Origin of the sequence: Companilactobacillus muriivasis, from assembly GCF_036246245.1 — a bacterium.
GTDB lineage: Bacteria > Bacillota > Bacilli > Lactobacillales > Lactobacillaceae > Companilactobacillus > Companilactobacillus muriivasis.
This window is the reverse complement of record NZ_BTTQ01000001.1, coordinates 57,672-115,067: the sequence shown is the minus strand read 5'-3', so window position 1 is coordinate 115,067 and position 57,396 is coordinate 57,672. Positions and strand designations below refer to the sequence as shown.

At 36.6% G+C, this 57,396-nt stretch carries 70 protein-coding genes and 1 tRNA gene (1 of these 71 cut by a window edge); 9 read left to right on the top strand and 62 right to left on the bottom strand.

Translation table 11 applies throughout. The features are described 5' to 3' along the window. Positions 1-41 precede the first annotated feature (41 nt). From AAA923_RS00645 to AAA923_RS00625, 5 genes are all read left to right on the top strand, one after another. Positions 42-470, top strand: coding sequence for an HIT family protein (locus AAA923_RS00645; RefSeq protein WP_338213928.1), 429 nt, complete (start codon positions 42-44; stop codon positions 468-470). A gap of 1 nt (position 471) precedes the next feature. After that, positions 472-765, top strand: a complete 294-nt coding sequence (locus AAA923_RS00640; protein ID WP_338213926.1) for a hypothetical protein — start codon at positions 472-474, stop codon at positions 763-765. 106 nt (positions 766-871) lie between these two features. Continuing rightward, a complete protein-coding gene (locus tag AAA923_RS00635) occupies positions 872-1,777 on the top strand; it encodes a peptidylprolyl isomerase PrsA (protein WP_338213924.1) in 906 nt (301 codons plus the stop codon). Positions 1,778-2,375: 598 nt separating this feature from the next. Continuing rightward, a complete protein-coding gene (locus AAA923_RS00630; RefSeq protein ID WP_338213923.1) occupies positions 2,376-2,837 on the top strand; it encodes a universal stress protein in 462 nt (153 codons plus the stop codon). A 53-nt stretch (positions 2,838-2,890) separates the two neighbouring features. Next, the gene (locus AAA923_RS00625; RefSeq protein WP_435890152.1) at positions 2,891-4,258 is read left to right on the top strand and encodes an Nramp family divalent metal transporter; all 1,368 of its coding nucleotides are present in this window, start codon (positions 2,891-2,893) and stop codon (positions 4,256-4,258) included. 336 nt (positions 4,259-4,594) lie between these two features. Here AAA923_RS00625 and rsgA read toward each other — a convergent pair whose 3' ends face one another. The 6 genes from rsgA to AAA923_RS00595 form a co-directional block, all read right to left on the bottom strand. Beyond that, complete coding sequence (gene rsgA / locus AAA923_RS00620; RefSeq protein ID WP_338213921.1) at positions 4,595-5,665, bottom strand: ribosome small subunit-dependent GTPase A; 1,071 nt, start codon at positions 5,663-5,665, stop codon at positions 4,595-4,597. 598 nt (positions 5,666-6,263) lie between these two features. Further along, a complete protein-coding gene (locus tag AAA923_RS00615) occupies positions 6,264-7,208 on the bottom strand; it encodes a 3'-5' exoribonuclease YhaM family protein (RefSeq protein ID WP_435890151.1) in 945 nt (314 codons plus the stop codon). Further along, positions 7,195-9,627: an ATP-binding protein gene (locus tag AAA923_RS00610; RefSeq protein WP_338213919.1), complete on the bottom strand. Its 2,433-nt coding sequence runs from the start codon at positions 9,625-9,627 to the stop codon at positions 7,195-7,197. The genes AAA923_RS00615 and AAA923_RS00610 overlap by 14 nt, the downstream gene beginning before the upstream one ends. Positions 9,628-9,629: 2 nt before the next feature. Continuing rightward, on the bottom strand, positions 9,630-10,793 hold the full coding sequence (locus AAA923_RS00605) for a metallophosphoesterase family protein (protein ID WP_338213918.1): 1,164 nt from the start codon (positions 10,791-10,793) through the stop codon (positions 9,630-9,632). A 60-nt stretch (positions 10,794-10,853) separates the two neighbouring features. After that, positions 10,854-11,195 carry a YlbF family regulator gene (locus AAA923_RS00600; protein WP_041501570.1) on the bottom strand — a complete coding sequence of 114 codons (342 nt, stop codon included), beginning with the start codon at positions 11,193-11,195 and terminating at the stop codon, positions 10,854-10,856. Between the two features lie 9 nt (positions 11,196-11,204). After that, positions 11,205-13,277, bottom strand: a complete 2,073-nt coding sequence (locus tag AAA923_RS00595) for a PBP1A family penicillin-binding protein (protein ID WP_338213917.1) — start codon at positions 13,275-13,277, stop codon at positions 11,205-11,207. 689 nt (positions 13,278-13,966) lie between these two features. On the opposite strand from AAA923_RS00595, the gene AAA923_RS00590 reads away from it, so the two are divergent. Then, positions 13,967-14,881, top strand: a complete 915-nt coding sequence (locus AAA923_RS00590) for an RluA family pseudouridine synthase (RefSeq protein ID WP_338213915.1) — start codon at positions 13,967-13,969, stop codon at positions 14,879-14,881. Positions 14,882-14,952: 71 nt separating this feature from the next. Here AAA923_RS00590 and AAA923_RS00585 read toward each other — a convergent pair whose 3' ends face one another. The 7 genes from AAA923_RS00585 to AAA923_RS00555 all read right to left on the bottom strand — a co-directional run bounded on the left by AAA923_RS00585 (position 14,953) and on the right by AAA923_RS00555 (position 25,056). Further along, complete coding sequence (locus AAA923_RS00585; protein WP_338213913.1) at positions 14,953-15,873, bottom strand: prenyltransferase; 921 nt, start codon at positions 15,871-15,873, stop codon at positions 14,953-14,955. 12 nt (positions 15,874-15,885) lie between these two features. Further along, entirely contained in the window at positions 15,886-17,580 is a 1,695-nt protein-coding gene (gene argS / locus AAA923_RS00580; RefSeq protein ID WP_338213912.1) for an arginine--tRNA ligase, read from the bottom strand. A gap of 713 nt (positions 17,581-18,293) precedes the next feature. Beyond that, entirely contained in the window at positions 18,294-19,235 is a 942-nt protein-coding gene (gene arcC / locus AAA923_RS00575) for a carbamate kinase (protein ID WP_338213911.1), read from the bottom strand. Positions 19,236-20,061: 826 nt separating this feature from the next. Then, entirely contained in the window at positions 20,062-21,474 is a 1,413-nt protein-coding gene (arcD, locus tag AAA923_RS00570; RefSeq protein WP_338213910.1) for an arginine-ornithine antiporter, read from the bottom strand. A 297-nt stretch (positions 21,475-21,771) separates the two neighbouring features. Further along, complete coding sequence (gene argF, locus AAA923_RS00565) at positions 21,772-22,815, bottom strand: ornithine carbamoyltransferase (RefSeq protein ID WP_338213908.1); 1,044 nt, start codon at positions 22,813-22,815, stop codon at positions 21,772-21,774. A gap of 54 nt (positions 22,816-22,869) precedes the next feature. After that, positions 22,870-24,099 carry an arginine deiminase gene (arcA, locus tag AAA923_RS00560; RefSeq protein WP_338213907.1) on the bottom strand — a complete coding sequence of 410 codons (1,230 nt, stop codon included), beginning with the start codon at positions 24,097-24,099 and terminating at the stop codon, positions 22,870-22,872. 474 nt (positions 24,100-24,573) lie between these two features. Continuing rightward, entirely contained in the window at positions 24,574-25,056 is a 483-nt protein-coding gene (locus AAA923_RS00555) for a hypothetical protein (RefSeq protein ID WP_041501414.1), read from the bottom strand. 165 nt (positions 25,057-25,221) lie between these two features. On the opposite strand from AAA923_RS00555, the gene AAA923_RS00550 reads away from it, so the two are divergent. Continuing rightward, positions 25,222-25,292 (top strand) — tRNA-Gly (locus tag AAA923_RS00550). Between the two features lie 225 nt (positions 25,293-25,517). Here the strand turns inward: AAA923_RS00550 and AAA923_RS00545 are convergent. From AAA923_RS00545 to AAA923_RS00405, 29 genes are all read right to left on the bottom strand, one after another. Continuing rightward, positions 25,518-26,639, bottom strand: a complete 1,122-nt coding sequence (locus tag AAA923_RS00545) for a GH25 family lysozyme (RefSeq protein ID WP_338213904.1) — start codon at positions 26,637-26,639, stop codon at positions 25,518-25,520. Beyond that, positions 26,636-26,926 (bottom strand): holin, encoded by a 291-nt coding sequence (locus AAA923_RS00540; protein ID WP_338213903.1) that lies wholly within the window; start codon positions 26,924-26,926, stop codon positions 26,636-26,638. The genes AAA923_RS00545 and AAA923_RS00540 overlap by 4 nt, the downstream gene beginning before the upstream one ends. Next, positions 26,923-27,237: a hypothetical protein gene (locus tag AAA923_RS00535; protein ID WP_338213901.1), complete on the bottom strand. Its 315-nt coding sequence runs from the start codon at positions 27,235-27,237 to the stop codon at positions 26,923-26,925. The genes AAA923_RS00540 and AAA923_RS00535 overlap by 4 nt, the downstream gene beginning before the upstream one ends. After that, positions 27,231-27,665, bottom strand: a complete 435-nt coding sequence (locus AAA923_RS00530) for a hypothetical protein (RefSeq protein ID WP_338213899.1) — start codon at positions 27,663-27,665, stop codon at positions 27,231-27,233. The genes AAA923_RS00535 and AAA923_RS00530 overlap by 7 nt, the downstream gene beginning before the upstream one ends. A 28-nt stretch (positions 27,666-27,693) precedes the next feature. Continuing rightward, positions 27,694-27,825 (bottom strand): XkdX family protein, encoded by a 132-nt coding sequence (locus AAA923_RS00525; RefSeq protein ID WP_338213897.1) that lies wholly within the window; start codon positions 27,823-27,825, stop codon positions 27,694-27,696. Between the two features lie 2 nt (positions 27,826-27,827). Next, positions 27,828-28,271, bottom strand: a complete 444-nt coding sequence (locus AAA923_RS00520; protein ID WP_338213895.1) for a hypothetical protein — start codon at positions 28,269-28,271, stop codon at positions 27,828-27,830. Between the two features lie 13 nt (positions 28,272-28,284). Next, positions 28,285-29,499 carry a hypothetical protein gene (locus tag AAA923_RS00515; protein ID WP_338213893.1) on the bottom strand — a complete coding sequence of 405 codons (1,215 nt, stop codon included), beginning with the start codon at positions 29,497-29,499 and terminating at the stop codon, positions 28,285-28,287. After that, complete coding sequence (locus AAA923_RS00510; protein WP_338213891.1) at positions 29,499-29,789, bottom strand: hypothetical protein; 291 nt, start codon at positions 29,787-29,789, stop codon at positions 29,499-29,501. The genes AAA923_RS00515 and AAA923_RS00510 overlap by 1 nt, the downstream gene beginning before the upstream one ends. Continuing rightward, positions 29,789-30,817, bottom strand: a complete 1,029-nt coding sequence (locus AAA923_RS00505; protein ID WP_338213890.1) for a BppU family phage baseplate upper protein — start codon at positions 30,815-30,817, stop codon at positions 29,789-29,791. The genes AAA923_RS00510 and AAA923_RS00505 overlap by 1 nt, the downstream gene beginning before the upstream one ends. Further along, positions 30,817-31,491: a hypothetical protein gene (locus AAA923_RS00500; RefSeq protein ID WP_338213888.1), complete on the bottom strand. Its 675-nt coding sequence runs from the start codon at positions 31,489-31,491 to the stop codon at positions 30,817-30,819. The genes AAA923_RS00505 and AAA923_RS00500 overlap by 1 nt, the downstream gene beginning before the upstream one ends. Positions 31,492-31,495: 4 nt before the next feature. Then, complete coding sequence (locus AAA923_RS00495) at positions 31,496-31,843, bottom strand: hypothetical protein (RefSeq protein ID WP_338213886.1); 348 nt, start codon at positions 31,841-31,843, stop codon at positions 31,496-31,498. Continuing rightward, positions 31,843-34,026: a phage tail protein gene (locus tag AAA923_RS00490; RefSeq protein WP_338213885.1), complete on the bottom strand. Its 2,184-nt coding sequence runs from the start codon at positions 34,024-34,026 to the stop codon at positions 31,843-31,845. The genes AAA923_RS00495 and AAA923_RS00490 overlap by 1 nt, the downstream gene beginning before the upstream one ends. A 17-nt stretch (positions 34,027-34,043) precedes the next feature. Then, a complete protein-coding gene (locus tag AAA923_RS00485; RefSeq protein WP_338213883.1) occupies positions 34,044-34,901 on the bottom strand; it encodes a phage tail family protein in 858 nt (285 codons plus the stop codon). Between the two features lie 80 nt (positions 34,902-34,981). Then, complete coding sequence (locus AAA923_RS00480; RefSeq protein WP_338213881.1) at positions 34,982-39,370, bottom strand: phage tail tape measure protein; 4,389 nt, start codon at positions 39,368-39,370, stop codon at positions 34,982-34,984. Between the two features lie 16 nt (positions 39,371-39,386). Continuing rightward, positions 39,387-39,524 carry a hypothetical protein gene (locus AAA923_RS00475; protein WP_338213880.1) on the bottom strand — a complete coding sequence of 46 codons (138 nt, stop codon included), beginning with the start codon at positions 39,522-39,524 and terminating at the stop codon, positions 39,387-39,389. Between the two features lie 59 nt (positions 39,525-39,583). Beyond that, entirely contained in the window at positions 39,584-39,976 is a 393-nt protein-coding gene (gpG, locus tag AAA923_RS00470) for a phage tail assembly chaperone G (RefSeq protein ID WP_338213879.1), read from the bottom strand. Then, on the bottom strand, positions 39,976-40,677 hold the full coding sequence (locus tag AAA923_RS00465) for a major tail protein (RefSeq protein WP_338213878.1): 702 nt from the start codon (positions 40,675-40,677) through the stop codon (positions 39,976-39,978). Before AAA923_RS00465 ends, gpG begins: the two co-directional genes overlap by 1 nt. Next, the gene (locus AAA923_RS00460; RefSeq protein WP_338213877.1) at positions 40,670-41,065 is read right to left on the bottom strand and encodes a hypothetical protein; all 396 of its coding nucleotides are present in this window, start codon (positions 41,063-41,065) and stop codon (positions 40,670-40,672) included. Before AAA923_RS00460 ends, AAA923_RS00465 begins: the two co-directional genes overlap by 8 nt. Continuing rightward, positions 41,062-41,484 carry an HK97-gp10 family putative phage morphogenesis protein gene (locus tag AAA923_RS00455; protein ID WP_338213875.1) on the bottom strand — a complete coding sequence of 141 codons (423 nt, stop codon included), beginning with the start codon at positions 41,482-41,484 and terminating at the stop codon, positions 41,062-41,064. Before AAA923_RS00455 ends, AAA923_RS00460 begins: the two co-directional genes overlap by 4 nt. Continuing rightward, complete coding sequence (locus AAA923_RS00450) at positions 41,481-41,843, bottom strand: head-tail adaptor protein (protein ID WP_338213873.1); 363 nt, start codon at positions 41,841-41,843, stop codon at positions 41,481-41,483. Before AAA923_RS00450 ends, AAA923_RS00455 begins: the two co-directional genes overlap by 4 nt. Then, positions 41,812-42,150 (bottom strand): head-tail connector protein, encoded by a 339-nt coding sequence (locus tag AAA923_RS00445; protein ID WP_338213872.1) that lies wholly within the window; start codon positions 42,148-42,150, stop codon positions 41,812-41,814. The genes AAA923_RS00450 and AAA923_RS00445 overlap by 32 nt, the downstream gene beginning before the upstream one ends. Before the next feature lie 193 nt (positions 42,151-42,343). Beyond that, on the bottom strand, positions 42,344-43,486 hold the full coding sequence (locus tag AAA923_RS00440; RefSeq protein ID WP_338213871.1) for a phage major capsid protein: 1,143 nt from the start codon (positions 43,484-43,486) through the stop codon (positions 42,344-42,346). Next, positions 43,486-44,223, bottom strand: a complete 738-nt coding sequence (locus tag AAA923_RS00435) for a head maturation protease, ClpP-related (RefSeq protein ID WP_338213869.1) — start codon at positions 44,221-44,223, stop codon at positions 43,486-43,488. Before AAA923_RS00435 ends, AAA923_RS00440 begins: the two co-directional genes overlap by 1 nt. Next, complete coding sequence (locus tag AAA923_RS00430) at positions 44,174-45,430, bottom strand: phage portal protein (RefSeq protein WP_338213868.1); 1,257 nt, start codon at positions 45,428-45,430, stop codon at positions 44,174-44,176. Before AAA923_RS00430 ends, AAA923_RS00435 begins: the two co-directional genes overlap by 50 nt. Before the next feature lie 13 nt (positions 45,431-45,443). After that, positions 45,444-47,210, bottom strand: coding sequence for a terminase large subunit (locus tag AAA923_RS00425; protein WP_435890154.1), 1,767 nt, complete (start codon positions 47,208-47,210; stop codon positions 45,444-45,446). Continuing rightward, positions 47,197-47,661, bottom strand: a complete 465-nt coding sequence (locus tag AAA923_RS00420) for a phage terminase small subunit P27 family (protein ID WP_338213866.1) — start codon at positions 47,659-47,661, stop codon at positions 47,197-47,199. Before AAA923_RS00420 ends, AAA923_RS00425 begins: the two co-directional genes overlap by 14 nt. A 163-nt stretch (positions 47,662-47,824) precedes the next feature. Further along, complete coding sequence (locus AAA923_RS00415) at positions 47,825-48,172, bottom strand: HNH endonuclease (protein ID WP_338213864.1); 348 nt, start codon at positions 48,170-48,172, stop codon at positions 47,825-47,827. Then, entirely contained in the window at positions 48,156-48,392 is a 237-nt protein-coding gene (locus AAA923_RS00410; RefSeq protein ID WP_338213862.1) for a hypothetical protein, read from the bottom strand. Before AAA923_RS00410 ends, AAA923_RS00415 begins: the two co-directional genes overlap by 17 nt. Next, positions 48,367-48,549: a hypothetical protein gene (locus AAA923_RS00405; protein WP_338213861.1), complete on the bottom strand. Its 183-nt coding sequence runs from the start codon at positions 48,547-48,549 to the stop codon at positions 48,367-48,369. The genes AAA923_RS00410 and AAA923_RS00405 overlap by 26 nt, the downstream gene beginning before the upstream one ends. Positions 48,550-48,690: 141 nt before the next feature. Here AAA923_RS00405 and AAA923_RS00400 point away from each other — a divergent pair, with 141 nt between their 5' ends. Continuing rightward, positions 48,691-48,864: a type II toxin-antitoxin system HicA family toxin gene (locus AAA923_RS00400; RefSeq protein WP_338213860.1), complete on the top strand. Its 174-nt coding sequence runs from the start codon at positions 48,691-48,693 to the stop codon at positions 48,862-48,864. A 48-nt stretch (positions 48,865-48,912) separates the two neighbouring features. Further along, positions 48,913-49,305, top strand: coding sequence for a type II toxin-antitoxin system HicB family antitoxin (locus AAA923_RS00395; protein ID WP_338213859.1), 393 nt, complete (start codon positions 48,913-48,915; stop codon positions 49,303-49,305). 29 nt (positions 49,306-49,334) lie between these two features. Here AAA923_RS00395 and AAA923_RS00390 read toward each other — a convergent pair whose 3' ends face one another. The 20 genes from AAA923_RS00390 to AAA923_RS00295 all read right to left on the bottom strand — a co-directional run. Further along, positions 49,335-49,580 (bottom strand): hypothetical protein, encoded by a 246-nt coding sequence (locus tag AAA923_RS00390; protein WP_338213857.1) that lies wholly within the window; start codon positions 49,578-49,580, stop codon positions 49,335-49,337. A gap of 339 nt (positions 49,581-49,919) precedes the next feature. Continuing rightward, positions 49,920-50,360 carry an ArpU family phage packaging/lysis transcriptional regulator gene (locus AAA923_RS00385; RefSeq protein ID WP_338213856.1) on the bottom strand — a complete coding sequence of 147 codons (441 nt, stop codon included), beginning with the start codon at positions 50,358-50,360 and terminating at the stop codon, positions 49,920-49,922. Positions 50,361-50,462: 102 nt separating this feature from the next. Beyond that, positions 50,463-50,675, bottom strand: a complete 213-nt coding sequence (locus AAA923_RS00380) for a hypothetical protein (RefSeq protein WP_338213854.1) — start codon at positions 50,673-50,675, stop codon at positions 50,463-50,465. Next, entirely contained in the window at positions 50,656-51,024 is a 369-nt protein-coding gene (locus AAA923_RS00375; protein ID WP_338213852.1) for a hypothetical protein, read from the bottom strand. The genes AAA923_RS00380 and AAA923_RS00375 overlap by 20 nt, the downstream gene beginning before the upstream one ends. 253 nt (positions 51,025-51,277) lie before the next feature. Then, entirely contained in the window at positions 51,278-51,499 is a 222-nt protein-coding gene (locus AAA923_RS00370; RefSeq protein WP_338213851.1) for a hypothetical protein, read from the bottom strand. Beyond that, complete coding sequence (locus AAA923_RS00365) at positions 51,492-51,914, bottom strand: hypothetical protein (RefSeq protein WP_338213850.1); 423 nt, start codon at positions 51,912-51,914, stop codon at positions 51,492-51,494. The genes AAA923_RS00370 and AAA923_RS00365 overlap by 8 nt, the downstream gene beginning before the upstream one ends. Before the next feature lie 10 nt (positions 51,915-51,924). Beyond that, positions 51,925-52,263, bottom strand: a complete 339-nt coding sequence (locus tag AAA923_RS00360) for a hypothetical protein (RefSeq protein WP_338213849.1) — start codon at positions 52,261-52,263, stop codon at positions 51,925-51,927. Continuing rightward, positions 52,256-52,396 (bottom strand): hypothetical protein, encoded by a 141-nt coding sequence (locus AAA923_RS00355; RefSeq protein ID WP_338213848.1) that lies wholly within the window; start codon positions 52,394-52,396, stop codon positions 52,256-52,258. Before AAA923_RS00355 ends, AAA923_RS00360 begins: the two co-directional genes overlap by 8 nt. Beyond that, positions 52,393-52,578 (bottom strand): DUF6877 family protein, encoded by a 186-nt coding sequence (locus AAA923_RS00350; protein ID WP_338213847.1) that lies wholly within the window; start codon positions 52,576-52,578, stop codon positions 52,393-52,395. The genes AAA923_RS00355 and AAA923_RS00350 overlap by 4 nt, the downstream gene beginning before the upstream one ends. Beyond that, the gene (locus AAA923_RS00345) at positions 52,559-52,885 is read right to left on the bottom strand and encodes a hypothetical protein (protein ID WP_338213846.1); all 327 of its coding nucleotides are present in this window, start codon (positions 52,883-52,885) and stop codon (positions 52,559-52,561) included. Before AAA923_RS00345 ends, AAA923_RS00350 begins: the two co-directional genes overlap by 20 nt. Next, positions 52,886-53,068, bottom strand: a complete 183-nt coding sequence (locus tag AAA923_RS00340; protein ID WP_338213845.1) for a hypothetical protein — start codon at positions 53,066-53,068, stop codon at positions 52,886-52,888. Then, positions 53,068-53,817 carry a hypothetical protein gene (locus tag AAA923_RS00335; protein ID WP_338213844.1) on the bottom strand — a complete coding sequence of 250 codons (750 nt, stop codon included), beginning with the start codon at positions 53,815-53,817 and terminating at the stop codon, positions 53,068-53,070. Before AAA923_RS00335 ends, AAA923_RS00340 begins: the two co-directional genes overlap by 1 nt. Positions 53,818-53,827: 10 nt before the next feature. Further along, a complete protein-coding gene (locus AAA923_RS00330; RefSeq protein ID WP_338213843.1) occupies positions 53,828-54,295 on the bottom strand; it encodes a YfdP family phage-associated protein in 468 nt (155 codons plus the stop codon). 6 nt (positions 54,296-54,301) lie between these two features. Further along, complete coding sequence (locus AAA923_RS00325; protein WP_338213842.1) at positions 54,302-54,469, bottom strand: hypothetical protein; 168 nt, start codon at positions 54,467-54,469, stop codon at positions 54,302-54,304. An 11-nt stretch (positions 54,470-54,480) separates the two neighbouring features. After that, positions 54,481-55,110 carry a hypothetical protein gene (locus AAA923_RS00320; RefSeq protein WP_338213841.1) on the bottom strand — a complete coding sequence of 210 codons (630 nt, stop codon included), beginning with the start codon at positions 55,108-55,110 and terminating at the stop codon, positions 54,481-54,483. A gap of 17 nt (positions 55,111-55,127) precedes the next feature. Then, a complete protein-coding gene (gene ssb / locus AAA923_RS00315) occupies positions 55,128-55,622 on the bottom strand; it encodes a single-stranded DNA-binding protein (RefSeq protein ID WP_338213840.1) in 495 nt (164 codons plus the stop codon). Then, positions 55,612-55,812 (bottom strand): hypothetical protein, encoded by a 201-nt coding sequence (locus tag AAA923_RS00310; protein WP_338213839.1) that lies wholly within the window; start codon positions 55,810-55,812, stop codon positions 55,612-55,614. The genes ssb and AAA923_RS00310 overlap by 11 nt, the downstream gene beginning before the upstream one ends. Further along, the gene (locus tag AAA923_RS00305) at positions 55,813-57,012 is read right to left on the bottom strand and encodes a conserved phage C-terminal domain-containing protein (protein ID WP_338213838.1); all 1,200 of its coding nucleotides are present in this window, start codon (positions 57,010-57,012) and stop codon (positions 55,813-55,815) included. A 121-nt stretch (positions 57,013-57,133) separates the two neighbouring features. Beyond that, positions 57,134-57,322, bottom strand: a complete 189-nt coding sequence (locus AAA923_RS00300; RefSeq protein WP_338213837.1) for a hypothetical protein — start codon at positions 57,320-57,322, stop codon at positions 57,134-57,136. Next, positions 57,322-57,396: the final stretch of a hypothetical protein gene (locus AAA923_RS00295; RefSeq protein ID WP_338213836.1), read on the bottom strand. 165 nt of this gene lie beyond the right edge of the window; only the last 75 of its 240 coding nucleotides appear in the window; the start codon falls outside the window, past its right edge; the stop codon is at positions 57,322-57,324. The genes AAA923_RS00300 and AAA923_RS00295 overlap by 1 nt, the downstream gene beginning before the upstream one ends.

Sequence of the window (57,396 nt, the reverse complement as noted above, 5' to 3'; positions counted from 1 at the left end):
TATAGTAAATATAATGCTGTTTTTTGAAAGGAGATTTTTCTATGGATGATTGCATCTTTTGCAAAATAATCAACAATGAAATTCCTAGTACGACAATCTATGAGGACGATGATATCAAGGCTTTCTTTGATATTTCTCAAGTTACACCTGGTCACACGCTTGTAGTACCTAAGAAACATGTTCAAGATATCTTTGCCTATGACGAAGATTTAGCAGAACGTGTTTTCAAGAAGGTACCTATGATTGCTCGTGCTATTAAAGCTTCAAATCCTGACATTATCGGTATGAACATCTGCCAAAATAATGGTGAGATTGCTTATCAAAGTGTTATGCACTCACACATCCACCTAGTGCCCCGCTATTCAAAAGACGATGATTTCTCAATGCACTGGGGAGATAACACCGGTCTAGTAAGTAACGAAGAGCTACAAGCACGTGCCGACAAGATTAAACAAAACTTGGAGGACTAATATGAAATTCTTTGCTGGATTCGTAGTTGGAACAATTTCTGGTGTCGCTGTACAGTTGTTCCAATCAAAAGACACCACACCTAGTATCAATGATACCAAGTTATTTCAGAATATAAAAGATTTTAAAGATATATTAGCTGATCTCCAAAAAAATTCAGCCGTAGTTCCTGAGGTTCTCTCCGGCATTCAAAGTGACATTTCCAAATATTCCGAAAGTATCAAGCCGGATATTGAAGAATTGCAAAGTTCAATTCAAGATATGCAAGAAAACCTTGATAGCTTCAAGAAAAATTAGTGCCAAATATGAATTTTTTGTGATTTTTTCTTAAAATGACAAACTATTCACTATTTTTTATGGTAGTCTTTTCAATTGTAGACATATTAATTAAGGATGTGTAAAGATGAATAAACGATTAACTAAATGGATTTTGGCTATTGCCGGTCTATTTATGATTACAGTTGTTGCTGCTGGTTGTTCAAGTAACAAGACTGTTGCTACTCTTAAGGGTGGAAGAATTACCCAAGACGAATACTACAAAGAAATGAAGAGTTCTTCGTCAGGTAAACAAACACTTCAAACAATGATTATTACTAAAGCCCTTGAAGACCAATATGGTAAGGATGTATCCACAAAGCAAGTAAACAGTGAATACAACAAGTACAAGAGTCAATATGGTTCATCATTCAGCTCTATTCTTCAACAAAACGGTATGACAACCGCTCAATTCAAGAAGAACATTCGTACTAACCTTCTTACAAAGGTTGCTTTGAAGAAGAACAAGACAGTTACAAATGCTGATCTTAAGAAAGAATGGAAGAGTTACCAACCTAAGATCCAAGTTGCACAAATTCTTGTAAGTAAAGAATCAACCGCTAAAGAAGTTATTACAAAACTTCAAAACGGTGAAAAGTTTGCCGCATTAGCTAAGGAATACTCAACTGATTCAGCAACAAAGAATAAGGGTGGTAAGATGGCTGCCTTTGATAACGATAGTACAAGTATTGATACTGACTTTAAGACAGCTGCATACAAGCTAGACAAAGTCGGCGATTACACAAGTACACCTGTTAAGACTAGCTACGGTTACAGTGTTATCCAACTTGTTAAGAAACCTGCTAAGGGTAAGATGAGTGATCACACAGCAGAACTTAAATCTAAGCTATATGCTTCATGGATGCAAGATTCAACCGTTATGCAAAAGGTTATCTCTAAAGTCTTGAAGAAGGCTGATGTATCTATTAAAGATAGTGACTTGAAGGATGTTCTTTCAGGTTACGTTTCATCAACTTCATCAGCAAAGAAATAATATAATATAAACAATCAATAACGTTGGTAAATTCCAGCGTTATTTTTTTGTACTTTTTTCTACATATAATGCCGCCCATCTCCGGTTGTCAGTAAATATAGTCCGCAGTGAGGACTATATTTACTGACAACCTCCGACTAATTTATTTCTGACAACTAACTTCTTCCATAGATTTGATGCAGTGGTTTTCATATTAAACCTGCAATTAAAAAATATTTTTATAACTTTAAAAGAAACTTGCTCTGCTGTTTCCCAAATCAATAATTGTTCATGCGCCCTAAACAAAAAATTCAAGCTGATTCCACTAATCTCTCTGCTACTTAAAAACTATTTTTAAGAATTCCTCAATATCTGATACAACGGCTACAATAATAATTATAATTAGAATGAATGTTGTTCTTTAACATCAATGACATTAAGTTTTATCTTGGGATTCAACCAGAGTCTCTCCATTCCTTATTGTTAACTAAAATTAACTTTCTAGAATTGCAATTTATTAACTCTATCAATTTATTTTCAGAGGCTCTTCACTGCGGCTTCTTTCACTTGTGTTGCCATTTTGTACATGTATGATAATGGTATTAGGAGGAAATATTTTATGGATAATAAAGAAATTCAAGATCCTTTAATTTACAGACGTATTTTACTTACAGTTGATGAGGACGACCACGAGTCTACAACCCGTGCCTTTCGTTTTGCCATCACCCTTGCTCACGATTATGATGCCAATTTGGGAATTGTTTCCGTTATGGAAAGTGAAGATATTAATATTTTCGATTCTTTAACTCCATCTAAAATCAGTGAGAAACGTGAAGATTTGAAGAAATCTGTTGAAGAATACGTTAAAGCAGCTGAAGATAATGGTTTGAAAAAGGTTGAACCACTTGCTTATGAGGGTGGCGACGTTGACGACGTCATCCTAGAACGTGTGATTCCAGACTTTAAACCGGATTTGATTGTAACTGGAGCTGACACTCAATTCCCCCACTCTAAAATTAGTGGTGCGATTGGACCTAGATTAGCTAAACGTGCCCCTGTTTCAGTTATTGTCGTCCGTTAAAAAAGGAACCTCACAAGTAGAATTAACAAACTACGAAAAGAGGTCTTGTCATTTTGAAATACAAGAATGATAAAGAACACGAAAGCAAATTCATTGAGGGTACTGGCAAACAACGAAAGAGTCTTGACGAGATCAATGGCTCAATCGATGTTCCCGACAATGCCGGTTATTTTAAAACTCTACTAGCTTACACTGGTCCTGGGGCCTTAATTGCGGTTGGTTACATGGATCCTGGTAACTGGATTACTTCTATCGGTGGTGGTGCTCAATTTAAATACACCCTACTGACTGTCGTTTTACTATCCAGTTTAATTGCGATGTTATTGCAGGCAATGTCAGCTCGTTTAGGTATTGTTACCGGACGTGACTTAGCTCAATTAACACGTGAACGAACGTCTAAAACTGGTGGCTTTATTCTCTGGATTATCACTGAAGCGGCCATTATGGCAACTGATGTGGCGGAAATCATTGGTTCCGGTATTGCGCTGGAGTTGCTATTCGGATTCCCACTGATTCTCGGTATTACGATTACTGCCTTTGATGTTTTGATTCTATTGTTCCTAATGCGTTTAGGATTCCATAAAATTGAAGCCATTGTCGCTACTTTAGTGGCTGTCATCTTGTTTGTTTTCGCGTATGAAGTATTTTTATCCAAACCTGATGCCTTAGGTGTTTTAGGCGGATATGTTCCTAGAGCTAAAATTTTAACTAATCAACCAATGTTGTACATGGCACTAGGTATTGTCGGTGCGACCGTTATGCCCCATGACTTGTATCTTGGTTCATCAATCTCTCAAACTAGAAAGTATGATATTCACGATCATGCTTCAGTTAAAAAGACAATTAGATTTACGATTGCTGATTCAAATATTCAATTAACACTCGCCTTTGTCGTCAATAGTTTGTTATTGATCTTAGGTGCTGCTTTATTTTACGGAACTCATAGTGATTTAGGCCGTTTTGCCGACTTATTCAATGCTTTAAGTGATTCGAAAATCGTTGGTGCCATTGCCAGTCCAATGTTGAGTATGCTTTTCGCTATTGCGCTCTTGGCCTCTGGTCAAAGTTCAACTATCACCGGAACCCTTGCTGGACAAATGATTATGGAAGGATTTATTCACTTGAGAATGCCTCTTTGGGCACAAAGACTTTTAACACGTCTAATCTCAATCACCCCAGTTTTGGCCTTCGCCATTTATTACAAAGGTAACGAAGCCAAAATTGAAAGTCTATTAACGTTCTCACAAGTCTTCCTATCAATAGCGTTGCCATTTGCGATGATTCCATTGATTATCTTTACTAGTGATAAGAAGTTGATGGGCGCATTTGTTAATCGGAAATGGGTCAAGTATGTCTCTTGGGTCGTGGCTGTCATTTTGATTATTTTAAATCTTCAGTTGATTTGGACTACATTGTTTTAGGTCTTGCCGTTTCCAGAACTGAGAGTATTCATCTGCTGAGCGGTACGGTTCGAGCCAAAGAGCGGTCTCGGACCTCGGTTGAAGCCTTTCCAAAACCCGGAAAGTCTCCAACACGCCCGGTGGTGTAATTGCTAAAGCAATAACACCACTTTCGCTGCTGATGAATACTCTCAGTTCTTCCAACTAATTTATTTTTTAAATTAATGAATAATCAAACTAAAATTTTTTTTTAAAATTAACTTATACAATTCAAAAAAGCTTAGCAACCAATCAATCTGGTTACTAGGCTTTTTCATTTTAGTAAAGGATATTCAGACGTATCAGCTAAACTTCTGTCTATCTTTTTCCCATTTTTCGATACTTCTTAATATGTGCCTTCATTTCTTTTTTACTGCCAAACAATCGATTTATCTTTTCATTTTCCAACTGCTTCGAATTCAATCCATTGTAAGACATTTCATGCTGCAACTTTTGATAGCTTTTAAATCTATCAGGGTCTAAATCTCCGGCTTCAATGGCAGCCTTTATTGCGCACCCTGGTTCATTGGTATGTGTGCAATTTCTAAACTTGCATTGTCCTGCTAATTCTTCGATGTCATCAAATGTTTTTGACAAGTTACCCGTAAATATTTTTAATTCACGCATTCCTGGGGTGTCTATTACGACTCCGCCATTTGGTACTGGTAACATTTGTCGATATGTCGTTGTGTGTCTTCCCTTGCCATCATCTGCTCTAATCGTCTTAGTTGTTAAAACTGCTTTACCAATTAAATGATTTATCAAAGTCGACTTACCAACGCCAGATGATCCGACTAGAGCAACTGTTTTTCCAGCCACAGTATATTTGTCTAAGTTTTCAAATCCTTCATTATTCTCTGCTGAACAGACAACAATATCAGTCCCCAGACTTACCTCTTCTAACTCCAGCATCTTTTCTTCCAAGTCTTGGCATAAATCTGATTTTGTCAAAACAATAACTGGTGTTGCGCCACTATCCCAAACGACTGTCAGGTAACGTTCAATTCTGCGGACATTGAAGTTTTCATTTAGTGACATGCAAATAAGAATATAATCAACATTTGCGACAATTACTTGTCCTGACTTCTGTGAACCAGATGAACTTCGTTTCATTAAACTTTTACGTTTCAAAATATTATGAATTATCGCTTGTGTATCATCGATAACGGAGATCATCACCCAATCCCCAACTGCTGGAAAGCCATCTTGTGAATCAGATTGATACTCTAACTTGCCTGAAACTTGGGCATTCAATTCACCTTGAGCACTTGCCACTTTATACATATTACGTTGCTGTTCAATTACACGAGCAACGCTTAAATCATTATATTGCTTTGATTCTAATTCAAGTTTTTCTGTTAATCCGTATTTTTTTAAAGTATTATTCAATTTTTATTTTTCCCTTCGCGTTGGGCGTACCCACAACTCGCGAGAACAAAAAAGCGCAGTTACCCACTGCGCACAAACAACAAGAAGTAATGAGAGCTACGCTTCCTAGGTTATCCATAAGGTGGGTACACTAAACAAAGCAGAACATTGTCTGCTAAAATTTTGTGTTCGTTTAAAACTACCTTATTGAATATCCAGCATATGCATACCTCTCATATTTATTAGCCATACAATATCACGATATTAAGTTAATTGTCAATTTGTACTGCCATAACACATCCCAATACCTAAAAAAACTTAGTAACCAATCAATCTGATTACTAAGCTTTTTAACTATTCAAATAAATTCAATTTTAATTACATCAATTCAAATCAACATAATAATTCTACTTTCCACAAAACATGAAGCCACCTAGCCGGAGGTTGCCAGAAAATCTACCCGCCGTGAAGGTAGTGTCAGGGTGTAAGCCCTGATACTACGGGACGTCTTTTGAGACGCGGGTTCCGGCTCAAAAGCGAGGTTCGAGACCGCACTTCGGCTCGGGCCGGTCCCCACTGCAGGTAGAATTTTCTGGCAACCTCCGGCGGCATTTTCAAGTTAACTGTGTTTGTAAAACGCTCTATTATCTAAACCAAAGATTCGTTCAGAAAACTTGCCGTTCTCTGTCTTATCAATTGCCTTGGTTATCATATTGATTGAAGCATCCATCATATCAATATTGTGCAAAACTTCTGCTTCCAAAATCTTAGGACGTTCTGGTGAACCATATTCCAATAATCCGTGATGTGACAAGATCATATGACGAAGTAAGATCATATCTTCGCTTTCAAGGCTGATATTTAGCTCCTGAGCAGCTTTTACAATTTCTTCATCAACTATCGTAATGTGGCCTAACATGTTACCTTCGAAGGTATATTCAATATCTAAGCTACCTGTCAATTCAATAATTTTACCAAAATCATGCAAACATGCACCGGCAATTAATAATGCTCGGTTAATTTGAGGATATTGGTCAGAAATACTTTCGGCCATTCGCACCATGCTCAATGTATGATAAGCCAAGCCGCCTTGGAAATCGTGATGATTGCTCTTAGCTGCAGCACTGGTAAAGAAACGGTCGTGATATTTCTTAAATAGAAATCTGACGATTCGATTCCATGAACCATTGGTAATCTGTAAAAAGACATCGTCAAACTCATTTTCCATATCGACTTTTTTCATCGGAGCAGTCTGAACGAATTGTGACATATCGACTGTCTCGGGGTCTAACAAGCCCAAACGAGTAATGTTAACTTGGGGCTTACCTTGATACAAATCACGGCGGCCTTCTAGTTGAACAATCGTACCAACGTGATATTTTTCGGCATCGGCTTCACTAGCATCCCAATATTTACCAGGGATTTGACCTGACTTGTCTTCAAATACTAGTGACAAGAAATTTTTACCATTCTTAGCTAAACGAAAGTCGGAACGTTTGATAACAACTTCCAAACTCATGTCTTCGCCCTTATTAAAATCAATTATTTGTTTAGGCAATCTCATTCTCCTCCAATTTCAAAATATGGTCTTCTGGAACACCCTCAGGTTGATTAGCTGTCACATAAATAACTTGATTGGTCTCGGCAATCTCTTGAATCAATTCAAACACATTCTCCTTACGAGAAAGGTCGAAATCGACGAAGGCATCGTCAATCAAAATTGGCAACTTGATCAAATCAGAAATTTCAGTGACAAAAGCCAAGCGTAAAGCTAAATACAATTGAATCGTTGTTGCTTTCGATAATTCATGGACATCAAAAACATTCTTATTTGCACTCGTGACCACGATATCTCGACTCTTGAAATCAATTTTAATATAATGATGATTTGTCAGCAAACTAAAATACTGTGTCGCCTTCTCAATCATCTTCGGATAACGGTTTTCAGTCGCAATATTCAACATATTCCGAATCCAACTGCTGGCCAATTTGTTGGAAATCCATTCATCATAGTTTTCAATAATATCCTGCTTATTTTGAGCCAATTCGCTAACAATATGTTGATACTGTTTATTGTCAAAAATCTGTTGCATCTGTTCCTTCAATGAACCCATCTGACGACTCAACTCATTGTTCTTGTCAGCCAAAGCATTCTTCTTTTCCGTAGCTTGATTCAACTCTTCACTCAAAGTATTGTGATCCGCATACTTTTGTAATTCTGATAAATCAGTTCCAAGGAAATCTTTGTCCTGCTTAATTTGAGACAAAGTCTTTTGGTTTTCAATCTGTTGTGTATGCATCTGCGTGAACATATTCATATTAACAGCTTGATACTTCTGCAAAATGGCAAAGATTTCTTTATTCAACTGATGCAAACGTCTATCGCGATTGTCAGCAATCTTTTGTGTCTGAGCTTGACTCTGTTCAGCAATATCTGCCTTAGCTTGAATCTGGTCCAAACGAGCAAAATATTTTTCAATTTGTTCATTATAATTGTCATCTTTATAAGATTCATCAACCACGTTCAATTCCAATAGAATGTTGCGCCACTTGTTCAAATCAACCTCAATCGACTTGATACCATCAGCCAAACCATTCTGTGTCGTATGGTAGTTATCCAAGGCAATTACAGTACCTTGAATGCCCAAAATTGCCTCTCGAGATAGTCCAACATAACCTTTTTCTTGCAAGAATGGATAATTACCCAAGTCAGCTTTGGCACTATTAACACGTTCTTGATACCAATACCAACCACCACTAGCAATGGCTGCTAACACGAATACCCAACGTAATGGATTGATGATGAAAGCCAAGATCACGGCAACGCCACAGACAATTAATGGCATATTATTTGCTTTACTAACTTGCGGCGTCAACTGATCAATCTCATCCCCAGTCAACGGCAACATATGCTCCGATAATTCGGGATGGTTTTTGAAGAGTTGGTCCACTTGAGTATCAACTTTCAAAAGCTTGGAATTCATATCGTCCCGGTGAAATTGTAAGTTTTGTAACTCAAATTTCTGATTCCGAACATAATCCAATCGTGTCTGATTAATTCGATAATTTTTGAGAACGTTCTTTTCAACGTTATCCAAATCGGCAATTTTATTAGGAGTTGACGTTTCCTTGAGCGTGCTCAATTCTTGATTAGCCTTTAAAACTCGCTCCCAGTCTTCACTTTGAATCAGCCGACTTGGAGTGTGATTCGGATCATGGCTTTGTTGCAATTGCTCATAACGTGACCACTTCTTATCTAAATTACGTAAGTTATTTTCAGCTTCACTAGCTTGTTTCAATAAAACAGCATTATCGTCAAAGTCTTTTTCAGTTTTATCTAATTCTGACTTGACTCGTTGATATGCCACTTGTTGATTCTCAATCTCAGACTTATCTTCAACTAACTCTGTTTCTTTTTTCAAATTGACAACTAACGGTTGTTTTTGACCACGAGGTTTGTAAATATCGTCCGCCGCATGTTCCAAACTATCGGCAGTAGCTAGCCATTCTTTACTACCAACGGCACCAATCGACATAACTTCAGTTTCCAATTTCGTCTCGTCTAAGCCATAGATTGAGAGAATACTTTTATCGTCAAAAACATGGGTATTCTCAAAGTCATCTTTTGTAAAGCTACCGATAATTTCCGACAACAAACTAACTGGAACCTCGTCATCTCCATGATAAAGTGTCACTTCTCCGTCACCTTTACCATCAACTCGACGAACAGTCCAAGTCGTTTCATCATCAGCTTTAAAAACTAACTCACCACCGTATTTACCACTGTTACGGGGTTTGTATTGTAAAAATTTATTATCGCCACGTGCTGAAGCAAACCCAAAGAGAATGCTCTGAATAAAGTTCAACAGTGTCGTTTTTCCAGCCTCGTTGTCACCAAAAATAACCTGATAATCTTGTTCAAAGTTAAATTTTTGGTCGATCCATTTACCGAAACCGTAGATATTTGCTTTAACTAATTTCACGATTACTCTCCAGTATATTTTTGATTGATTGTATTGCGAGTCATTTCCGTGATGACTTTCAAGAAATCAGGATCATTAATATGATCACGGATAATACTTGATGAATACAACTTACTATCGAGGTCCTTAATATCATCTAAATTAATGGCCTTTTGTTCAGCCTCGTCCCAATATTTCTGGTCAATCTGTGACAATTGTGGATTGTCATTAAATTTCAAATAGATTTTATACAGAACGCTTTGCGTTTGTACTTGATTAAAGTGTTGCAAAATTTCATTACGATTAATAGTTTTTACTACATCAGCACTCAATTTCTGAGCGTTATTAATATTCAACGTCAACAATACAGCCGGATTATCCAACATGTCGGTGATCTTATTTATTAAAGAGTCAACGGTATCTTCAGCTCGAGCTTCAATTGTAGCTTTGTCCCAAGTATAAATACTACTCTTAACGAACTTCATCTCCGTAACGTGATTCTCCACCGAAACGATGTAAAAACCTTTCGGAGTAATATCATTTTGGTTACGTCCTTGAATGTCGCCAGAGTAAACGACCATTGGTGATTCATGAAGAATCTGACGTTTATGGATGTGTCCCAAAGCCCAATAATCATAGCCTTTTTGCAATAAATCACTGACCTGGAATGGCGCATAATTGTCATCCCCAACTCCAGCATGCAAAATACCAATTTGATAGTCAAAATCGCCACGATTAGGATATTCTTTGCCAATTGCTTGATTAATATGTTGTTGGTGATAACTAAAACCAGTCAGCCCAACACGTTGACCGTCTTTAGTTATCTGTTCAACAGTTGAAACTTCTGGTCCGAAAACTGTCACATTACTAGGAAATTTCACTACAGCAAAATTATTGCGATAATAATCATGATTACCGTAAATTAAATAGACCTTGATATTGGCTTGGTTCAATTTTTCAAACTCGTCTCGCAAAAACATCTGGGCTTTCAATGAACTGTCAGTATCATCGAAAATATCGCCCGCTAAAATGACGAAGTCAACTTGTTCAGTTAGTGCAGTTTCAAAGAGTTTCTTAGCCGCCTGATAAGTTGAATCTTGTAATTGTTTTTGTAATTCCTTCGAAAAATTGCTAATGCCAATAAAAGGTGTGTCTAAATGTAAATCTGCTGCGTGCAAAAACTTCATGCTAAAACTCCCTTGTAAAAGAAAAGGACTTGAGCAAATTACTTAAGCCCTAAGTCCTTGTTATTTATCTTGATAAATTTCTGCGATAGGCTTTGAAATGATTTTGTTCAATTCATCCATCATCGAATTCATCTTTTGCTCTTTTTCCATTAAGTTTTGGATTTCAGTGTAATTTGAAAGTTGATCTGTCAATTCACGCATTGCTTTAATGTCGTCGTCTGTAATTTCTTGACCTTGCATTTGTTTTTGTTGAAGTTCAAATTGTTTGTTTTGAACTTTGTCGAAAAGCTTGTAAGCCAAATCATTAGCCTTAACAGCTTCGAAAGCAAGCTTCAAATCAGCAACTTCAGTTGTCTTTCTCAAATCTTGTTCAAGTTGATTGGCGCTATCGTAAATGTTCATATAGTCCTCCTATTGACCAAAAAAGTTCTTAATATCATTATACCATTCTGTAGCTTTATTTTTAACGTTGTTTACCCCATCTTGAATAGATTTAGCAATATCATTATCACCACTATCTGACGTATTACCTTGGGCTAAACTTGAAGCATCCTTAACACCAAAACTAGTAGCTTTTGTATCAGGTAAAATATTCGTCATTTCGTTCTTAAACAAGGTCGACATACCGTTCTCATTTGCTCCGGAGAGGAAGTGATTTTGGTCAGTATTGTCAAATCCCATCCAACTGGCAACCACGACGTCAGGTGTATAACCAATCATCCACTGATCCTTGGTACCGGCATAACCATAAGATTCAGGAACTTCGGTACTACCAGTCTTACCAGCAATTTGATAGCCAGCAGGCTTAGCAAGTTTACCAGTACCTTCATTGTAAACGCCAAGCATCATACTGGTCATTTCTTTAGCAGTGTTTTTACTGATAATCTGCTTAGTTGAACTGCTTGTATTGTTGACCAAAACAGTCCCAGTTGAATCAACAACTTTAGTAATAAAGTGCGTATCAGAAAGTTTACCTTCGTTAGCAAAAGCAGTATATGCACGTGCCATTTGAAGTGGTGAAACACCAGTCTCCAATCCACCTAAAGCTAAAGCCAAGTTTTGGTCATTCTTATGTACCTTGATACCAAAGTTTTCAACCGAATTGACACCCTTTTTGACACCAATCTTATCCAATAATGCTACAGCTGGAACGTTCTCACTTTGATACAAAGCTTTGTACATTGGTAACGAATCTTGATAAATCCCATCTGCATTGGTTGGTGTGTACTTATTCTTACCAAAACTAGTGATTTTATCAGGCAATTCTGAATCGTAACTGTAACCATTTTCAATAGCTGGCGTATAAACAGCTAACGGTTTAATTGTTGAACCTGGTTGACGTCGCATCTGAGTAGCTCGGTTAAAGCCACGGAAAGTATGATCGCCACGGCCACCAACAACGGCCAAAATACCACCAGTTTTTGGATCAACTGCAACTGAAGCTCCTTGAACTTTAGTGCCATCAGCAGCATTATTGGGGAACAAGTAGCTACTGTCAAACGATGACTGCATTGAACCTTGAATTCTCTGATCCAATGTTGTGTAAATCTTATAACCTTTATTCAAAATATCGTCTTCTTTGAGACCATACTTATTAACAGCTTCGTCAATAACAGCATCAAAGAAATATGGATACTTGTAAGAACTGCTGACTTCATAATTGTCATTCAAAGCAATTGCGGTATTCTTATAATATGTGGCTTGAGAAGCTGTCAATTTATTATTTTCAACCATCAAGTCCAATACTAAATTACGTCGAGCAGTTGAATTACTCATGCTGTCGATAGGATTGTAAGCATTTGGTGCTTTCAAAATACCAGCTAAGTCTGCTGCTTCAGCGGGATTCAATTCAGATGCATTTTTACCAAAATATTTTTCGGAAGCATCTTGAACACCCCAGACCCCGTTACCGAAGTAAGCATTATTCAAATACATGGTGATGATTTCTTTCTTTGAATAAACTCGATTAATTTCAATCGATAAGAAAAGTTCCTCACCTTTTCTAGCAAGTGTTTGTTTCTGAGTTAAAAGTGAATTCTTAGCCAACTGTTGCGTTAAAGTACTACCACCACCGGAAATACCATGGTGAATAACGTAACCAATTGCTGCTCTGGCGTAACCTTTAATACTAAAACCTGGATTAGTCCAAAAAGTTCGGTCCTCAGTTGAAGTAACTGCATTCTGAATATTTTTGGAAATTTTATCATAACTAACGTAAGTACCTTTATTAGCGTAAAGCTGTCCAGCATCATCGCCATCTTTATCTAAAATAGTTGTCTTCGTTTGCAATGATGATTGTAAATCGTCCACGTTACTTGTCTTAGCCTTGTATGTCCAATAACTACTCATGACTAGGATCAATGTCAAAACAAGCAAGATCAACCATCTAGTAAGCTGATATCTCTTCCAATATTTTTTTATAAAAGACCAAGCAACTAGTAATTTAGGCTTAAGCCAAGCCCAAAAACCATTGTTATTATTCATTGTTTAAATACCTCTGTATAAGAACAAATTTTATCACATTATCTGAAGATTTAAAAAATTGTTTGGAATGGGCCGTCTCCCGGGATTAGAATATTTTACCCGCTATGCGGACCGGTCCGAGCCAAAGGGCGGTCTCGAACCTCGGTTTGAAGCCTTTCCACAGACCGGAAAGTCTCCAAACTCGCCCGGTGGTGTAATGGCTAAAGTCATAACACCACTACCACAGCGGGTAAATATTCTAATCCCTTCCAAATCATTGGTTGGTAATTAATTTGATTGTATTAATAATTCAAAATATTAATATACACTTGTAAATTTACTCTTCTGATACATTAAGAAATATTATGATATAGAACAGAATAACTAATTCCACCATATTAATATATGTAATGACTGAGAACTAAATCCGTTGTTACCACAGTGACAATTTATTCAAACAATCTGAATATTTCATTGATTATTCAACATAATAAAAAATAAACTAGTTGGAAGAGCTGAGAGTATTCATTGGCCGCGAAAGTGGCGTTATGGCTTTAGCCATTACACCACCGGACGTGTTGGAGACCTGCCGGTTTTGCAGGGCTTCAACCGAGGTTCGAGACCGCCCTTTGGCTCGGACCGTGCCGCGCAGCAGATGAATACTCTCAGCTCTGGAAACGTCATCCTTCAATTAACTAAGGAGTTTTAAAATGTATCAAAAAATTATAAAGTATCACCGTGAAAACAATGAAGAATTGTCCATTCGGGAACTCTTGAAAAAATGGCTGATTCCTAAAAAATGGCAGCACTTCTTTCGGGTTCAAGAAGATGTTTTAATCAACGGGCAGTACCACTCTTTTAACACAATTGTCCAAGATCAGGATGTCATTACTTTGAACTTTAACTTTCCACCACGGACTGAACAGCACTACTTGCCTGGGCATGACCCTGTCGATGTTGTTTATGAGGATGCCGATATTATTGTCGTCAATAAGGCTTCTGGTAAGAAAACTCATCCCAACTTATCCACTGAGGATGACTCTTTAATGAATGATGTTGAAACTTATCTTAAGGATGGACATCCCTACATGGTTCACAGAATTGATATGGAAACATCTGGCTTAGTTCTAATCAGTAAAACTCCTTATTTAGTTCCTATTTTCAATCGCCAATTGAGTAATAAAACGTTGCATCGTGAATATTTGGCCTTGATAAATCTGGATGCTCCAATTAATGATTCTGGAACAATTGATCAACCGATTGGTCAAGATCCAGATGATGTTCGTAAACGTATGGTCACAACTGATGGCTTGAACGCCACGACTAACTATCAAGTTATTGAGAAAAATGCTGATTTTGCACTCTTAAGATTAAATTTATTGACCGGTCGAACTCATCAATTACGTGTCCACTTGGCACATAATCATTGGCCAATCGTGAATGATGTTCTTTATAACCCGCATAAAAAGGCGGGAATGTTACTATTATTTGCCCATAAATTGACATTTAGCCAACCTTTTACGGGAAAACCTAAAATTATTCAAGCAAAATTACCCGAAAATATGTATAATTTAATATGTGCTGATTTAAAGCAACCAAAAAGCTCACCTAATCCCGACAATTAGGTGAGCTCTTCTTTTATATTCAGAAAGAAGTTTTAGGAGTGATTTTTTGACTTTTTCTGAGACGGCTGTAATTAAATCATTTCCATAACTAGTTTAATAACTGCCCCGACAGCAATTAATAAAATATATGTTACAGAGAATTTGCTTACAGCTTTGATTACTAAAGGATACGTCATTGTTTTAACTTGTTCCTTCAGATAAGGACGAATGTCGTCCCAAATACTTGGATAAAGCAGCACGATTAACAGTGTAATGTAAGGCACTACTTTTAAAATAGCTAAAATTGGAACTAGCAGGAAGGCTAAGGACCAACTAGCTTTGAACAAACTTAATGCATTGGCTTTTCCTACTTTACTAACCAATGTATGGCGACCATTTTTTATGTCTGCTTCTAGATCACAAGTCCCATTGCTCAACTCCGCACAGAAGAATGCGAATGTATTGGGCAAACAGATTATGATTACCGAAATGGCAGTACTAGAATCAAACTTAGCTGTTCCGATTAGCCCTAGATAGGAGTAGGCCATTGGAACTAGCTGGCTAATGGCAATAGCCACCGCTGCTTCCCCAAACATTGTTGAGTTCAGCGGCTTAGGACCTGCTGAGTATAATAAACCGATTAAGACTCCAGCGACCCCGATCGCCAATGTAATCCAACCAGTTTTATATACTAGATAGGCCCCAATAATTAATGGAAAAATGGCCAAACCGTACATCCATTTTCTGACTATTGCCAATGATTCGCGATTAATACCAATGGTACTAATCTTTTCACGATACTCTTCATTAGTTGAATTCTTGTAATCCATATAATTATTATGGAAGTTAATAAATAAATGAATAAAGAACACAACGACGAAACCCAAAAGTCCATAGAAGAAATTGAAAGTTTCATAATTCAGATAAGAAAAACCTATTGCCAGTAACAACCATGCTAAATCTAGTGTGGTTGTTTTTATTTCTGATAGTTCGCTAAAAAGTCTTCTATCCAAAACTGATTCACCCTACATTTCTTCTGGAGCTTTAACACCTAATAGTCCTAATGACATTTGTAGAACAATTGAAACTGACTTAACTAATGCAAGTCTAGCCTTCAAGCCTTCGTCATCAGCCAAAATCTTACTGTGTGCATAGTATTGGTTGAAACTCTTAGCAAGCTTCAAAACATACTTAGCAATAACTGATGGTTCGTAATCCTTAGCAGCACGTTCTACAACGCTAGGGAAACTTTGAAGTAACTTGATAGTATCCCAAGCTTCTGGAGCTGTAACAGCTAAGTCTTTGGCATCGCTGTAATCAACATCGCCAGCTTTTCTCAAAATACTTAATGCACGAGCATTTGTATATTGAACATAAGGACCAGTTTCACCTTCAAAACGAACAACTTCTTCAAGGTTAAAGTCGAAACTATCACGACGATCATTCTTCAAATCATGGAAGACAACCGCACCAACACCAACTGCTTCAGCAACGGCATCTTTGTTCTTAAGGTCTGGGTTCTTTTCTTCGATTTGTTTCTTAGCAAGGTTAACAGCATCGTTTAGAACGTCGTCAAGCAAGATAACGTTACCTTTACGTGTTGAAAGCTTCTTACCACCTGTTGTGATCAAACCAAATGGGATGTAGTCAATATCGTCTGACCAGTCGTAACCCATCTTCTTCAAAACAATCTTTAACTTAGTAAAGTGTTCTGCTTGTTCGCTACCAACAACATAAAGTGATTTAACAAAGTCGAAAGTATCTTTACGGTACTTAGCAGCAGCCAAGTCACGAGTGATATAAAGCGTTGCACCATCAGTCTTCTTAATCAAAGCTGGTGAAAGGTCGTATTCTGACAAGTCAACGATTTCAGCACCACGACTTTCCTTTAGAAGGCCTTTTTCTTCAAGTGTATTAACGATAGCATCCATCTTGTCGTTATAGAATGATTCACCAGTAAAGTGATCAAATTGAACATCAAGACGATCGTAGATTGTTTGGAATTCCTTCAATGAAAGTTCCTTGAACCATGACCAAAGTGCTAGAGCTTCTTTGTCGCCATCTTCCATCTTCTTGAACCAAGCACGAGCTTCGTCGTCAAGTTCTGGCTTATCTTCTGCTTCCTTGTGGAAACGAACATAATACTTCAAAAGGTTATTGATTGGGTCAGCTTCAACTTCAGCTTCAGAACCCCACATCTTGTAACCAACGATCAACTTACCAAATTGAGTTCCCCAGTCACCCAAGTGATTGATTTTAACTGGTTGGTAGTTTAATTTAGAAATAATTTTAGCAATTGAGTTACCGATAACAGTTGAACGTAGGTGTCCCATTGACATTGGTTTAGCAATATTAGGTGATGACATATCGATAGGAACGTTACGTCCTTTACCCTCATCAGCATTACCATATTCATCTTTTTCTGTTAGAACTTCATGTAAAACGTTGTCTGAGAAAGCTGCTTTATCTAAGAAGAAATTGATGTAGGCACCAGTGTTTACAACTTTTTCAAAGCCAGTTGTATCGATTTTGCCAACCAAATCCTCAGCAATCATGTTAGGTGCTTTGTGCAATGTCTTTGCCAAGATAAATGTTGGGAAGGCATAGTCACCAAGATCTGAAGTCTTAGGCTTCTCGATCAAGTTTGAAACTTGTTCCTCTGTAATGTCTTCTGGTAAAACCTTAACTAGTGTATCTACTACTTGTTGTTTAAAATCCATATTTTCCTCCTTTAGATAAAAAAAACGCCTCTCTCAATAAACAGTTGTTCATTGAAAGAGACGAGATTTCCCGCGGTACCACTCTAATTGATTAATATCCACTCATTAATTGAATTATTTAATTTTATTAAGACGGGTGCGACTTGATCTTCGAAATAGCTAACTCTCACCAAAGCTTAGCCTCGCTTTAAATCTCACAATCAATTAATCCCTCTTTTGCACAAGTATGATAGCATATAAAGCCATCAATAACAATAATAATTTTTAAATATTTGCCGTCTCCAGGACAGAGAATATTCTCTGTCCTTCCGACTCTTTCGTTGTGACACGAACGTTATCTGCTTTTAATTTTCCAAATCTTGAATAATTCATATTAATTACGATTCAAATATTTATATCTTATTTTCTGAAGGAAGAAAAATGAATCTTTAATTATATATCAAAATTCTGAATATTTTTATACTCAACTAAAAGTTGAAAAACGAAAATCAAATATGAACATTTTATCACCCACAAAAACAGATTAGTTGGAAGAGCTGGGAGCATTCATCGGCCGCGAAAGTGGCGTTATTGCTTTAGCAATTACACCACCGGACGTGTTGGAGACCTGCCGGTTTTGCAGGGCTTCAACCGAGGTTCGAGACCGCTTTCTGGCTCGGACCGTGCCGCGCAGCAGATGAATGCTCCCAGCTCTGGAGACGGCTTACAAATTATTATTTGTGAATAACTGTTCCTTTATTTCCTGCAATAATTTCTTTAACATCATCCAATGCACCGATAACGGCTGGCTTGCCTGTTGCTTTAACGAAGGCAACGGCTGCTTGAACTTTAGGCATCATACTACCTTTAGCAAATTCGTCATTATCAATATGCTTTTGAATATCATCGGCACTAACATCAAAAATTTCTTCTTGATCTGGTTTACCGAAATTATAGAACACTCCCCCCACGGAAGTTAAAATAATCAATTGATCAGCGTCTACTAATTGCGCAATCTTTGAAGCACCAAAATCTTTATCAATCACGGCTTCTTTACCTACTAAACGGTCGCCGTCTTTCACTACTGGAATGCCGCCACCACCGGCAACGATAGGAATTACGCCAGCTTTTGAAATTGCTTCAATTGCTGGATATTCGTTGATTTCAACTGGCTTTGGTGATGGAACTACACGGCGGTAGCCACGGCCAGCATCTTCGACAATTGTCCAATCCGGATGATCTGCTTGAAGGCCTGGAACTTCATCTTCTGTATAAAATGGTCCAATTGGCTTTGTTGGATCTTTGAAAGCTGGATCATCTTTGTCAACAATTGTTTGAGTAATCAAAGTCACAACTTGCTTGTCAATATCATTCTTAAGCATGACTTCTTTCATTGAATTTTGGAACCAATAACCGATACTTCCCTCAGTCATAGCACCACATGTATCAAGTGGCAAAGCTGGGTTCTTTACACTTTCAGCAGCAGCTTGTTGCAATAACAAGTTACCAACTTGAGGACCATTACCATGAGTAATAATCAAGTCTTTGTCACTCTTAACGAATTCAACTAGTGATTCGCAAGTCTTCTTAACAGCAGCCTGTTGAGCTGATGCACTTGCATCTGTACTTAAAATAGCGTTACCACCTAAAGCAACCACAATACGTTCTTTTGTCATAATCGTTTTCTCCTCAGAATAAGCGAATTTGTTTTTAATTGTCTTGTAAACATGCTCCTAAAACTTCTAAACCTTTGGTAAGTGTGTGCGGTGCACAGTAACCTAACCTCAGTATCTTTTAATAAATCTAGACAAAATTCTAAGCTCGATTTCTTAGCTTCTAATTTAACAAATGACGTCGACACACCATTTGAAAAAATACAACTGACCTTAGGAGTTTTCCCCAACCAGTCTTTGAAATAAGCTAAATTGTCTAAAATAGTCCGCTCCAGAAACTTCCTATCCAAAATTGTTCTGGTCGGATTGTTAACATTGTTGATAAAAATACTTTTATTATCTTATAAATCATTTTTTAATCATTTAATATATGAATACCAATTCTTTTCTTCACGTAATTTCTAGAAGTTAACTTCAGCTCCTTATGATCTCGGGATATCGTAGAGTTGTTGATAACTTAAGTAAACGCCAGTGATATGGACACCAGGTTCAATCAGTGAATAAATTGCTAAGAGATTAGCACCCATTGCGCCATTTGTCTGCAGAATATTATCGGGGCAATATTCTAATACATCTGGCTTATTTTTTAACTTTGATGAACTTTAAACCCACCAATAATTCATTTTTGCTCAACAAGCTGACCGTAGATATCAGCTTGTATTAAATTTTGGAGTGTATTGAAGTAATCGTATTTAGTCATCCAGAATTGTCTGAATATAAACAAATTTGTATACTTTTACATTCATTTATTACCGATTATCTAGTCGGAAGAGCTGGGAAATATTTGTGTGCCGTGGAAAGAATATTTCCCAGCTCTGGAGACGGCATCCTAGATTTTAATTGCTCCAGTTGCGACCATGAAAATACTTATAATTGCAAAAGCCACGATCAAGATTGACCAAAATATTTCTGCTTTAGTTAACTTTCCACCATCTAAGTTGTAATCTTTCTTAGCTCGATAGTAGAAGTAAATTCCGGGAAGATAACCGATACAAACTAACATTAAGAAATGTAGTCCTGCTAAGACAATTGCGATAACTTGAAAAGCAGCAGCGAAGATTCCTATCCAAAGTTGTTTCATATCTTTATTTTGGAGTGAAAATTTGATTTGGTATAACCCAACAAAGATATAGCAAACGACGATAGCTGCCGTACATAGTGAAAGTGCAAAATTATAAGCTTCTTTCGAGAACAATAGAACAACTAAGAAAACTTGAATCAATGAAGCTGTTAACACCAATGAAAAGGTTGGTGCACCATTTTTATTTTTTTTACCAAATGAAACTGGCAAGAGTTTTTCTTCAGCCATCAACATTGTCGTATCTGCTGGCAGCATTGTCCATGACAACCAAGCTCCAACGATTGCAACCACTAAACCAACGCCGATGAAAACGCCGCCCCATTTTCCGACCATTTCTTGGAAAATATAAAGCATGGCTGGTTGATCGATTCGAGCTAACTCGCTTTGTGACAAGTAACCATATGGCAAAACTGATGCTAAAACATAAATAACTAATAAACTGATAATTCCGATGATTGTAGCTTTTCCGGCATCATTTTTATCTTGAGCACGTGATGACAACATACTCGCTCCTTCGACGCCTACGAAAACCCACATCATAATCATCAAACAAGATCTAAACTGTCCACTGACACTAGTATTTCCGGCTACTCCTGAGGCCACATTCGACCAGAAGTGAGCTGTGAAAACGCCGCCTTTGAAAACAAAGATACCTATTACAATAAATGCAAACAGTGGAATCAACTTACAAATAGTAATGACTGTATTCATTGCTGCAGCTGATTCAACACCGCGATTAACAATAAAGGTCAACGTCCAGGAAACGATACTCGCGAAGATTACCGACGGAATGTTTTGTCCACCTTTAAAGACCGGGAAGAAATAACCTAACGAACTCATCAATACAGTCGCAAAGGCCACATTTCCGAGCCATGCACTTAACCAATACCCCCATCCGCTGACAAAGCCAGCAAAGTTGCCGAATCCAGCTTGTGCATAAGCTTGGATTCCTTCTGATTCAGGTTGTTTCAGTAACAAGTTATTCAGCGACAAAGCCAACATCATGATACCGAATCCAACCACTAACCATGCTAGTAAAACTGGACCAGGGGCAGCTCCTTTTGCAAGTGAGCTCGTTAAGGTAAATACACCTGAGCCAATGGAACTCGTAACAACGGCCGCTGTCAGAGCTCCTAGTGATAGACCCTTCTTTTCTTCCATACTAATCATTCCTTTAGCGCATAGTGCTAGTTGATAATTTATTATGAACATTCATATCAACAGTATTTCAGTACCTAACGTTGGCTGAATATTAAGGGATTTTAATATTTTTACATTCTATTAATTAGTCGGAAGAGTTGGAGAATATTTGTATGCCGTGAAAGTAGTCTGCACAGCTAATGAACATTTTCCAGCTCTGTAGACGGGATATTTAACTAGCACTACACGTTTCCTTTATTAAAAATTCAGAATGAAAAAAGGGCAAACCATTACGATTAGCCCTTCTCCAATAACTGATTAAACCTTAGGGATGAACAAGTTACCTAGAGTTGCTGCCATAATGGCTTTAATGGAGTGCATTCTGTTTTCAGCTTCTTCAAATTGACGTGCATATTTGCTTCTGAAGACTTCGTCTGTTACTTCCATCTCATTTAGACCATATTTAGCCTTAATGTCTTGTCCATACTTTGTATTTGTATCATGGAAAGCAGGTAGACAGTGCATGAAGATGATTTGGTCATCTGGTTGACCTGTCTTCTTGATCATATCCATGTTTACTTGATATGGTTTGAGTAATTTAATTCTTTCGTCCCATTGATCTTCTTCACCCATTGATACCCATACGTCAGTATAGATAACGTTAGTGCCTTTAACACCTTCTTCAATGTTGTCAGTGATCATGAACTTGCTGCCTGACTTGTCAGCATATGCTTTAGCAGTGTCGATAACACTTTGGTCTGGGAACAATTCCTTAGGAGCAACGATATGGATGTTTACACCCAACATTGAACCTGTAACTAAGAAACTGTTAGCCATGTTGTTACGGCCATCACCAACGAATGTCAAAGTTTTACCCTTGATATCGCCAAATGTTTCTTTCATTGTCATGAAATCGGCAAGCATTTGTGTTGGGTGCCATTCATCTGTCAAACCATTCCATACAGGAACACCTGAGAATTTAGCAAGCCCTTCAACAGTCTTTTGTGAGAATCCACGGAATTCGATACCGTCGAACATACTACCAAGTACACGACCTGTATCTTCAACACTTTCCTTGCTACCAAGTTGAATGTCGTTTGATCCTAAGAATTCTGGATGTGCGCCTAAATCAATAGCTGCAGTTGTGAAAGCTGAACGCGTACGTGTTGAATTCTTTTCGAATAACAATGCGATGTTCTTGCCTTCTAGATAATGATGAGGAATACCCTTCTTCTTTAGGGCCTTTAAATGTAGTCCAAAATCAATTAAATATTCTAATTCTTCTGGTGTGTAGTCTTTTTCTGCTAATAGACTTCTACCTTGAAATACTGAAGTTTCTTTACCTTTATAATCCAAAATCATTCCTCCTAGTGAGTATTAGAATTAGTTTATCACTTTATTCTAATTATATTAAAACTATTTTAAGTCTTCACGAACTAATGGCATACTCATACAACGAGGACCCCCACGACCACGTGATAATTCACTCGAAACTGTCTCCAAAACTTTCAAGCCGTGTTGTCTAAGGATTTCGTTAGATACGTAGTTTCTATCATAAGTAACTACGACACCGGGTGCGATTGCCAAAGTGTTAGAACCATCATTCCATTGCTCTCTAGGTGCAATGATTGGATCACCGTTACCTGTTGGAATCAAATCAAGGTCATCTAGGTTAAGTACTTTCTTTAGTACACCCTTCAAGTCTTGACTATGTTCCATTGTTAAGTCGCCATCTTTAGTAGGATGGATTGTCCATGTATCAATCTTGCCACCTTCGCCAAGAATACCTGGGTGAACTGTAAATTGATCGTAGTTGATCATTGTAAATACAGTATCCAAATGCATCATAGCGTGGTTATGTGGAATCTTGATAGCAACAACTGTATCGTATGTGCCTTCAGCAAATAGATTTCTAGCAATGTCTTGAATAGCAGTTGCCGATGTTCTTTGAGAAACACCAATTGCTAAGACGTGATTACTAATAACTAATTCGTCTCCACCTTCGATACGGTGTGTGTGGTTTCTGTTACGCCATACGTGTAAACCTTTGTCAGCAAAACGTGGGTGGTGGTCAATGATTGCTTCCATAAACATTGATTCACGTTGTCTTGCAGCGAAAGTCATATGGTTGATACTTAGTCCTTCACCGATTGAAGCTGCCGGGTCTCTAGTGAAATAGAGGTTTGGCATAGGATCCATGAAGAATGGATAATCTGAGTCTTCAGCGGCACTGACAAGGTCTGTCGGGGTAAAGTCAATGTCATTCTTACGAACACCGATCATCAATTGATTAACTAAAGCTGGTGTGTCAAGACTCATCAAGAATTCCTTCAATGCGTCATGATCTGCGCCAGTAGCGTAATCAGATTCGCGAAGCATCTTTTCAACGAAAGCATCTTTGATGTTTCCGGCATCGATTGCTTCAGCAGCTAAATCATCAAGATAAAGTACTTCTGTGCCGTTATCCCTCAAAATTTGTGCAAAGTTATCATGCTCTTTTTGAGCAATTGGTAAATATGGGATGTCATCGAACAATAGTCGGGGCATTGTGTCGGGTGTAATGTTTTCAACTTCCTGTCCGGGACGTTTCAACATTACTACATCTAATTTGCCAATTTCTGAAGTAACATGGATTGGTTTTGTCATAAAAAATCACTCCTTAATTTTGAATTCCGTTACCGACATCTACTATATCGGACAGGTGTACCTTTTGCAAGCGGTTTCATAACTATTTTACTTCATGGTATATATATTTTAATTTTACGATGAATCACGATTGGCTCCATATCTAGCAAGGGATAGAACTAATTAAAATATTTCTAATCAAAAATAAATTTTTAAAATGGGTAAAATGATAGCCAAGATATTGTAAGTGCTTTCTGAAATCGGCCAATTTATAATATTTTGCGCAATAAAAAAATCAAAAAAGAATCAAAAAAAGACCATTCAATTCTGAAATTGAATGATCTGAGTGAATTTATATTTGTAAACTAGCGATGGATTGGGATTTACTTAGTTTTTTCTTATATATTAAAAAGATTATCGTTTTATAAGTCTATTCTTATTTGAAAGTTGAGTACAAAAAAAGAGAGGCGATTGCTTGCCTCTCCTTACATTACATTATTTACCGTTCTTTTGAACAGCCTTAACTGCTTGCTTGTGTGTACCGTTGTATAGTTTCCATTTCTTGCCATCAGGAGTTTTAATAGTTGTCTTGCCTGTCTTAACGAAGACCCAGTTGTTAAAATCAGGTTCTCTCATAACTCTGAAACCGTCAATCTTGAACTTCTTTGGATCTTTCTTATCCATAACTAACTTAGATTTCTTAAAGTCAGAAATAACTGTCTTTGAACCATTCTTTGCGACACGAACGAATTGAACTGTCTTGTGATCCTTACCAGTAAAGAATGTAAGGTACTCATCCTTGTTGCCATCACTTACACCAACGTAATCGTGGTTCTTGATTTCAGATTTTGTAATCTTTTTAGCTGAATGTTGTTCAACTTGCTTTGTACTGTTTGTGTTAGAACAACCAGTAGCAACGGTAGCAAAACCACCCATTAATGAAACAGCGGCCAAAAAAGTAACCAATGTCTTTTTCATTATAATCTTCTCCTTGAAGCAATTTATTGATAGAAATCTATCATTACTTCTGATTTTATGGTAATGAAAACCAAAAATCAATTTATATTGTAAATTCCCGGCACAATTTTAAATAAACTTTATCTTTTTGAAATAAATTATTGTATAATAAGAGAGTTGTGAAATGCGAACTTAGTTTAATGGTAAAATACCAGCTTCCCAAGCTAGTGTCGCGAGTTCGATTCTCGTAGTTCGCTTATAGGGTTTTCTATGTTTTGTTATGTGTCCCGAATCGTTGTTGTACCGGCGTTTATGGACTTTGTAATATCTATGTTTTATAAATATTTATGACTTATTGGAGCCATATTGGAGCCACGAAAATAATGCGCGAGGGCAGTCATATCACTTGATAAGCTAATTATAAAATCAAAAAAAGATCCACCACCTACAAGTTGTAAGTGGTGGCTCTTTTAATCTTAAAATTAACCAGAAAATCCAGAACCTTGCGAATAATTAATTGGAATGTATTCATCAGTGGCTACTTTATACGCATATCCAATGTTTGGTAAATTGACTAGCTTATCAGCAGTTTTCCAAATAGTACCACCTTTAAAAGTTTTATTGGATTTAGCAATTGATTGTCCCTTTGAATTATAAGCAAGCACTCCATAATTATTTAGATAGTTCACTACAACTGTCCGATTAAAAGTTGTACTTGATTGTGGGATTAACGTCTCAACACCAATTTGATAATATGGCTTGTCGTTAATCACAACAATTGAATTAGATTTCCAGTCTGTTCCTGAAATGACATTTGTTCCATCATTTGCTTTTCCAACATTATTAAAAGTTGCATACGCCTTATACGTATTACCTTTGACCGAAACAACATTATTAATTGTTGACTGGGGATCAACTAACGGACTTTGGCCACCAGTATAATAATTGTCATACAACATAGATACATCAAAGTTTCCATAACTACCTTGAAAGTTATATGTTGAACCCCACTGCCATGCTGAATTTCCAGAATACCAATTCTTACCTGCAGCATTGTATGGATAAGATGCAATCCAACCATTTTTGTTGATTGAAAGTTTGTTACCAACCCAAGAACTCATTGTGTAAATATCAGATCTATAACCATATTTTTGAATCTCATTCATGAACGCTTTATTATTCGTATCATTCTGAGCTTGAGATAAATTGTTCTGTTGCTGAGCTTCTACATCGGTGACCAAAACTGCACCAATTGGTAATCCGTCTGACTTTGCTAACTGGCCAGCATAGTCTGCCTCTGCAATTGCCTCCGATACATTTGAGTATCTAGCAAAATGATAACCGTTAATATAAAGTCCAGCAGCTTGAGCAGTAGCGATATTATTAGCTGCAGTATAGTCAGAATAATATGACCCTTCACTAATTTTTGTAACTACTGATTTAACTCCATAGTTATCACGCATATCCTTAAAATTGGCTACTGTCATATATCCATTGTGATTTGATACATCAACCATATCAGTGTTAGCAGCATGAATATTCGTGGTACAAAAAAATAGACTTGCTATCAGCAAGCCTAAAATAAGTCCTAATCTCTTTTTCATTCTTTCTCACCAGCTTTTTCACCCATGAATGCTTGAAACCCATCAAACAAACCACTAGTCCAGCCACCAACTAATAGACCGGCAATCATTGCCTTGTACAAATCATCATGAAACACCAACGCAATTAGAGACGAAAATACCAATCCTAGTAACATTGCCAAAAATGGCATGTATTGGATTGGTATTTTTTTCGTATTTTTAATTGCATTTGTTGCCCCATATACCAGAACTGTAATCAGCAATAATTGTGTTGCATCGATTAAATTAAAATTCTCAATAAAACTCATTTATTTTCCTCCGATTTAATTTTCCTATTTAATTCTCCAATTTGACATGTCAATTGATCAGTAACTTTCTTTTGCGTTTTCAAGTCAGTTTTAACCTTGTTTAATTCTGACTCGAGTCTTGAATTTTTACTTTTCAAGTCAGCACGTTCATCAACCAGAGAATTAATTTTTTCCACATTTAGTAAAAACTGCTGTGCATAGATTCCTTCATTACTGCCACTATTCTTCAATTTTTGAAGTAACAATCCAAAAATCCCTGTAACAAATGCTCCACCGATTGCTGAAATCACAAATTTAAAATTATCTACCAATCTGGACTACTCCAAAACGCCTCGAGCAGGATTTTAATAATAATAATGAACGAAATCATGGTAGTAAAGTCTGGACTAAATCTATTCATTCCAAGCATTTGCATCATAGCAATATCATGAAATAGAAACATCAAAAAATAGAAGGTCCAAATAAATAGTGGCAGAAATGTTACTAATATTTGATTGATTCCATGTAGGTAATTAAACGACGCTATGACCACATAGATGCCAACCAACATGACAGGAATTGAAAAAGCAGGCTCATCAATATGCATTACAAAATCAGGCGGCCGGTCAATAAAATGACTCGACATCATTAACGTGATGCCCAATGCAAATGTCTCTAATCCATTAATAAACCAACTTCGATTTATTCTGAAAAAGAATAATCTTTTAAAGCTTTTAGGTAATTTATTTGGTTTGTCCATTTAATCACCCCGTATACTAGCCCGAAGGCTAGCTTGCTACGTAATCTTTACCGGTAATTGTCTTATAATCATTTGCTGAAATAACGATTGGAACATAGCTAACGATGTCCTCTACCTTTAATGTTCCCCAACCAATTTCCATTTTAAGTAAATTAACCATAATTATTTTTCCTCCGTTGCTGTAGTTGTATTTAATGTTGCTAGTTTTAATTGCATTGCTGCTAATTGCTTAGTAACCTCAGTCAATCCATTTTTAATATCAATTTTATCTTGAGCATCGGCCAGTTGGTTTTGAGTCAAAGCAGTAACACCACTTTGAACTTCTTTAACATTTTTTGATGTAGCCAAATTTTGCATTGTCAAAGTTGTGAAATTCTGTTGTGATTCTTCGTCAGGAGTCATATTTGTCGCAATGTGAACAAGCTTGCTGTCAGATTCTCGAACTGTCCAAAGATAACTTTCAGAACTCAAAAAGGTTGGATCATTATCAACTAATGTCCAACCTTTATCTTTAAATAATTTTACTTGTAGTTCTGCACCAAATTCGTTAGTTGTAACCGTGCCGATAATGTTTCTATCGGGGTCTAACTGAATTGCTATTTTCATACTTTATCCTCCTCTAATTATAAGATTTAATATTTAGAACATTCAACTTTACATAATCAGTATTATTACTGCTTCCCAGTACAATATCAATTCCCGTATCAAAATTAATTGTACCTTTACCAAAAATGAGATAGTAATCTCTGTCAGGTAAAGTAACACCAACATTATTTACTCCTGGTGTATCTTCCCAGGTACCCCATTTCTTATTTAATCCTTTTTGATATCCACTAAATCGCTTTGAATTAAGTTTTAATTTGTATCCGTTAATCAACAATTTTTTATCTACATTTAACACTTGTGGTATACCAAAAGACTCTATCTTATAGCCCCAATTAGTGTCAATATTTGTTGAATTTCCTTGAAAATGGTCATCAAATGTAATTTGTAGTCCATTCATAGTATTCTCAAAAAAATCAGTAGCACCAGATAGAACAACATCATGACAAGCGGAACCAGCAAAAAAATTAATTGAAGGTGGAATCTGTGCAATAGCATTTTGGGTAGAGAATGTTGCAATCACATCGACCACAACATCGTAGTTAGCACCCGTAGCACCAGCAGAACTGCCATCATTATCATAACCGGTAGCACTCTCGAAAGTCATAGTCCCATTGCCATTAAAAGTTACATTTAGTTGAGGGGCTTTGACATTTTTACCTGATAGGTTTTCACCAATACCATTGATTGGAATTGCTAACGTTTTTTTAGTAGCTAGATCGGATGCTTTGATATAAATAGGATATGGTGAGGTTGTTGTGAAATATCCATCTTTAGCCACGTTATTAGTATCATAATTTAATTCAACATCTGAAACTGTTCCTTTAGCACCGGCAGTCATCAATGTTTTTTGAAGATGTAACAATAATGTGGCACCATCTCCAGCCATATTAAATTTTGTACCAACATCCTTTAATAAAGTAACTGTTTTTGGTGTTGTAGGTTCTTCTGCAACGCTCTCATGACGTTGATATAAAAGATAACGTTCAGTAATCTCACCATCAGCAAGCGATCCAGCATAATAATCAGCTCCAGCATCAGGGTGATCAGGATTATCTCCGCCACCAGTATCACCAGAATTACCGTTACCACTAATACCTGTCAAATCAAGAACATTAGCTTTAGTAGTCGGCAAAATAGTTTTCTCATTACCATCCTTATCTAAAATTTTAGCTGCCATTACCGAATGGATTGCAACATTAGCAGTTCTGGTTAACTTGTTAGTTGCCATTATTTAGTCACCTCTTCTGTACTATTCTTTTCCGAATCATCAATGGCACTATTTAGCTCATCAATTCGAGCAGATATCTTATCATCATCGAATTTATCACTCGTGTCTAACTTATCAACAACATCGGATATCGCTGTTTCCGATTCATCTTTAGTCATAAACTTAGATGAAAGATTTAAGAATCCATGTTCATCTTTTGGAACATATTCCTTTGTCCCATCAGATTTTAAATAAAAAGCACCTGTCACTAATCTAACTGCATAATTAGCAACTTTCGTCAGCATATTCATTAAACAGTTCCTCCTTCAGATTCAGTTATGTACTGATTTAACTCATCGATTCGAACTGAAACGTCATGATCAAGAATTAAATCGTCTGTGTTAATAGTCAGTTGACCACTATCCAAAGCTAATTGCATTGAACCGAGAATGTTGCCTTTTGTTACAAGGTCATCCGAGTTAATTTGTGTTTCTAGTTTGTCCATTCGAGTTTGCGCTGTATCAATGTCGCCGTTCAGGGTGTCTAACTTAGTTTTGGATTTGCTAATGTAATCATCAACAGTTTTCTTAGCACTGTCTAATTGACTATTTACATCATCAATTTCCAATTTGATTTGATTTCTAATTTGCTCCAAAGTATCTGAGACAACTGCAGATTCAAAATTCAATAAATAATTTAATTGCTTGTCAGCAACCTTTTGCATTTCACCAATATGAAATAACGAACGTTGATATTCAGACATGTAAAAAGCCAATGCTCGCGGATATGCTACGTCATTGGCTATAATATTTAAACTAAAATCTAATGTTGCTAAGACTTTAGTTCTATCAACATTTTCAATCACAAAATGAGCTGTTTTAAATCTTCCAGCGGTCTGCGATACAACTGCACTGGGTCTCCAGGTCAGTCTACCCAAAGAAGCCTGAGTTCTGCTAAAGCTTTCATCATCCGAAATTTCAGAACTTCCTGCATCATTTCCAGCAAATCGAATAATTGTATCTGTCATATCAATGGGACCAGATTGATTAACAAAGAGACAATTAATATTTTGCATATCTGATTGTCCTTGACGAATATTGACTTGTTGGAAAATTCTTTCTTTCGTCAAAGTATTAACAACGCCTTGGGGCGAATGTACACTCTCATCATCAGTTTGTTCATGTGGTAAATAATATGCTTTAGAATTATCCAAATAAAAGATCAATGGTTGTTCTAACGGTATATCCATATTCAATTTTTCGTAATTGGGGCTGGATGGATTCATTAATGGTGGCGTTACGGCCATTCCGTCTTCTGTTGGAATTCCAATATCTGTCATTAATTATTGTCTCCTTTCTCATCATATAAACTATTTAGTTCATCAATTTTTTGAGCAACGTTTGGATCGTATATCTTATCGTTAACATCAATATTTTTATCACCCGTATAACTTGGCGGAAATACACCTCCGGGTGCTGGTTTGTATGTGATTGCATTGCTCAAGTTGTCAATTTGGTCTTGTAAATATTTAAACTTCTTATCAGCATCTACTTTTGAATAATATTTGGTTTCAACATTGTCATGCATAAACTTAGATACTTGAATACTGATAATCTTCGAAACAAATCCTTTAACATCACTAAGAGTATCCTTCAACTTTGAAAAATATCCCTTTTGATTAACTGAATAATCAACTAGGCTATTAACAGTAGTCTCAATATGCTTAACATTATTATTGTAATCATCCCTAGCATCCGAATTAGCAACACCATCAAACTTATCCAAACTTAACTTGGCCAAAAAGTCTGGAAACTCTGGACTCTTAGGAAATACAACATCATCATTAACATCTGAAAACTCATAAACTTCCGAATCATATGTACCATCGGGCTGTTCTGTTCCAATTACAACGCTTTGGCCATTCTTGAAAGTCATCACAACTTTTTTTCCATCTGGAGACTGCAGTTTTAGATTAGGAAACTCTGATTCAATAACTTCTTTAGGTAAATTCAATATCTCAACTCCTTTCTTTTATTTCAGATAACTGGCCATCAACCATTTCAAAATAATTATTAGTGGTAGCTACTTCGATTACTCCATTTTTTGAATCCATGAAAAAAGCCTGTAAATATCCCTTTTCGATACCTGCAGGTTTATTTTTTGTATCTTGGTCAAAATAAAAAAGACCCGAATTATCAATTAAATTCAAATCTTCGATATATTTTGCGTAATTTCTATTAGAGTCACTTGGAGGTGTGACCCAATCAGATAAATATTTGTCCAATCCATCTATGGCCAAAACAGTTGTCTTAGCATAAAACAATTTTCTAGTCACAGGATCAACCATCATTCTAATTTCAGTCACTAAACTTCACCTACCTTAATAGATACCCACGGATTGGCAATTGCTCCATTAGATAATGACATAGTGGCATTCTGCCTTGCATCCATCATTAACTTGTTTTGCGACAACTCATAATCAGCAAGTGTCTGAGGTGTTGAGTTCAAATTCAATTCATAAACTCTTTGATAACTTAATGGATTGAATTTGATACCCGTCACTGTCACCCACGTTGTGAAATTCTCGGCCGGAATATCACAGTAAACCATGTCACCTAACTTAAATTCATCTGAACCAGTATAAGTTAATGATATCTGAACCTCAGGCTCTGTCTTCATTTGAGATAAAGCATACTTTCTCATTTCAACTGGATCTTCAATATCAGTATTAGTAATTGGTTCACCAGGTAACTCACCCCATTCTTGAATAGACTTCTCGTCACGAACAATAAATGGTTGAAAATAATCTTTAGAATGGTCATCTTCTGAATCAGTATCATCACTATCCTTAACCTCACTTGGCTCAACATCAGTGTCACCAGTAAAATCAAAATTATCAGATGTAACCCATTCGTTTACACCAATCCGATACCAAGTCTTGCCATTTGCACCTTCAGTAACTTCACCGTTGATTTTCCATCTTGAGCCATTAGGTAACTTCTGGCCAACTTCCTTATGGTCACTCCATGGTGAATCATAAATAGTAACTTCAGTTGGCGTTGAATCATCTTCCGAAACAGCGACATCACTTGAATTAGTAAAATCAAAACTATCCGTATCAACCCATTCATTAGTACCAATCTGATACCATCCTTTATCCTGGGCTCCACCTGAAACTTCATTACTGATTTTCCATTGACTACCTGCAGCTAAAGTCCGACCTGTTTTATTTTGTGGAGTAAATGGAGAATCATAAACATAAACTGCAGTATCTTTTTTATCGTCATCAGAACCAGCTGACTTTTCAGCCTTAATTGTTCCTTGGCCAGATACCCTTTTAATAGTGTGATCCTCGGGCTTAACATTCCTAGTTTTATCAAATGTAAAATATTTGCTTGATACCCACTCATTGGGTGCAATCCGGTAATAAGTAGTCCCATCAATAACCTGCTTGGAGGTAGTCGCCCAACTAGTACCACTATTTAAATGGTCAACAATATTTGTTCCACCAGGCTCACTGAACACTGGCGCACCACTCGTTTCCATAGTGCTAATAGTCCCACTGGCATTACCAATTGGAAGTACATCAGTATTATCACCATCAGTTGTTTCCTTATCGTCTGCAGCCTTAATTGTCCCTTGACCCAAGACTTCAGTAATGATGTGATTCTCTGGAGCAATGTCACCATTTTTTTGAAAACTAACATACTTTTCATTGACCCAACCGTTAGTCGAAACTCTATACCAGGACTCACTATTGGCCGTCATTTTTGAATCCATAACCCACTTAGTCCCATTAGGCAGATACTGAACAATATCAGTAGGCTTTTCAGGATCCGTAACAACTGGTGCTCCGCCTTCGACCATTGTATTAATTGTTCCAATAGCTGTACCAATAACTGATGTTACAAGGGCATCTGTTTTTCCATAAACTCTAGCAATATTTTGCAAATCAGTTGTATCAATAGATACCTTAAACGTAGGCGTGTCATGAATATATCTGAAAGTCTTGTTGGTTTTTTGCTGAAAATCATCCATTGGAACTAACTTAATATTTTTATTGTCAGCAACAACTACTAGGTTAAATTTCTCAATGCAATCTTTAATACAATCCATGCCATTCTTCTCACCATAATCAGTGAAGGTGGCCGTATCTGAACTATCCTCAACTGACCAACTGAATCCACGGTTGCCTAAAGTATTCTGATCAAACACAAAACTCATTAAATCGTATGCAGATAATTTCTTCGTTCCTTTAATTTTATCGTATTGCCAAATGTGCTGACAATCGAACCAAATATGTGTAGCCGAAACTGTTCGTTTAGTGTCATATGCTTCATCATCCTTATCCGCTTGTTTGATTTGATATTGTTGACCATCAAAGTACAAATAGTTTTCATTTTGAAGAAGTTGATAACCAACGCTACCATCATTCCTGGCGGTGAAATCAATTTGGTGTGTCTGATTAATTTCTTCATTCTTACTTATGGATTCACGAGATATACAGGTTAGTGTTTCTTTGTACTGGCCATCACGATCACTAACCATAATCCTAGGTAAACGAATCATAGATAAATAAATGGAAAATCAAAGGCAACAGTTCCAGTCCAGCCAGTCAGACTAAAATTATTCCATCCCTTTTGTAAACTGATAGAACCATGATTTGTATTAATTTCACACGGTTCACTATTCAAGAATGGATGCACACCTTTCAAAATCAATTTATCCGCAGCACTAACATTATTATTAAAACTAAACGAATCGCCAGTATCATTATTAGTCAATGTTGGACTGCCACTACCACTAAATACGATATTCAAGTCATGGTTTTGTTCGTATGGCTGAATAGCAAAATCAGATGGATTGAATATTTTAAACGTACCTTGAGTTTGACAATAATTGAGCTCCTCAAACGGAAGGTTCATATTGTTACTCAACACGTAAGGATTTTCTTTAATATCCACTGGAAACCCACTACTACGAATAACCGAGTATAAATAAGCACTGGGTATATCAAACTCAATGGAAAATGTCTTATCCAAAACTCCAACGGCTGTAATATCGAATGGTTTAGCAATTCCGTAAAAACATCTACCAATATCATTCGATTGACGGACTCTTATTAACTGACGGTGGAAAACCTTGTTATAAAGTTCATGACACTTCATTTCAAAATCTATTTCATCTGCAGTTTCCAAAAAGAAATTAGCAGTGGCCGTTCGAGACCCGTACAAAATTGGTCCTTGTTGTGACTGTCCATCAACACCAGCATTACTAATAAGTGTCGTTTGTGTTTGGGGCGAACTAATCTTCAAATCTAAAAAATGTAACCCACGATAATCTTGGATTGCAAATTCATCTTCGCTAGCCGGTTTTAACAAAAGTGTATTAACTCGATAACTCCCGTTGATTAAAATACCCAAAACTATCTCACCTCGATTTATTATTTTTAATTAATGGCCAACATTTAAGTCGGCCCACGTACTTCATTCAAATTAATCACCTATCCTAACTGATATTTAGTAATTTTCCTATCCTTTAAGCCAAGTTGGTCCATCATTTGATAGAGCTTATTAAGTGTACTCTGGTCATATGAACCACCATTTCCTTTGCTTAAAATCTCAAGAATCTTACTCAAAATCGTATTTTGAATTTGCATTAATAGTGTTTGTTGCTTCTGATTCTGCTCGAGACCACTCGAATCAAACGTGACTCCAGCAGAACTGTTGCTATTACCGAATCTAGCTTGAGCTTCACTCAAAATGTGCATTGCTCGAGTCTGGTTTGTTAATGGTAGAACAACTTCGGGACCAGCTTCACCGACAATAGCATTCGTTGCTTGAGTAATTAAACCACCGTCTGCCATTAATCTTGGACCTGAAGGTCCTGAAGCTGCACCTCTCCATTCTCCATACTTACCGTTGTAACCCATGCCCATGTCTGTACGCCATGTAGCATCATTGAACAATGCAATCAATTGATGCAATGGATTCCAAATATCTGTAAAGCCTGGCATAGCATAATTTCTGAAGGTTGCATCAATGTATTGAAGAATACCTTTTGATGGATGACCTTCTTGGGCATTAATATCTGTTAGATTAATGGCTCTTGGATTACCGCCAGACTCGTTACCAATAATACGTTCAATCATATCCACATTGAAATCAGTAACATTCTGATGCATATAAGCAGCTGCTGCACGAATCATAGGACCATAGGATTTTGCTGGCATTGCTCCACCAGAGCCACCCATTGATTCCATCATCTTGTCCATTACGCCACTAATATGTTCTTTAACCCAATCACCAGCCTTAGACGCTGTTTTGTCCAGGGCTCCTTTAGCAAAGTCAGCATAAGCTTCAACTTTAGGCATGACCTTATTACCGGCATTAGTCATTAATGACTTAGTATTCTCAATTGGATGTTCCATGAACTTAGAAACAGCCTCAAACTTGTCTCCCAGCCATGAACTAATATTATCAAGTGAGCCTTTTGCCCAATCAATCATGCCACTGCTGGCACCTTCAATTTTGCCAACGATACCACCGGTAGCATAATGTTGTACGCCTGCAGCAGACATAATACCTTTGGTCTCATCGCCGTTATACACACGTGAACCTGCAGGTAACATCCCTGTCCAATTACGTTGCTGACTCATCATCAACTCACCCGTTGGCAACTGAACAAGCTCTTTCCAATTTGAGCCTTTACCATCATTAATGACTGATAGATGTTGCTCAACAACACCGCCTTGTTCGAAGTGAACTTTACCCAAATGAGGGACAGATGTCTTCTTACCAGTAAAGAACTTCCAGACGGAATCAATTGCATCAACACCGGTATTGATCACACCGATTACGCCATTAATCCCGTCTGCAGCGCCTTTTTTGATTCCACCCCAAATACTGCCAAAAAAGTCAGCCATATTTTGCCACATTTTTGACCAGGTGGAAGAAATGGCACTAAGCGAACTTGAGATAACGTTCGAAAGAGAATTCATTATCGGTTTGGTAAAGTTAACAATCCCGTTAAAAATCGACTTGAAGAAATTACTTATCCCAGTAATCGATGAATGCCAAATATTGCTGATGGCTCCAAGAACTGAGCTAGTTATATTTGACAAGGAATTCATTATTCCGGAGAAAAAGTTCTTCAATGAATTAAATGTTGATCTAAAGAAACTGGAAATATTCGAAAGAATCGGTCTAAAGAAATTACCAATTTGAGTCCAAGAATTACGCCAAGTGTTAGATATATTTGACATGATTTGCTTGAACCAATTGGCTAAAGCTGTAAAGATTTGGTGACACCAGTTAGAAATTTGTATAATAACAACTTTCCAAGATTGGAATATGTTTTTCCAAAAGTTAATCAACCAGGTACTATAAGGAACCCAGATTGCCTTGATACCAGCAATAAGAGTTTTCATTATATTCTTCAACGGTTGTACTAATGGTTTAGTTACCAGTACGGCAATTCCGACTGGCAATGCTAGTGCATAAACAACTAACTTACCAAATCCTTTTAAAGCTCCAACTATGGCATCAAGCATCTTCTTACCAACTTTGGCAAAATCAGATACCCACTTAGACGTTGTGGAAGTAACCCCACTCCAAGCCTTCTTCAGCCCCGATGTGAGTTGTGATCCCCACGCAGTCATTCCACTGAATGCAGACTTGAATTTACCAGGCATTTGACCTAGCCAACTGTTTAGTCCACTAAATCCATCAGAAACCCACTTAACCATGTTTTGGAATACTTGTTTGATGATAACCCCAAGCTGATTAACTGCATCCCTGAATGGCTTGATGTGATTGTAAGCTAACATAAATGCAGCAATTAAAGCCGTAATTGCTAAAATAGCTATTCCAATTGGCCCTGTTAGAACCGTTGCTATTAAGCTACCTCCAGATAGAAAGGCTCTTACTGCTGTAACAGCCATTCTTATTCCATTGATTGCTCTAATTAAACTAGAAATACCGCCAATTATTTGACTAATGACCAGCATAACTGGTCCTAACGCCGCGGTTATCAATGTAGCTTTGAGAATAAAATCTTTTGTACCAGGACTCAACTTCGAAAATGACTTTACTAAATCAGTTATTTTCTTAACCATTGGAGTAATCGTAGGCATAAGCTTTGAACCTATTGTTATGGCCAAGACGTTCATTGATTCCTTAAATTTACTCATATTAGCTGATGCCGTGTTATTCATGGTATCAGCTATTTTTTTAGTTGAACCAGTAGCCTTTTCAGTTTTATCCGTCAAATCTGATAAAGCATCCCCACCTTGAGAAACTAAGGCATTCATACCAGCTTGGGCTTCAGTCCCAAAAGCCATCGCTATTGCTGATGCCTTTTGTTCCTTTGTCCATCCTTGTGTATTTGTCTTAATTTTATCCAAAATCTGTGGCAATGTTAGAGCATGATTTTTGAAATCCTCAGCATTGATGCCTAATTCCTTCATACCTTCAGCATTCTGCTTTGATGGTTTCATCAATCTTGTCAACGTTGATCTAAGCGCTGTACCGGCAACTGAACCCTCGATGCCCTGGTTAGACATTTCACCGATTGCTGCTGCAGTTTGCTCCAATGAAATACCAGCCGCGTGAGCAGTTGGTCCAACGTAGGTCATTGCATCTCCCATATCGGAGAAACCAGCAGCAGTTGCATTAGCAGTGTAAGTCAAACTATCAGTTACACGTTGAGTGTTTTTAAGCATCCCTGCAGTTGAATTAGATTTCAATCCAAACTGTTCCAACGTTGAAGTTGAAACCTTCATAACTGAATTAAAATCATCACCAGATGCCTTTGTAGCATTAAGGATCGAAGGCATTGCTCCAATCGTCTGCTTTGCCGAATAGCCACGTTTTACTAACTCATCCATTCCAGAATTAATTGATGTGGTAGATATACCGTATTGAGTTGCCCACTTCTTTGATTCATCAGACATTTCAACAATTTCCTGTCGAACCTGTTTGACACCTTCACCATTGGCCTCCAAAAGAGGCTTGATATTAGTGATTTGTGATGAAAAATCAGTTGCACTCTTAATTGCATATCCCATACCAGCAACTATAGGAACTGTAAACTTGGTGGTCATTGCTGAGCCGGCATTCTTCAGTCCGCCACTAATCGCACTTAACTTTGTGGAAACCCTATTAAGACTATCAATTGATTGTGCCTGACCATCAGAAAAGTTTCTAACCTTTTTACCTAACTCATCATATTGAAACTGTGATTTTTGCTGTTCAGCATTTAACTCAGCAATCTTAGAACGTTGATTCTGAGTTTCTTTAGCATCATCACCCTTTGTCAGAACTAAATCTTGAAGTTTGGCTCTTTCAGAAGCAATGATTTTGCTGTAATTATCAACCTCTTTGCCCAAAGAACGATACTTAACCAAATTGGCTTCAGTCTGTTTACCTTGAACTTGAAGGCTATCAACCTCAACCTTAGTTTGCTTTTGAACACGTTGAAGTGCTTCACGATAAGAATCCATCCCACGTTCGGCATCTTTCATCGCTACCTTGGCATTATCAAGTTGACGTTGATACTGTCCCTGTTGTGCTTCAGCCTTATTTAATTGATTAGCAACTTTCATTGCTGAATCTGAATACTCACCGTTTGTCTTAACAGCAGTATCGTAACGATCTTTCAAGGCTGAAATTTGTTTCTCATTTACCTCCATCAACTTAGATAGTTCATCAACTTTAGAACTTGCCTTCTCATAAGCAGTGCCAGTTGTATCTAAGACTGATAGATTGGCTTTCATCTCACTCTTGGCCAAACGGAATTGATTTTGAATAGATTTCAATGAATCCTCAAACTTTGTTGAAGTCATATCCAATTCAATAATCATTGAACCAAGAGGTCGCCCACTACTAGCCATTTAACTGACACCTCCTTTAGAAGTTGTTATAAAAGTCCTGGGCTGACATCATTTGAGTATCAGCACTTGAACCACTATCTTCTGATTGAGAAATTCTTTGTAAATAATCTAGAAAGCTGTCAGCATCTACATCATCAATATCCTTGAATGACACACCATTCTGCATTTGCTTTTGGGTTAAATCATCAAGGATTTTGAGACCTTCAGCTGGCGTTATTTTTTTGCTGGATGATTCTCATCTGCATCGATTCCACCCATAGCATCAGCTAGGATGTCTTTGAGTGTTGTCATACCTTCCGCAGATAAGCCCTCATCGATTGATTCGACCGTAACTTTAGGATTTTTGAATAACTTAGCTACAAGAGTTTCAAGCATTTCCAAATAAACATCATCTTTACCAGATAAATCGACATACTTTTTTTCTTCGGCGCTAGTTAAAAGCTTTCCAGCATCCAACTTGGCATTCAGAATTTTAAGTTCAGCAGCATCTTCAGATTGTGTCTTGTTGAACTTCAAAACAGATTTGAGTTCACCAAAAGAAATATGTTGTTGCTCGTAGTAGTTAGTTTCACCGGATTTTGGATTATAAAGTTTAATTGAAATCATTATGCAGTTGCTCCTTCATTAGTTGTTGGTGTAGTTGATGAATCATCAGTAGTCTTATGACCTTCGTTATCGAGTGTTTGAGTTGAATCGTCCAAATCGCCAGTAAATCCAGGAAATACAACTTTTGCAAATTGAGCTAAAGTAGTCCCATTTGAATTAGATGCCTTAGTTTTGACTAATTTATCTTTTCTACGAGTAATTGCATTCCCAGTTAGTGAAACGTTGCCAGGCGTCATACCTTTATCTTCGCCGGTCTTCAAATCTTCTGCATCAGTTGTTGCAAACTTTGCTTTAGCGATTCCAATCCACATCGGATTATTGTTGAGATCTTGAGCTTCACCAATGATTGCTACATAAGGTTGGTGAACATCTGATTTAGTCATATAAACCGCATCTTCATTGACTTCATCACCTAAAATCTCTGTCGAAACATCAGATGGCAATTCCATTGCTGTTAGTTCAATCTTTCCTGTACCAGTAACAGCATTTGAAACATAGTAAGCAATATTTGAAGCATAAGTAACGTTCATTTGACCAGAGAATCCAGAAGTCTTCAGTTCAACTGCACCACCGGAATCTTCACCAATTGAAACAACCTTTGTAACATTCTCTTGATCATCAAGGATTCCAAAGATTACTCGTCTAAAACCTTGAGTACCAATTGCTTTTAACTTCTTAGTACCTGTTGGTGTATCAACCATTTTGTAAAATCTCCTTTATATTTTGTGTTTTATCAAATCGGAGAATCAAACGTTGAACGTCATAGTTATCATCTGATTCTTGGGTATCAAAAAAGCACCCAAATTGATGAGTGCTTAAATATGATTCGATTAGATTTTGATATTTCTCTATTTCACGATTAGTAACTGCCAGAACATTCACCTGGCAACTTACTGTTTCATGATTTTTTCTATTACTAGCATAGATATATGAACTAGTCGGTAACGTATAAATCTGAATAATTGGAAATGATTTATTCTGCAGCAGCTTTTCTGGAATCTTCTTATTAATAAAAAGATTAGAATCATCAAATCCGATATTCATTGATTTAATTAAATTTCCAACTTGAATAGCAGCACTTCGAATCATAATCCCAGCTCCTCACGTACTGTCTTTTCAATAATATCTTTGTAGCCTTCTTGACTTTGATTAAGAGTGTTAGAAATGAATGGTTGTGGTGCCTGGTTAATTGTTCCAAGCTCCACAAAATGAACACGCCAGTATGTGTCTGGCCCAAAGCCAACTTTAACTGCTCCAGTTTGATCAACACCTGAATAGACAATGTCATCCTTTAAATGCTTGAAAGTCGTTTTATGGCCAGTGATTTTGTCCATCTCACGTTGACCCTTCCATGACCTGTCAGACTGATTTTCATATGGAGTATTAGCTTCGAGATTATGAACTACAAGATCACGGCCGGCTCGTAATGCTTTATTACGAATTGTTTTACCTTTTCGTCCCAAAGATGAAAGGTTTGAAGTTACATCTTCATCAACACTAAAACTCATTTTTGACCAATCCTTTCACAAACTATTACATCCCACTCTTGGTACTGAGTATCGTAATTAACTGCAGTTATTTGATACTCAATATTTTCAGGATTTTGGAGGTGAACTAGGCGCATGTCAGACGTGATGAGAGGTTCAGTTCGCCTGCGGTGACGGATAACGAACTGTACCTGGTCTCTAAACGCTTCCGGATTTGAAGCAATTTCATCTGCTTTTTTAGTTCTTTCCATAGCAAATAGTTTTGGATAAATAGTCTTATCAGCACCAGGTGTTGGATCCCCATATTCATCAGTTGAGTCTTCACCTTTGGAAACTATTTTGATTCGTTCATTCAACATCCCCGTTTGAGCTATCGACATCGTCCTGAACCTCCTTCCACTTTTGATACTCTGGTTTTAATTGCAAAATAAAAGTCTGCACACCATAGTAAGTTTCTTTTTCCTTACTTGCGGTAGTTGCAGACTTATTTTTGTAATAATAATCAGTTAGCATTTGAACTGCTAAATTGAATCTTGGATTCTTTTTATAGAAATCATCATCTTTAGTTCCACCGATTGAAGAAACAATAGTATCAATTGCCACATCACGATAAGTTGACACTTCAGAATTATCTGCATTATCGATGCGGAGATTATTGATGAGAGTATCTACATCATCTTCAGCCATTTAATCACCAACCTCTATTTATCGGGTACTAATGTTAATAAATCAGTCTTAGTTGTCTTACCAGTTGTATCGATACTATGAGCCTTCAACCAATCAGTAATTTGTGCAACCGTTTGATCAGTTGTTGGTTTCACATCTCCATTAACATCAAATGTATCGGCGCTGGCCCCACCATTCTCATCAGGTGGGGTTACTATTTTCCCACAATGGCCAAACGAAATGCTGAAGCAAGAAGAATTTGGTGATCAAACCATGCTGTGATTTGGAAATAATTGATTCCCTTATCGTAATCCTTCCATTGTTCGTACAATGTTGAAGTAATTTCATAGTTAAGTTGAGCATAGTTGAAATTACCTACAACTGGAGTTGTGGCCAATTCACTAAATCTAACTGGATAACCCAAAATTTCTTCTGGCTTTTTACCAAATAAATCTACGCTGCCATTGGACAATTCCTTAATCATAGCTAAGTAATCAGGTCTTGCCATATAGATTTTAATACCAGCTTGGAAGCCATCTGGAATATCGGCCAAACTCTTCATGATTGCATCGAACATTGATGAACCATTAATCTTCTTAATAGCAACATCATCAGAATAGAAGCTCATATGTTCTTGACCAGCTTTAGGTTCCTTTGAAAAAGCAACCCGTTTCTCTTTCATGGCCAATCCTGATTGTAATTTTGCATTCACATACTTAACCAAAGCAGTATCAGTTCCCATTAAAATTGATTCTGAAATAGCTGCTTTAATCTTGGTCTTGTATCGACCGAATGATACAGTATCGCCCTTGGTCTTTAATTCGTTTGCAACTTGTTGATCATCAACAAAGCTATCATCATCAATTTCGAATTGAATTCTTGGCAAGACTAAATTAATGATTGTAGACATAACTTCATCCTGTCGAAGTGGGTTGTTATCCAAAGGTTCCGCAATAATATCATTTGAAACGGTTGTAGGTAGAAATGCTTGTCCATTTGAACCACCATCAGAACCATTATCATCACCAAGAACCTGCAAAATATCCTTAGATGGCGCCTCATTACGCATGACAGAACGAATAAGTTGAGCATAAGCGTGAGTTTTCTTTTCTTTAGGATCTAATAGGTTCTTAAAATCTTTCCCTTTTTTAGATTCAGATTTTTCTCTCTTATCAACTTGACCCTTCAACATATTAAACCGTGATTCTAGTCCGTCTGCCTTTTGGCTTAGGTCGTTTAATTCTTTATCCGGAATTGATGGGTTCCCAGCTTTCATAGCAATTTCATCATTTACTTGTTGTAATTCTTGCCCTAGTTGGGAAAGATTATCTCGCATTTGATATAAAGTTACTGGCATTAATTTGTTCCTCCTAATGTTTGTTTGATTTTTTCATTATTTTGTTTTGCCTTTTCAATTAACTTAAGACGTGATTCTGATACTTGTTTGGATTCTTCTTTAACAATTTGAGATGGCAAATGTTGAAACATATTCTTGAATTTATCGGGAACTACACAAGCCACCGCCTTATTTGCTTCAAGAACCTCGTCTGCAAGACCATAATTGACCGCCTCATCGGCAGATAACCAGGTCTCATCGTCCATCAATTTTTTCAAATCGTTTTCTGTAATCTTTCCATTCGATTTTGCTAAATAAGTAGCAACTGAAGTTTCTCTAACACGGTCCAAATCATCAGCTTGCTTGCGTAGTTGTTCAGCATTACCTGCAACAAAAGTCATAGGATTATGAATCATCATCATTGAATTTTCGGGCATAAAAATAGTGTCACCCGACATTGCGATGACACTTGCGATTGATGCTGCTAAACCGTCAACATATACATTCACGGTAGCTTTATTTTGTTTTAACTGATTGTAAATTGAGATTCCCTCAAATACAGAACCACCAGGCGAGTTGATATGAAGATTAATAGTCTTAACATCCCCTAATTGCTTCAAATCATCTCTGAATGAGGCACCGGTAGTATCTGAGTCATCCCACTTTTGACTAACAATTTCACCATCAATATTTACATCGGCACTGTCATTACTTGTTTGGGTCATTTCCCAAAACTTGGGTTTCTTCTGTTGTGGCATTCTTTGTCACCCCCTTTCGTTGAGTTGGGTCCATATCTATTGGATATAGATCTCCGGAAACAAATAATTTATCGGCATATTCATCCCCTGATTCAGGTAAATCTTCCAAATCAAGAATGTCATTCGTTGTATAAATACCATTACGGCGCATAATCTGATAGAAGTTTGCTCTTGCCTGCATGTCACCTCGAAGCAATGAGTTCATATTGAATTTGAAATAACTTCCACCATTTAAATCTGCTGAAGTTAAAAGTTTTTTCTCAAATTCTTGTTCATACTGCCGAACAATTGGAGTCAACGTCATTTGTACAAATTGGGTCATTAATTGCTCGTTAGAACTGAACGTTCCACCCGTTGTGGCATTTAAGAATTGAATTGGAACATTGAAAGCATTAGCAATTCTTTTATCAGTAATATCGTTCATGTTCTTTAGGTCTGCAGAAATAAAATTTCTCTGAAGTTGCGTAATTTCTACACCAGGTTCTTGAAATAATACCCCTGAACTAGACTGATTATATTTTTTGAACATTGCAATAATTCTCTGGATTTGGTCAGGGCTGACTCCAGCTCCATATTTCAAAATAAAGCTATCTTTCTTATTCATTTCATTCAAAGAGAATTCTTTAACTGAATCATCAAAATCTAAAGCACCCCTAAGTACATCTAATGGCGAAATGCCTGAATACCTCGAAGCACCTGCAATATGTTTAACATGAATAATATCCTGATTGAATACGTAGGTATTGATATTGTATTGTGCTGAGATTACATGGTACCAAAGACTACCATCATCTTTATTAATCACCGGCTCTACATCCAATGGGTTTATTGGAATTAAATTTTCTGGAATATTGTAATCATTACGTTCAATAATCGCATATCCGTTACCGTAAGTATTTCGATCAGTTTCCAAGCGATTAATAAAATCAAATGCCGTCATATTATCATTTGGAGCATACTTTATTAATCTACTGACCGAATCATTAACTTCCTCTTGCTTCTTTAATTCCTTAACTGGCAATGATGATAGCGTATTTGATAATCTGGTAATTACGCTAAAAATTGTTTCATTGGTTTCCAATGCATGTTGTTTGGATCCATAAAAAGATTTGCCGAACCAATCAGAAAAATCGAAAGCCTTTCCAGACCAACTCTTCTTATCTGACTTAGATCGAAAAAATTGTTTGAACCTATTCATTAGGCCCATTCAATCACCTCCTTTAATCAAATGATACGAATGTAATTCTACTTCCTTGTTGCTTAATCAATTTGTTTACTACATCAACATGAGCATCCAATAGGGCCGCAAAACCATCAATCTTACGTGACAATGTTTGTTTTTGTGGCAACCAATTATCATTTCTATCCTTGATGAGCTTGATATTATTTAAATACCAACGAAATAATTTGGAATTGTTATAAATAACCTTCCCATCAAGTAGAAGCTCTTTCAGGTTCTGCATTGGTCCACCAAGTGTCAAGAATCCTTGTCTTACCTCTTGAGTAACAAAGCCATAATTCTCCATCGCTTTATTAAGTAGTAAAGCCTTGGCGGGATCATACATTACCTTAGTAATTTGATATTTATTACTCATCTCAGTAAACCAGTCTAAAACATATTCATATTTAACATAGTCACCTGGAATAATTTCTAACTCCCCAGATTTTTCCCATGCTTTAATACGTTCAGGATTTTTATCCCTTTTGTACCTAGCTTCTGGAACCCATGATTTCTCAAGTACAAAAATACCTCCGTCATCAAGAGGAAACTCCAGACAAGCAGAGGTAAAATCTTCTGTTTCCGATAAATCATACCCACCGGTACACTCACGGCCTTCAAGTAATTTAATATTGAGAACCTTATTATTTTTCAAAATTGTATCAGTAGTAACAAAACTTAACTCATCTGTTTCACTGAAAATATTGAACTGCTTAGTAATCCAATCAGCGTATTCTCTAGGGTTCTTACGGTCTTTCTTGTAATCCCCTATCATGTCTACCATTTCCATTAAACAAATGTTAGGATTGGCTTTTTCCCACATTTCGGGGTCATTAGCTTCTTGCTTATTATCAAGCTTTGCTAAGTAATAGAATGTACGTTCATCAATGTGATCGTCATAATTCTTCAAACAATCTTGACCATTATCAACGAAATCCATTAATGGACCATCGAGAACTGTCCCTGCAGTTGATATATACATAATCAATGGCTGTTTTCTTGTACCACGGGAACGTTTCATTACATTAATCAATCTATAGTCCTTATATTCATGAATTTCATCAAAAACAGCAAAGTGAAGGTTTTTCCCATCCTTATTTTTGGTATCTGCTGACATTGGAACGATTGTACATTTTCTTTTTGGAAATCTAATTTCCTGCCTATTTGCAACAAATCTTTCAGAAAGAAACGGTGATGATTTAATCATGGCCATAGACTCATCAAACAATTCATGGGCCTGCCCTTTATCATTGGCCAAAAAATAGACATTAGCACCACGTTCACCATCAAAGCCAGTCATATAATCAGCCAGACCAGATTCTAGTGTTGTCTTACCATTCTTACGGCCAACGAAAACTACTCCTTCACGAAACCTACGGTATCCAGTATCACGATGCACCCAACCACATAAACATCCCACAATGAAATGTTGCCATGGTTGCAATACTAATTGACTATAATCACCTTTTGATGGCTTACATTTAGATTCAATAAAACGAATCGGTCGCCATGCTTTTTCCTCATCAAATACCCATGGAAAATCATCAGTACCTTGTCTCTCTAAATCTTTCAATTGACGTTCACATGCAGCAATGACTTCCTTAGATGCCGGAATATCACCTTCAACTACCATATTTGCATAATAATTTGTTAATAATATTGGACTGGGGTTTTTAAGATAGGCCCATCCCTCACGGTCAGCCTTATATTTATCCCACCAATTTGTTAACTCTGTAAATGAATAATCTAAAACATTAGTCGAACTCATCATTATTATCATCCCCGTCAATCTCGGCAGGCATGCTTATTGCTAACGAGGCACGAGAACCTGGAGTCATTCCAAGCTCACCCGCTAATTTATCCAACAGTTGAGCCGAATTTCTTTTCTCACGAATAAATGGATTAACTCGTCCTTTCATCATGAAACCTTTTTGTTTAATTTTTCTATCAAAGGAATGATAGTCAGCAAGCGTATCACAGTACAATGCCAAAGTATTAACATCACCATTGGTCAATAATTGGGTTGGTTCCATGACTTCAACAATTCGTTTGAACTCTTTAGCACCTGTTGCTGTCAACCAAGTTGGTGGCTCCAACTTATCCCTTGGCAAACTCAATTTCTCTTCATTTTTTTGACGTTTATGTAATTCCTTTTTAGTTTTGTTATTCGGATTGCCTTCTAAAACATGTAGAAGTGCACTTTTAGCATTCTGTGGCAAAGTTTCCTCCTTTCCACCCAACAAAAAAGCTCCAAGCCACTGATACAGTAATGGTTTAGAGCTAATGTGAATTAACTTTTTTTATTGAAAAACGAATTTATCACGCATTTGGGACTACACCGTTGTCTGGGATTTCGTTCAAATATCTTTTGAGGTAGGGGGGCTACCAAAACAATTTGTCATCATCTTTATTCGATGCAAACTTAAAAACATCAGAACGTTTCTTAACCTTAGCCTCATGTTTGAAGTATTGCTTATTACCAGAACCTTTTTCGGGATGTTCTTGATTATGGTGTTCTAAACAGATAACTTCTAAATTATTTTGATCAAGTCTCTTACTCCAGTCATCTCTTAAGGGAATGATATGATGGACTGTCTTAGCAATGGTTATCTTGCCTTCTCTCAAACAGTCTTGGCATAGGTAATGCTGTCGTACTAGCGTCGCCTGTCTCGCATCATGCCATGCTTTCGTATGATAGAATCTTACGTACCTATCAGTCTGTCCAGACAATAGCAGCATCCCAATTAACCTTTGAGCCATCTTCTGGCTTGACCAGTTCAAACTCTCTAGCCTTAAGTGCATCTTCAAGCGCTGACTTACTGATGGTTATGGTTGACCTAATGAACCTACCGTTGCTTGCCTCTGCTCTATCAGTCTTGAATGGTACGCCATCTAATCCCTGCATGGCTGTATCATATTCATCTTCAGACATAACGATTACTTTCTTCATTAACTATTCCTCCTTTAAATGTAATGAACTTCTTGGGAATCCATTTATCATCAAATAACCTATAACAATCTTCATCATTGATAATATCTGAACCTTCAAGTCTCCATGATGTTCCATTTAATAGATACCCAACTGTATCACCATTATGGTTATACACTGGCGCATCACCTATACAACTAATTGTGCCAACTGTCATGTTCTACCAACTCCAATTCATTTCAGCTAATGTATTAATACGTATTGATGTACGTACTAATACGTGTTATACTTATTAAGTAATAAAGAAAGGGGTGAACAAATGAAACAAGCAAAGTTAATTAAGCTATTCAAGAAAAATGGCTGGCACTTATATAGACATGGTGGCAATCATGATATCTGGACTAACGGCAAGGATAAAGAACAAATACCTCGTCATAAAGATATAAACGAAATGTTAGCCAAAAGCTTAATTAAAGAGCATGACCTCGAATAGAGGCCTTGCTTTGCTGTATTCATTGTTCACTCATAAGGAGGAAATATAATGAAAGTAATTTATCCTATTGTTATAACTAAAACTGATGATACTGATACACCATACTTCATTAGCATTCCAGATATTGACGGTATGACTCAAGGTAAAACAATTGATAATTCTATTGAAATGGCACGCGATTATATTGGCTTAAAGGTTATGGATCTACAAGACTCCAATGAACCAGTGCCTAGTTCGAACTATGAACTACCAAAATCAAAAGAAACAGACGTTGTTACTCTTGTTGACGTTGACATTGATAGTTATCGAAAGAAACATGATACTAAACTAATCAAAAAAACTTTGACCATACCCAACTATTTAAATATGCTTGGCAAAGAAAATGGAGTTAACTTCTCAGAGATTCTAACCGATGCCCTTAAATCTAAACTGAACGCATAAAAGGCTGCGACAATTAATCGCAACCTTTTTTATTTTCTCTTATGAATTAAATCCCACATTACACCGGTATGAACCTTAACAACTTCACCATAATTATTGTTAATTTTATTAAAATTGTTTTTGTTGAGTCGGATACCTCGAACTTTCATATCTCGGATAATTAAGTGATACATTACGTTAACTAATCCATACTCAAGTTCCTGGGTAGTGACATCTTCATCAACATGAACTGATATGGTGTCATCTTCTTTGGTAACATTCAAAACTGTTTTCATAACATCATTCCTTTCATTACAAAGCGAGCCTTGGGAATCGGACCCAAGTATAATTAAGACTATCTAAAATAATTTTGGAGGAATTTCAGTATCTTACAATGGTCTAACGTCCAGGTGTTAAACCTTAAATAGTACCAACACTCGCAAAATGATGAGCGTTATCATAACTCACCAGCAAATTAGAACTAACTTTGTTGATAATTAAATGCTCCTTTTGAGGTAGAGTAACCTGTCGCTATCTCTATGTAATTATCAACAATATCAATATAACGCATTAAAAGTTCGGTCGCGGTTCGGTCTTTGTTCACTAAAAGTTCGGTAAAAGTTCACTTTTTGAAATTAAGTGAATTGACTCCATGTGACTTGTTCATATACATGCAAATCTTCAGTAGCTTGAAAGGCATCGGCAAACCATAATAATGCAATTTTCTTTTTTGTTTGATATTGTGTATGTCCGAAATTAACATCAGTCTCCGTCTCATAGTCTTTCATCCCTTTTACATATAAATCCTTCAGTATTAAAGAATATCTACCAGGGCAGTTATTAATAGCTCTGATGGTGGCAATCACTTTAGGTCTTGCTTCGAAGTGATCAACTATCTTATCCTCCAAACTATTTCTAACATTGCTGCTCTTACTACCAATACCACCAAAACTTGGGGACTTAACATCTAACATTGAGTACCCAGCTTGCATAACCAACCTTGGAAAATCCTTTTTCAAATACTCTCTGACCTTATCTTGAGTTTCTGTTTCATTAATACGCGGTAATAAACTCATAAGTAACAGCCCCCGTGTGATATAATTGATTTGCGAAAAAACAACATATCACCACAGAAAGACATCTACTGATTAGTAGGTGTCTTTTTTTCTGTTATTTCATCAATTAACCTCAATCTCATCTAATTTATAAAATTTAAAACCAAATGTTTTTAAGTTCTCAATTAAGGAATCTTCATCATCAAGGGATTCAAAGAACTTAGCCTTTTTTAATGAATTTGATACTTTATAATCAATGGTTTGAGTACCATGCCAATCATTTTCTTCAAACACCTTTTTCAAATATAAATCATTATTAATCTTTGCTACGTACATCACTCGTCCCCCATAGACTTTTCATAATTAAGAACATTCCTAGTACTTGATCATGAGTCAGGACCCTTTCAGCAATATCACCATTCACGGCAAATATCGAACCATTTTTATCAATATGAATATAATCAGGGATGTCTAACTTATTAATTGCAGCGACACGTTCTTCATTCTCGCGAATAATCATTTTAAGAATTTTCGTATCAGCCAAGGCTTTTTTATTAATTGATTCTAATATCTGCTTGTTAGATAACAATCTTTCATCTGACTTGCGTTGATATTCTTGAAGATTACTTTTTTCTTCATCAATTCTCTTAGATTCAATTTTGACTAATTCTTTATATTTATACATGTATATAAAGTTAGAAATAACAAAAATCGCAAATAAGAAACTTGAAATTGTATATAATACATTACCTGCGTCTATTAACGTTTGTTCCTCCTGTTAAATGGCTTACGACATATCGGACAATACTTTGTATAAAAGAATTTACCTTCGCCAGCCAGAATCTTTAAAAATCCTCTTCTAGTAATTGTTACAGATCCATTATTTGAAATAGCAATTGGATTACAGTACCAACAAGCATTCATTATCTTGTTTCCTCTCAAATGTTTAATTCTGGTAACTCTAAAATTCTTGTTAACAATTTATAATCGGCTTTAGTAGTTTCCAATGCTTGATATCCAAACATACCGTCATAAGCAATAAAGTAATTAGTTGTCATTATTACTGAAGATGTATACATCCCTTTAATACGATTTATCTTTAGAGTTTCCAACGTTATTCCCGTTTCGTGATTAATACGTACCGTTACCCATTTAGCCATGCTCCACCTCATAATTACCGTTATCCATTATTACTTCAACAGCTTTGGCAAAGTTCAAATCGTCTTTTGATAACCAATCATCAAACAATTTTAAATCGTACCAATCATTACTATCCTCCGTAGGATTATCACTATAATTTCCATATTCAACATTTAAAAGATTGGCCACCATTTCAATCTTATCTAAAGGATCGATAACCTTTTCATTATTTACCCTATTTCTATACTTAGGTGCATAGCATTTGTACCAGTAATCAAAGACCTTAGGCATAATTGGTTTAGAATAAAGTTCTTCTTTAATGTTATAAATGCGCATTTGTAAATCTTTGAAAACTTCAGCATCCATATCACTCCCATAGTCATAATTAACACCAGCATCGTATTGCTTAGCACCATATTCATCTACTAGACTCATTATTTTTTCTTTATTCATCAATAACTTCTCCATGTTCATAATTCAGCGGTTTGCTCGATAAAATAGCTTCTTCATTATCCGAATAACCAATCGAAGCTAATGTAATTACCTTATTAATAACTCTAATCGTATAACCATCATCTCTAACCTTAACTAACCAATGACAGTTAGCTGCTACCCATTTTGTGAACCAGGTATTCCAATGATTTTCCTCTCTTAGAATATATTGAGCAGCGGTATGAATATCTCCAGACAAATTGTTTTCTTTGAGCCATTCTTTATATGGCCATCCACTTCCTAATTCCTTAAAAACATCCATATCCTCTTTTAAAATAGTTATTTCATTCATCAGCATTCTCCTTCAAAATCTCATCAATGGCCACGGCACAAGAATAAGCATCATCATGTCTATCATCTTCACTATCAAACATTGAATACTCTTCAAAATATTCAACTACTGCATTGAACTGTTTAGGATTCATTTTTTTCTACCTCTAATTTTTATAATTGCATTAGCGTAATCGATTTGAGCCCACATATAACGATCAGTATCCTTACCACCCATCGCAAGCCAATCCTCCATACGATGACAAATATCACTTACTACCTCATACGGAAGGCTTTTATACAATTCCTTAAAAATCTCAATGGGATTCTTTTTCATTTTTCAAAGCCTCTATTTCATCAATCAAACCAAAAATATCTTTACTATCCAAATTGATATCTATTTCAACCATATTCAGATGTCTTAGTCTCTTTCGTATTGATTTGTTCAATCCTAAATACATTTTCAGAGGCATAACAAATTGATTCTTAGCATTGGTCCGAGGAACAAAATACTTAACCTCTCCGCTTTCAAGTTCCTTCAATTCATAATCAATATTTACTCCCAGTAATTTGAATAGAATAATACTCAAGTTATTAACCGATTTTATTAACTCTTTAGGATTAGGTTTAAAATTGTCATCCATTTAAATAACTCCCTTTTCACATCCATCATCCATTTCAGCAAGCTTCCGAAGATGATAAGAATTTTTATTTAAAATCCAGTCAACTGTCTCATCTGAAATCTTTAACGCATCAGCAATCTCAATCCTTGTATAACGATTCTTATGCATTTGATAGACAGCTAACTCTCTATCTGTAATTTTCACTATGCAATCACCGTCACATGACCGGATTGAATTTCATCATCTAAATTATCTGAAAGGTATTGTTTAATATTATTCATCGCTTCATTTTTCCAGGCACCACCATCAGCTTCAAATAAGGCTGCTTGCATACCCTCACGCATTCTGAATATAAAATTACTAATTGGTTGATCAACTTCAACGAAGGTACGGTATGGTTTCATTGCTACGGGGTTTGGAGCTTTAACTTCAGCAACACTCGCTACACCTTGTTTGACTTGAACTGACTGGCTTACACCATCATCAGTAGCTGAATGAACTTGTTCCTCTTTCAAATTACCGATGACTTTTAAAATCAAATCTCTATCAGTTGTTTGCACAAAACGTGATTGCAATGCGATATTCAAAGTTTCAGCATCATAATATTCATCAAAGTTAAAGCTTGGAATCATGGCACAAACATTAGCCAAGTCTTCCCTACGACCGTACTTGTCTAAAGCCCCAAATACTTCAACATGTTCTGGGGAAACAACTTGAACAAATAATTCATTTGTTGAACGTTCCTTCATGTTCTTTAAGAGCTCAACTAATCCGGATAAGGTTGAAAGTCCAACTTCATCACAACTATTGGTTTGAGGGATGATTAATCTAACATCCCCATCGTTATCGACCCGATAGTTTTCTCCATTAATTTGAACAATTCTCTTATCTCCAACTGATTCATTAGCCATTTCTTGAATTTTTTGAATTGATTCTCTTGTTAAATCTGCCATTTTTAATCACCTATGCCTTTGCCTTATTTGGTTTTTGTAAATCAACTATTTTTTGAGGTTCATTTTTATTAGCAGTGCTTGCTGCAGGAGCATTTTTTTCAACATCTTCAACCTTTTCACCAGTATCAGTACGAACATCCCCGTGATCATCAAAGTATGTCTGACCTTTAACACCAGACTTCAACTCATTGGCCTCTACTGAGCCTGTATCAGTGTTTCTACCGACAAGCAATATAGTTGATACCCCATCTTGTGGAACTATCTTAGATTTGACTTCTGAGTACACAGACACAGCATCACGATTATCATTTGGCTGATAGGTCAAAGTAATTGTTACTGTCCGTTTCTTTTTTGCATCGGTATTGGGATCAAGAATATTTTCAGTAACTTTCTTCAATTCCTGAACAAATTTTTCTTGAACGCCACCATTGGCCATTGTTGATAAATCAAAATTAATTAGTTTTCTATTTTTTGTCATTCTTCATTACTTTCCCTTCTTGTAAGTAACATCGGCAGAAATACGATTACGTGTTCCTTCACGCATTTCAACTGAAATAACCTGAATACGATTTTCTCTAATCCAATTTTTAATATTCTGCTTAACAAGATAATCACGATCTTCTTTAAAACGTTTAATGTGTTTTTCAATCATTTGTACGTCTCCTAATATTTAAATTCGTCAGGATTACCAATAACAATCTTATTAACGTTCTTGTCAAAAGCTCCATATTTTTCAAGTCTTCTAAGTCCTTCAACGAAAATTAGCTTATTACTATTTGGTCTGGCACCTATGCTCAAAATATCAGGTAAATCAGCCACATCAATTTGATATTCAACTTCAGGATTATTCATTTCCTCACGTGCATCTGCCCAAATATCAAACTGTTCGCTATTAACGTTAGGAATTAAAACATCATCAACAATTTTTCTGACAGCTTTTAGATATTCAGGTTCATCCTCGTAATCTTTGCTGAAATCGTCCCAATCAGATTCAATGTTTTCTAACGTATAATCCGCCTCATCCCTTCGACAGCAGTTCAACTTTTCCAAGATGTAGCCTGTTGCATACGTCTCATAATTAACTTTTCTAACAGGATTCCAGGTCGGAGAAAATACTGCCTGACCAGCATCACCAGTAATTTGAATCGATTGGGGATGTGCTAACAAAGTGTAAGTAATGCTATACATGATTGTTCCAGGATGTTGAAATGTTGCCACCATGACATCATCCGTGTGTATTGTCTTAGTTAAAACTATGTTATTGAACCATAAATCAAAATTTACATCGTTCATCTGAAACATCTCCTAACCTAAAATGGTAAATCATCATCAGATATATCTATTGGTCTACTGTTATCAGCAAACGGGTCACCATCTGTGTTGCTTGACGTGCTAGGATTATTTGAGCCTCTTTGCTGATTGCTATGGCCGTTACCTTGCTGAGCCTGTCCATTATGTTGATGACGTGATTCAGCCTCTTGTCTTGATTCAAGTAATGAGAAATGATCAGATATGACATCTGTCCGATAGATACGCTGTCCTTGATTATTTTCATATGAACTAGTTTGAATACGTCCATCAATACCAATCAATGACCCTTTAGTAGCATATTTTCCAAGATTCTCGGCTGCTTTTTTCCAAAGCTGACAGCTAATGAAATCTGCTTCACGTTCGCCCTTTGAGTTAGTGAATGTTCTATTCACGGCCAAAGTGAAATTAACGTATGCTACACCATTGCCACCCTGAGTGAACTGGACGCTTGGGTCTTTAGTAAGTCTTCCAACCAGCACCACACTATTGATCATGTTTAGTAGTCCTCTTTTCTAATTCGATTATTTGACTGGCAAAATCTCTGGCAATCTCTGGATCACTACAATTTGTCATCATAAGTCGTTGTGTAAAAACTACTACCGGTCCACCTGCAAGAAGTTCATTGCTGAATCGAACGACCAGTTCTTTTTGAGCGCTATTTAACTTTTTTACTCTTTCGTCCATTTAAATCACCTTATCGTTTTTAATATTCTTTCTCGTAGCAGCAAGCTTTTCAGCCAATTCTTTTGCTTTTTTCTCATATTCATCATCAGTTGGAATATCCGCTTGATGCTCTGGAGCACTCCAATCGGTACCAACCTCAACAATTGGCTGTCTACCAGTTCTTTTGCTCAATGGAATGTTTGGCTTTTCATTTAAATAACTTTCAAACTTATCGCCAAATAATGTATCAGGTCTCAAATAAATATTTCTGATAGGATCGTTGAGCCAATTAATAATCTTGTTATCAACGACCTTCTTAAAATCATCAAATCTAAATCCTTCATCCCATCTGTCCGAAATTACTTGTCTCGTTTTAATAGTCGTTGATTTAAATGATTTTTTTGTTTTGGTATTTAGGTAATCGATTATTGATTGATATGGAATAGCACGGTCGGGTTTCCCGACAGTATTATTATCTATATGGTTATCTAGTAATGGTTCTCTATCCTTATAGTTTTCTAAGTAGGGGTATTTAGTTTTGTAAGTAGGGGCATCAAATTTATTAAGTACCCCATTAAATTTATTAAGTAGGTAAATCTCTCGCTTAATAATTTGTTTGGGCTTATCTGGATTGTAAAATCGTTTGGTTTCGATATATTTTTTCTTCTCCAAGTCAGTGGTTAGTTGAGATGCCCTTGCTGACTTACAACCAAGAAAATTAGCAAAATGAGTATTACTAGCGAAACATCCGGTATCATCATTTGATAAACTACTTATTTCAGTTATCATTGCCATTTGAATCTTGCTAATATTTTTATCAAATAGAAGTTCTTTAGGTATCCAAACGCCTTTAAAGTTTCGCTTGTAATCATCAATGTCTTCTAGCTCCTCAACAGTTAAATCAGTTCTATGCTGCTGAATTGGATATACTTTAATTGGGTAAATTTCACGTCTATTAACTTGTTTAGTCCCTTGCTTATAAAAGAGCTTAACTGTTATATATTTGCTTACAGAGAGGCTCTTGATAAGCTGTGAGACACGTGCAGAACTTATTCCAAGAATCTTACTGAAGTGCTGATTGTTCGCATAACATCCTCGTTTGCCCGCCAATCCAATAACTTCCGCATAAAAAAATCGTTCAATTACGCTGAGTGTTCTATCAAGCCAAATATTTTTTGAGATCCATATGCCCGTAAAGTTTTGAACTGTTTCATCAGTCATATAAATCACGCCTTACATAAATATTTTTTTGTAGCCTCAGGCGTTGTATAATAAACATGTGTTTGGGGTGTTTACTATCAACACTCATCGATACCAATTCCTGTAAGATATGGTATCGACACTATGCAGCCTTCTTCTTATTGAGGAAGGCTTTTTTCTTTTCCTCAAATTTAGGATCAGCACAAATGTAACTTGCAAATAAATCAAAGTATTCTTGAATCATTGAATGCTCATAAAAAGGTCTGAGTATAAATCCCAATAAGAAAAATAGAACTGGCACCCAAACGATTGGTGGTATTGAAATGGTCATTAATAAATTCCCCCAATATCAAACTTATAATGTAATGTCCCATCCTCTATTTGAGTTACTGAAATATGTGCTTC

Coding starts and splice junctions, on each gene's coding strand:
- gpG (WP_338213879.1), bottom strand. CDS start 39,976: ATGATTTCAATTAAACTTTATAATCCAAAATCCGGTGAAACTAACTAC.
- AAA923_RS00425 (WP_435890154.1), bottom strand. CDS start 47,210: ATGAGTTCGACTAATGTTTTAGATTATTCATTTACAGAGTTAACAAAT.
- AAA923_RS00645 (WP_338213928.1), top strand. CDS start 42: ATGGATGATTGCATCTTTTGCAAAATAATCAACAATGAAATTCCTAGT.
- AAA923_RS00640 (WP_338213926.1), top strand. CDS start 472: ATGAAATTCTTTGCTGGATTCGTAGTTGGAACAATTTCTGGTGTCGCT.
- AAA923_RS00520 (WP_338213895.1), bottom strand. CDS start 28,271: ATGAAAATAGCAATTCAGTTAGACCCCGATAGAAACATTATCGGCACG.
- AAA923_RS00440 (WP_338213871.1), bottom strand. CDS start 43,486: ATGCCAGTAACTTTATATCAAATGCGAGATAATCTTTCCCAACTAGGG.
- AAA923_RS00390 (WP_338213857.1), bottom strand. CDS start 49,580: ATGAAAACAGTTTTGAATGTTACCAAAGAAGATGACACCATATCAGTT.
- AAA923_RS00555 (WP_041501414.1), bottom strand. CDS start 25,056: ATGAAAAAGACATTGGTTACTTTTTTGGCCGCTGTTTCATTAATGGGT.
- AAA923_RS00545 (WP_338213904.1), bottom strand. CDS start 26,639: ATGAAAAAGAGATTAGGACTTATTTTAGGCTTGCTGATAGCAAGTCTA.
- AAA923_RS00320 (WP_338213841.1), bottom strand. CDS start 55,110: ATGAACGATGTAAATTTTGATTTATGGTTCAATAACATAGTTTTAACT.
- AAA923_RS00460 (WP_338213877.1), bottom strand. CDS start 41,065: ATGATTCGAAGTGCTGCTATTCAAGTTGGAAATTTAATTAAATCAATG.
- AAA923_RS00430 (WP_338213868.1), bottom strand. CDS start 45,430: ATGGGCCTAATGAATAGGTTCAAACAATTTTTTCGATCTAAGTCAGAT.
- AAA923_RS00335 (WP_338213844.1), bottom strand. CDS start 53,817: ATGGCAGATTTAACAAGAGAATCAATTCAAAAAATTCAAGAAATGGCT.
- AAA923_RS00375 (WP_338213852.1), bottom strand. CDS start 51,024: ATGTATAAATATAAAGAATTAGTCAAAATTGAATCTAAGAGAATTGAT.
- argF (WP_338213908.1), bottom strand. CDS start 22,815: ATGATTTTGGATTATAAAGGTAAAGAAACTTCAGTATTTCAAGGTAGA.
- AAA923_RS00450 (WP_338213873.1), bottom strand. CDS start 41,843: ATGTCGATAGCTCAAACGGGGATGTTGAATGAACGAATCAAAATAGTT.
- AAA923_RS00350 (WP_338213847.1), bottom strand. CDS start 52,578: ATGAAAAAGAATCCCATTGAGATTTTTAAGGAATTGTATAAAAGCCTT.
- arcA (WP_338213907.1), bottom strand. CDS start 24,099: ATGACAAAACCAATCCATGTTACTTCAGAAATTGGCAAATTAGATGTA.
- AAA923_RS00300 (WP_338213837.1), bottom strand. CDS start 57,322: ATGACCATTTCAATACCACCAATCGTTTGGGTGCCAGTTCTATTTTTC.
- AAA923_RS00400 (WP_338213860.1), top strand. CDS start 48,691: ATGAAACAAGCAAAGTTAATTAAGCTATTCAAGAAAAATGGCTGGCAC.
- AAA923_RS00370 (WP_338213851.1), bottom strand. CDS start 51,499: ATGGCTAAATGGGTAACGGTACGTATTAATCACGAAACGGGAATAACG.
- AAA923_RS00630 (WP_338213923.1), top strand. CDS start 2,376: ATGGATAATAAAGAAATTCAAGATCCTTTAATTTACAGACGTATTTTA.
- AAA923_RS00510 (WP_338213891.1), bottom strand. CDS start 29,789: ATGAATATGCTGACGAAAGTTGCTAATTATGCAGTTAGATTAGTGACA.
- AAA923_RS00310 (WP_338213839.1), bottom strand. CDS start 55,812: ATGGACGAAAGAGTAAAAAAGTTAAATAGCGCTCAAAAAGAACTGGTC.
- AAA923_RS00490 (WP_338213885.1), bottom strand. CDS start 34,026: ATGGTTAGTGATCGTGATGGCCAGTACAAAGAAACACTAACCTGTATA.
- AAA923_RS00435 (WP_338213869.1), bottom strand. CDS start 44,223: ATGCCACAACAGAAGAAACCCAAGTTTTGGGAAATGACCCAAACAAGT.
- AAA923_RS00345 (WP_338213846.1), bottom strand. CDS start 52,885: ATGGATGACAATTTTAAACCTAATCCTAAAGAGTTAATAAAATCGGTT.
- AAA923_RS00515 (WP_338213893.1), bottom strand. CDS start 29,499: ATGGCAACTAACAAGTTAACCAGAACTGCTAATGTTGCAATCCATTCG.
- AAA923_RS00330 (WP_338213843.1), bottom strand. CDS start 54,295: ATGACAAAAAATAGAAAACTAATTAATTTTGATTTATCAACAATGGCC.
- arcD (WP_338213910.1), bottom strand. CDS start 21,474: ATGGAAGAAAAGAAGGGTCTATCACTAGGAGCTCTGACAGCGGCCGTT.
- argS (WP_338213912.1), bottom strand. CDS start 17,580: ATGGATTTTAAACAACAAGTAGTAGATACACTAGTTAAGGTTTTACCA.
- AAA923_RS00540 (WP_338213903.1), bottom strand. CDS start 26,926: ATGAGTTTTATTGAGAATTTTAATTTAATCGATGCAACACAATTATTG.
- AAA923_RS00600 (WP_041501570.1), bottom strand. CDS start 11,195: ATGAACATTTACGATAGCGCCAATCAACTTGAACAAGATTTGAGAAAG.
- AAA923_RS00595 (WP_338213917.1), bottom strand. CDS start 13,277: ATGAATAATAACAATGGTTTTTGGGCTTGGCTTAAGCCTAAATTACTA.
- AAA923_RS00615 (WP_435890151.1), bottom strand. CDS start 7,208: ATGAGATTGCCTAAACAAATAATTGATTTTAATAAGGGCGAAGACATG.
- AAA923_RS00505 (WP_338213890.1), bottom strand. CDS start 30,817: ATGACAGATATTGGAATTCCAACAGAAGACGGAATGGCCGTAACGCCA.
- AAA923_RS00480 (WP_338213881.1), bottom strand. CDS start 39,370: ATGGCTAGTAGTGGGCGACCTCTTGGTTCAATGATTATTGAATTGGAT.
- AAA923_RS00465 (WP_338213878.1), bottom strand. CDS start 40,677: ATGGTTGATACACCAACAGGTACTAAGAAGTTAAAAGCAATTGGTACT.
- arcC (WP_338213911.1), bottom strand. CDS start 19,235: ATGACAAAAGAACGTATTGTGGTTGCTTTAGGTGGTAACGCTATTTTA.
- AAA923_RS00355 (WP_338213848.1), bottom strand. CDS start 52,396: ATGAATCCTAAACAGTTCAATGCAGTAGTTGAATATTTTGAAGAGTAT.
- AAA923_RS00410 (WP_338213862.1), bottom strand. CDS start 48,392: ATGAAGAAAGTAATCGTTATGTCTGAAGATGAATATGATACAGCCATG.
- AAA923_RS00635 (WP_338213924.1), top strand. CDS start 872: ATGAATAAACGATTAACTAAATGGATTTTGGCTATTGCCGGTCTATTT.
- AAA923_RS00530 (WP_338213899.1), bottom strand. CDS start 27,665: ATGGACAAACCAAATAAATTACCTAAAAGCTTTAAAAGATTATTCTTT.
- AAA923_RS00305 (WP_338213838.1), bottom strand. CDS start 57,012: ATGACTGATGAAACAGTTCAAAACTTTACGGGCATATGGATCTCAAAA.
- AAA923_RS00455 (WP_338213875.1), bottom strand. CDS start 41,484: ATGAGTTTTAGTGTTGATGAAGATGTAACTTCAAACCTTTCATCTTTG.
- AAA923_RS00385 (WP_338213856.1), bottom strand. CDS start 50,360: ATGAGTTTATTACCGCGTATTAATGAAACAGAAACTCAAGATAAGGTC.
- AAA923_RS00525 (WP_338213897.1), bottom strand. CDS start 27,825: ATGGTTAATTTACTTAAAATGGAAATTGGTTGGGGAACATTAAAGGTA.
- AAA923_RS00395 (WP_338213859.1), top strand. CDS start 48,913: ATGAAAGTAATTTATCCTATTGTTATAACTAAAACTGATGATACTGAT.
- AAA923_RS00590 (WP_338213915.1), top strand. CDS start 13,967: ATGTATCAAAAAATTATAAAGTATCACCGTGAAAACAATGAAGAATTG.
- AAA923_RS00605 (WP_338213918.1), bottom strand. CDS start 10,793: ATGAAGTTTTTGCACGCAGCAGATTTACATTTAGACACACCTTTTATT.
- AAA923_RS00365 (WP_338213850.1), bottom strand. CDS start 51,914: ATGAGTCTAGTAGATGAATATGGTGCTAAGCAATACGATGCTGGTGTT.
- AAA923_RS00445 (WP_338213872.1), bottom strand. CDS start 42,150: ATGGCTGAAGATGATGTAGATACTCTCATCAATAATCTCCGCATCGAT.
- AAA923_RS00325 (WP_338213842.1), bottom strand. CDS start 54,469: ATGATTGAAAAACACATTAAACGTTTTAAAGAAGATCGTGATTATCTT.
- AAA923_RS00380 (WP_338213854.1), bottom strand. CDS start 50,675: ATGTACGTAGCAAAGATTAATAATGATTTATATTTGAAAAAGGTGTTT.
- AAA923_RS00360 (WP_338213849.1), bottom strand. CDS start 52,263: ATGAATGAAATAACTATTTTAAAAGAGGATATGGATGTTTTTAAGGAA.
- ssb (WP_338213840.1), bottom strand. CDS start 55,622: ATGATCAATAGTGTGGTGCTGGTTGGAAGACTTACTAAAGACCCAAGC.